The 57,671-nt window shown below is 76.8% G+C and carries 32 protein-coding genes and 1 pseudogene (1 of these 33 running past the window's edge); 21 read left to right on the top strand and 12 right to left on the bottom strand.

Annotated elements, in window-relative coordinates:
- From OSB71_RS10540 to OSB71_RS10485, 12 genes are all read left to right on the top strand, one after another.
- Positions 1–6,893, top strand: partial view of a non-ribosomal peptide synthetase gene (locus OSB71_RS10540; RefSeq protein WP_265946833.1) — the 3' portion only. It extends 11,755 nt beyond the left edge of the window; the window shows 6,893 of its 18,648 coding nt (coding positions 11,756–18,648); the start codon falls outside the window, past its left edge; the stop codon is at positions 6,891–6,893.
- Positions 6,890–10,240: an ACP S-malonyltransferase gene (gene fabD, locus OSB71_RS10535; protein WP_265946831.1), complete on the top strand. Its 3,351-nt coding sequence runs from the start codon at positions 6,890–6,892 to the stop codon at positions 10,238–10,240. The genes OSB71_RS10540 and fabD overlap by 4 nt, the downstream gene beginning before the upstream one ends.
- 366 nt (positions 10,241–10,606) lie before the next feature.
- Positions 10,607–11,425, top strand: a complete 819-nt coding sequence (locus tag OSB71_RS10530) for a phytanoyl-CoA dioxygenase family protein (RefSeq protein WP_265946829.1) — start codon at positions 10,607–10,609, stop codon at positions 11,423–11,425.
- Positions 11,422–14,802 carry a non-ribosomal peptide synthetase gene (locus OSB71_RS10525; protein WP_265946827.1) on the top strand — a complete coding sequence of 1,127 codons (3,381 nt, stop codon included), beginning with the start codon at positions 11,422–11,424 and terminating at the stop codon, positions 14,800–14,802. The genes OSB71_RS10530 and OSB71_RS10525 overlap by 4 nt, the downstream gene beginning before the upstream one ends.
- A 14-nt stretch (positions 14,803–14,816) precedes the next feature.
- A complete protein-coding gene (locus tag OSB71_RS10520) occupies positions 14,817–15,017 on the top strand; it encodes an MbtH family protein (RefSeq protein WP_265946825.1) in 201 nt (66 codons plus the stop codon).
- Positions 15,010–15,993 (top strand): guanitoxin biosynthesis L-enduracididine beta-hydroxylase GntD, encoded by a 984-nt coding sequence (gene gntD, locus OSB71_RS10515; protein ID WP_265946823.1) that lies wholly within the window; start codon positions 15,010–15,012, stop codon positions 15,991–15,993. Before OSB71_RS10520 ends, gntD begins: the two co-directional genes overlap by 8 nt.
- Positions 15,994–16,022: 29 nt before the next feature.
- The gene (locus OSB71_RS10510; RefSeq protein WP_265946821.1) at positions 16,023–20,789 is read left to right on the top strand and encodes a non-ribosomal peptide synthetase; all 4,767 of its coding nucleotides are present in this window, start codon (positions 16,023–16,025) and stop codon (positions 20,787–20,789) included.
- A 2-nt stretch (positions 20,790–20,791) separates the two neighbouring features.
- The gene (locus OSB71_RS10505; protein WP_265946948.1) at positions 20,792–21,601 is read left to right on the top strand and encodes a class I SAM-dependent methyltransferase; all 810 of its coding nucleotides are present in this window, start codon (positions 20,792–20,794) and stop codon (positions 21,599–21,601) included.
- Positions 21,602–21,684: 83 nt separating this feature from the next.
- Complete coding sequence (locus tag OSB71_RS10500) at positions 21,685–22,299, top strand: phosphopantetheine-binding protein (RefSeq protein WP_265946819.1); 615 nt, start codon at positions 21,685–21,687, stop codon at positions 22,297–22,299.
- Positions 22,300–22,372: 73 nt separating this feature from the next.
- Entirely contained in the window at positions 22,373–26,446 is a 4,074-nt protein-coding gene (locus OSB71_RS10495; protein WP_265946817.1) for a non-ribosomal peptide synthetase, read from the top strand.
- The gene (locus OSB71_RS10490) at positions 26,446–27,267 is read left to right on the top strand and encodes an alpha/beta hydrolase family protein (protein WP_265946815.1); all 822 of its coding nucleotides are present in this window, start codon (positions 26,446–26,448) and stop codon (positions 27,265–27,267) included. The genes OSB71_RS10495 and OSB71_RS10490 overlap by 1 nt, the downstream gene beginning before the upstream one ends.
- Entirely contained in the window at positions 27,264–29,099 is a 1,836-nt protein-coding gene (locus tag OSB71_RS10485) for a non-ribosomal peptide synthetase (protein WP_265946813.1), read from the top strand. The genes OSB71_RS10490 and OSB71_RS10485 overlap by 4 nt, the downstream gene beginning before the upstream one ends.
- Before the next feature lie 52 nt (positions 29,100–29,151).
- Here OSB71_RS10485 and OSB71_RS10480 read toward each other — a convergent pair whose 3' ends face one another.
- The 5 genes from OSB71_RS10480 to OSB71_RS10460 all read right to left on the bottom strand — a co-directional run bounded on the left by OSB71_RS10480 (position 29,152) and on the right by OSB71_RS10460 (position 39,971).
- Positions 29,152–30,390: an MFS transporter gene (locus OSB71_RS10480; protein WP_265946811.1), complete on the bottom strand. Its 1,239-nt coding sequence runs from the start codon at positions 30,388–30,390 to the stop codon at positions 29,152–29,154.
- Entirely contained in the window at positions 30,387–32,489 is a 2,103-nt protein-coding gene (locus OSB71_RS10475; protein ID WP_265946809.1) for a hypothetical protein, read from the bottom strand. The genes OSB71_RS10480 and OSB71_RS10475 overlap by 4 nt, the downstream gene beginning before the upstream one ends.
- A 23-nt stretch (positions 32,490–32,512) precedes the next feature.
- A complete protein-coding gene (locus tag OSB71_RS10470) occupies positions 32,513–38,173 on the bottom strand; it encodes a non-ribosomal peptide synthetase (RefSeq protein ID WP_265946808.1) in 5,661 nt (1,886 codons plus the stop codon).
- A 14-nt stretch (positions 38,174–38,187) separates the two neighbouring features.
- Positions 38,188–38,469 carry a helix-turn-helix domain-containing protein gene (locus OSB71_RS10465; RefSeq protein ID WP_265946806.1) on the bottom strand — a complete coding sequence of 94 codons (282 nt, stop codon included), beginning with the start codon at positions 38,467–38,469 and terminating at the stop codon, positions 38,188–38,190.
- Positions 38,470–39,047: 578 nt separating this feature from the next.
- Complete coding sequence (locus OSB71_RS10460; protein WP_265946804.1) at positions 39,048–39,971, bottom strand: putative protein N(5)-glutamine methyltransferase; 924 nt, start codon at positions 39,969–39,971, stop codon at positions 39,048–39,050.
- Positions 39,972–40,109: 138 nt separating this feature from the next.
- Here OSB71_RS10460 and OSB71_RS10455 point away from each other — a divergent pair, with 138 nt between their 5' ends.
- Both OSB71_RS10455 and OSB71_RS10450 read left to right on the top strand, forming a co-directional pair.
- Positions 40,110–41,411, top strand: coding sequence for a type III PLP-dependent enzyme domain-containing protein (locus tag OSB71_RS10455; protein WP_265946802.1), 1,302 nt, complete (start codon positions 40,110–40,112; stop codon positions 41,409–41,411).
- Positions 41,412–41,482: 71 nt separating this feature from the next.
- Positions 41,483–41,852, top strand: a pseudogene (locus tag OSB71_RS10450) (hypothetical protein); the annotation flags it as partial.
- Here the strand turns inward: OSB71_RS10450 and OSB71_RS10445 are convergent.
- Entirely contained in the window at positions 41,812–42,003 is a 192-nt protein-coding gene (locus OSB71_RS10445) for a DUF397 domain-containing protein (protein WP_265946946.1), read from the bottom strand. The pseudogene OSB71_RS10450 and the gene OSB71_RS10445 sit on opposite strands and share 41 nt — an antisense overlap.
- A 23-nt stretch (positions 42,004–42,026) precedes the next feature.
- The gene (locus tag OSB71_RS10440; protein ID WP_265946800.1) at positions 42,027–42,962 is read right to left on the bottom strand and encodes a helix-turn-helix domain-containing protein; all 936 of its coding nucleotides are present in this window, start codon (positions 42,960–42,962) and stop codon (positions 42,027–42,029) included.
- Positions 42,963–43,223: 261 nt separating this feature from the next.
- Between OSB71_RS10440 and OSB71_RS10435 the strand changes: the two genes are divergently transcribed.
- From OSB71_RS10435 to OSB71_RS10425, 3 genes are all read left to right on the top strand, one after another.
- Positions 43,224–43,538 carry a recombinase family protein gene (locus OSB71_RS10435; protein ID WP_265946799.1) on the top strand — a complete coding sequence of 105 codons (315 nt, stop codon included), beginning with the start codon at positions 43,224–43,226 and terminating at the stop codon, positions 43,536–43,538.
- Positions 43,535–44,116, top strand: a complete 582-nt coding sequence (locus OSB71_RS10430) for an ATP-binding protein (RefSeq protein WP_265946797.1) — start codon at positions 43,535–43,537, stop codon at positions 44,114–44,116. Before OSB71_RS10435 ends, OSB71_RS10430 begins: the two co-directional genes overlap by 4 nt.
- Positions 44,117–44,418: 302 nt before the next feature.
- Positions 44,419–47,553: an alpha-N-acetylglucosaminidase gene (locus OSB71_RS10425; RefSeq protein WP_416237240.1), complete on the top strand. Its 3,135-nt coding sequence runs from the start codon at positions 44,419–44,421 to the stop codon at positions 47,551–47,553.
- A 257-nt stretch (positions 47,554–47,810) separates the two neighbouring features.
- Here OSB71_RS10425 and OSB71_RS10420 read toward each other — a convergent pair whose 3' ends face one another.
- Positions 47,811–48,332 carry an SRPBCC family protein gene (locus OSB71_RS10420; RefSeq protein WP_265946781.1) on the bottom strand — a complete coding sequence of 174 codons (522 nt, stop codon included), beginning with the start codon at positions 48,330–48,332 and terminating at the stop codon, positions 47,811–47,813.
- A 189-nt stretch (positions 48,333–48,521) separates the two neighbouring features.
- Here OSB71_RS10420 and OSB71_RS10415 point away from each other — a divergent pair, with 189 nt between their 5' ends.
- Positions 48,522–50,201, top strand: coding sequence for an MFS transporter (locus OSB71_RS10415; protein WP_265946779.1), 1,680 nt, complete (start codon positions 48,522–48,524; stop codon positions 50,199–50,201).
- A gap of 345 nt (positions 50,202–50,546) precedes the next feature.
- Here OSB71_RS10415 and dtd read toward each other — a convergent pair whose 3' ends face one another.
- A complete protein-coding gene (gene dtd, locus OSB71_RS10410; protein WP_265946777.1) occupies positions 50,547–50,972 on the bottom strand; it encodes a D-aminoacyl-tRNA deacylase in 426 nt (141 codons plus the stop codon).
- Positions 50,973–51,085: 113 nt separating this feature from the next.
- Between dtd and OSB71_RS10405 the strand changes: the two genes are divergently transcribed.
- The 3 genes from OSB71_RS10405 (at position 51,086) to OSB71_RS10395 (ending at position 53,255) form a co-directional block, all read left to right on the top strand.
- Positions 51,086–51,679, top strand: coding sequence for an RsiG family protein (locus tag OSB71_RS10405; protein WP_265946775.1), 594 nt, complete (start codon positions 51,086–51,088; stop codon positions 51,677–51,679).
- A gap of 50 nt (positions 51,680–51,729) precedes the next feature.
- Positions 51,730–52,791: an asparaginase gene (locus OSB71_RS10400; RefSeq protein ID WP_265946773.1), complete on the top strand. Its 1,062-nt coding sequence runs from the start codon at positions 51,730–51,732 to the stop codon at positions 52,789–52,791.
- Between the two features lie 65 nt (positions 52,792–52,856).
- A complete protein-coding gene (locus OSB71_RS10395) occupies positions 52,857–53,255 on the top strand; it encodes an ankyrin repeat domain-containing protein (protein WP_265946771.1) in 399 nt (132 codons plus the stop codon).
- A 184-nt stretch (positions 53,256–53,439) separates the two neighbouring features.
- On the opposite strand, the gene OSB71_RS10390 is transcribed toward OSB71_RS10395, so the two are convergent.
- The 3 genes from OSB71_RS10390 to OSB71_RS10380 form a co-directional block, all read right to left on the bottom strand.
- Positions 53,440–54,279 carry a carbohydrate ABC transporter permease gene (locus tag OSB71_RS10390; RefSeq protein ID WP_265946942.1) on the bottom strand — a complete coding sequence of 280 codons (840 nt, stop codon included), beginning with the start codon at positions 54,277–54,279 and terminating at the stop codon, positions 53,440–53,442.
- An 86-nt stretch (positions 54,280–54,365) separates the two neighbouring features.
- On the bottom strand, positions 54,366–55,706 hold the full coding sequence (locus OSB71_RS10385; RefSeq protein WP_265946769.1) for an ABC transporter permease: 1,341 nt from the start codon (positions 55,704–55,706) through the stop codon (positions 54,366–54,368).
- Positions 55,707–55,720: 14 nt separating this feature from the next.
- Positions 55,721–57,049 (bottom strand): ABC transporter substrate-binding protein, encoded by a 1,329-nt coding sequence (locus tag OSB71_RS10380; RefSeq protein WP_265946767.1) that lies wholly within the window; start codon positions 57,047–57,049, stop codon positions 55,721–55,723.
- Between the last annotated feature and the right edge of the window lie 622 nt (positions 57,050–57,671).

Here is a 57,671-nt window from a genome sequence, read left to right as displayed (position 1 = left end):
ACCGGGCCGCCCTGGGCCCCCGGTTCGACGCCGGGGCCGCGGTGCGCGCGCTGCCCCCGGGCGCCGCGCACGTGGTGCACCTGGCCGGTGGCCGGAGCGGTTCCGCCGACGCCGTGGCCGACGGCTTCCACGCCGCCGCGGAGCTCCTGCGCGCCTGGCACGGCGAGCGGCGGGGACCCCTGCGCTACCTCTACGCCCACCCCGAGCCGGCCGCCTCCCCGGCCGACCCGGCCATGGCCGCGCTCGCCCGCACGGTCCGGCTGGAGCACCCGGCCGTGGACTTCTCCGTGCTGGCCGTCGCCGCCGAGCCGTTCGCCGCCGCGGTGGCGGACGAGCTGGCGGCCGAGGGCGCGCCCGAGGTGCGCCACGCGGCGGACGGGCGGGCCCGCGCGTCCTGGCACCGGGTGGGTCTGCCGCCCGTGGCCGGGTCCGCGTTCACCGGCCCGGGCGCACACGTCATCACCGGCGGCACCGGGGCGCTGGGCCTGCTGCTGGCCGAGCACGTCGCGGCCGCCCGGCGCGCGGCGGGGGAGCCGCCCGGTGGCCTGGTGCTCGCCGCCAGGTCCGAACCCGACGCCGAGGCGCGCGCCCGCGCGGCGGCACTCGGCGCCCACGTCGTGCGCGCCGACGTCTCCGACGCCGCGCAGGTGCGCGAGCTGATCGCCGAGGCCCGCCGGGCGCACGGCCCCGTGCGCGGCGTCCTGCACGCCGCCGGGGTGCTCCGGGACGGACTGCTGCTGCGCAAGGAGCGGGCCGACGCGGACGCCGTCCTGGCCGCCAAGGCGCACGGCACGCTCCTGCTGGACGAGGCCACGGTGGACGAGCCGCTGGACTACTTCGTCGCCTTCTCCTCCGCCGCCGCGGCCTTCGGCAACGTCGGCCAGGGCGACTACGCCTTCGCCAACGCCTTCCTCGACCACTTCGCCGAGCGGCGCGAGCACCTGCGCGGGCGGGGCCTGCGGCGCGGGCGCACCCTCGCCGCCGCCTGGCCGGTGTGGGCCGACGGCGGCATGCGGATCGACGCGGCCGCCGAGGCGTACATGGCCCGGGAGCTGGGCATGCGGCCCGTCCGCACGGGCCCGGCCCTGGAGGCGCTGGAGCGCGCGCTCGCGGGCTCCGCGCCCCGGCTGCTGCTCGCCTCCGGCGACCCGGCCCGCATCGAGGCCGCGCTGAACGCCGCCGGGGGCGGCGTCGGGGGCGGCGTCGGGGCGTCCGCCGGGGCGGCGGCCGCGGCGGGGGCGTCCGCCGGGGCGCCCGTGCCCCCGCCCGCCCCGCGCTCCGGTGCCGGGGCGGGGTCCGGGGCGGGGTCCGAGGGCGCCGCCGACCGGGCGGAGCGCCTGGTGCTGCGGCTGCTGTCGGAGGAGCTGAGGCTGCCCGAGGCGGAGATCGCCGTCACCGACTCCTTCGACCACCACGGCGTCGACTCCCTCATCACCATGGGGCTGATCCGGCGGCTGGAGGAGCACACCGGGCCGCTGTCGAAGACGCTGCTCTTCGAGTACGTGACGGTCCGCGAGCTGGCGGCCCACCTGGCCACCACCCACCCGCACGCCTTCGCCCCGGAGGCGTCGGCCGGCGCTCCGGAGGCGTCCGCCGGTGCCCCGGAGGCGTCCGTCGCCGTTCCGGCCGCGTCCGCCGCTCCGGCGCTCACGTCCGACGGCGCTCCGGGCCCGTCCGACGGCGCTCCGGCCGCCTCGGCCGCGTCCGCCGCGGTGCCCGCGTCCGGCGGGGCGGGCGGGGACGCCGTCGCCGTCATCGGGGTCGCCGGACGGTACCCGCAGGCCGAGGACGTGGACGCGTTCTGGCGCAACCTGCGCGCGGGCCGCGACAGCGTGGAGGAGATCCCGGCCGACCGCTGGGACCACGGCCGGTTCTACGACCCGGACAAGTCCGCCACCGGCAAGACGTACGGCAAGTGGGGCGGCTTCGTCCCCGGCGCCGACCGGTTCGACCCGCTCTTCTTCCGCATGTCGCAGATCGAGGCCGAGCACACCGACCCGCAGGAGCGCGTCTTCCTGGAGACGGTCTGGCACCTGCTGGAAGACGCCGGCTACACCCGCGAGCAGCTCCGCGGCCCGCGCACCGGCGTCTTCGTGGGCATGATGTACGGCCACTACCAGCTCTACGGCGTCCAGGACGCGCTGCGCGGCGAGGGGTTCGCCACCTCCTCGTCCTACGCCTCGGTGGCCAACCGGGTGTCGTACTTCTTCGACTTCGGCGGCCCCAGCGTCGCGCTGGACACCATGTGCTCCTCGTCGCTGGTCACCATCCACCAGGCGTGCCTGGCGATCCGCAACGGCGACTGCGACGTGGCGGTCGCGGGCGGGGTGAACATCTCCAGCCACCCGGTGAAGTTCCTCCAGCTCGCCCAGCGCGGCTTTCTCGCCGAGGACGGCCGCTGCCGCAGCTTCGGCGAGGGCGGCACCGGGTACGTCCCCGCCGAGGGGTCGGGCGCGGTGCTGCTCAAGCGCCTGGACGCGGCGCTCGCCGACGGGGACCGGGTGCTGGCGGTGGTCCGGGCGTCCGCCGTCAACCACGGCGGGGCGGGCACCGGGTACAGCGTGCCCAACCCGCACGCGCAGGGCGACCTCCTGCGCACCGCGCTCGACCGCGCGGGGCTGCGCCCGGACGACCTGGACTACCTGGAGGCCCACGGCACCGGCACCGCGCTCGGCGACCCGGTCGAGGTGGCCGGCATGCTCCGCGGCTTCGGCGAGGAAGCGCCCGAGCGGCTGCCCATCGGCTCGGTGAAGTCCAACATCGGGCACGCCGAGTCCGCGGCGGGCATCGCGGCGATCACCAAGGTGCTGCTCCAGATGCGCCACGGCGAACTGGTGCCCTCGCTGCACGCCGACACCGTCAACCCGAACATCGACTTCGCCACCACGCCGTTCCACCTCCAGCGCGAGGGGGCGCCCTGGCCGCGCCGCGTCCTGGCCGACGGCACGGAGCGCCCCCGGACGGCGGGCGTAAGCTCCTTCGGCGCGGGCGGCACCAACGCCCACATCGTCCTCCAGGAACACCTGGGCGACCCGGCCGCGCCAGACCCGGCGGCCGCCCCGGCCGCCGCCGCGGGGCGTCCGCAGCTCGCCGTCCTCTCCGCCCGGGACGCCGACGCGCTGGCCGCCCAGGCCCGCCGCCTGGCCGCCCACCTGCGCGCCGAGGGCGCCGGGTGGGAGCCCGCGCAGGTGGCGTGGACCCTCCAGGCGGGGCGCGAGGCCATGGCCCACCGGCTGGCGCTGGTCTTCCACGACCTCCCGGAGCTGGCCGACCGCCTGGACGCCTGCGCCTCCGGCGCCACCCCCGCCGACGCCTGGACCGGCGTCGTCAACCCGCGCAGGCCCCTGGACGGCGAGCCCCCGGCCCCGGACCCGGCCGCCTGCGCCGCCGCCTGGACCGCCGGGCAGCGGGTCGACTGGGCGGTGCTCCACCCCGGAGCGCGGCCCGGCCGCGTGCCGCTGCCCGGGTACCCGTTCGCCGGCGAGCGGGTCTGGCTGGCCGCCGCGGACGCCGAGCTGGCCGCGCTGGACGCCGGCCGGCCCGCCGCCGACGGCGTGCTGCTCACCCGGGGCTGGACGCCCGCCGAGCCCGCCCCCGGCGCCGTCCCCAACGGCCGGACCGCCGTGCTCGCCGTGCCGGGCACCGAGCCGCTGGCCGCCCGGCTCGCCGCCGCGCTGCCGGACGCCGAGGTGCTCACCCCCGAGCGGCTCGCCGCCGACCTGGCCGCCGCCGACCCGCGCTGGGACCGCTTCGCCTCCGTCGTGGACCTGGCCGGCTGCGCCGACCCCGCCCTGCCGCCCGCCCACGCCGTGCTGCCGACCTGGCTGCGCTGGCTCCAGCACCTGGTCGACCACGGCCGCCGCGACCTGTGCGCGCTGCTGGTCTCCCGGGGCACGGAGGCCGGGGCCGAGGGCGCTCCGGTGGCGCTGGGCGGCGCCGCGCGGGTGGGGCTGTACCGGATGCTGCAGAGCGAGTACCGGCAGCTCCGCTCCCGCCACGTCGACGTGGGGCGGGCGGCCGCCGACGCGGAGCTGGTCGGCCGGGTCGTCGACGAGCTGGGCAGCCGGGACGAGTGGCCGGAGGTCGCCTACCGGGACGGCGTCCGGCACCGCGCGGAGCTGCGGGAGCTTCCGTCCGCGCCGACCGGGCGGCCGTTCCGCTTCCCCGCGGACCACGTGCTGTGGGTGACCGGCGGCACGCGGGGCCTCGGGCTGCTGACCGCGCGCCACTTCGTCGCCCGGCACGGCGTGCGCAAGCTGGTGCTGACCGGGCGGGAGGAGCTGCCGCCGCGCGCGGAGTGGGCCGGGCACATCGCCGCCGGCACGCCGCTGGGGCGCAAGCTGCGACCGCTGGCCGAACTGGCGGAGCGGGGCGTGGAGCTGGAGGTCCACGCCGTGCCGCTGGACGAGCCGGAGGCGTTGGCCAGGACGCTGGCCGAGGTCCGGCTCCGGCTCGGTCCGACCGGCGGCGTGGTCCACAGCGCCGGGCTCACCGACTTCGAGAACCCCGCGTTCGTCCGCAAGCCCGCCGACGCCGTCGCCCGCGTGCTCGCGCCCAAGGTCTTCGGCGTCGACGCCCTCGTCCAGTGCTTCCGCGACGAGCCGCTGAGCCTGTTCGTGCTCTACTCCTCGGTCGCCGCCACGGTGCCCGCGCTCGCGGTCGGCCAGAGCGACTACGCCATGGCCAACGGCTACCTGGACGCCGTCGCCGAGGCCCGTCCGCACGGACTGCCGCTGCTCAGCGTGCAGTGGCCGAGCTGGCGGGACACCGGGATGGGCGAGGCCCGCAGCGCCGCCTACCAGGCGTCCGGGCTCGCCTCGCTCTCGGACGAGCAGGGCCTGGCGCTGCTGGACCGCGCGCTCGCCTCCGGCGCCCGGGTGGTGCTGCCCGCCCTGCCCCGGCCGGACGCCGACTGGCGTCCCGCACGCCTCACCGCCCGCCGCCTGGACCACCCCGCGGCACCCGCCACGGCCCCGGCGACCGCGCCCGCGGCGCCCACCGCGCCGCCCGCGTCCTTTGCCGCTCCGGCGCCCGGTGCCGCCCCGGCCTCCGGCCCGGGCGGGGAGCAATCCGCCGCGCTGCGGGCCTCGGCGGACGCGGTGTCCGCCTGGCTGCTGGACCAGCTCGCGGTGGAGCTGCGCTTCGACCGGGACAAGCTGGCCGGCGATGTGCCGGTGCACGACTACGGCATCGACTCGATCCTGGTCTCGCAGCTCGTCCAGACCATCGCCAAGCGCCTGGACGTGTCGATCGCGCCGTCGGCACTGCTGGAGTACCCGACGGCGGACGGCTTCGCGGCCCACCTCGCCGACGAGTTCCCCGGCGAGCTGGTCACCGCCTTCCCGCCGCCCGCGCAGGCCGGGCCCGCCGCGTCCGGGCCCCCCGCCCCGGCGGACGCGGCCACGCCGCCCCCTGCCCCCGAGCCCGGGCCCCCGGCCCCCGAGGCGTCCCGCGCCGAGTGGACGTGGGGCACGGACGCGGCCACCGCGCCCGCCGCGTCCGCGCCAGGCGGGGCCGCGTCAGGCGGGGTTGCCGTCGCCGTGGTCGGGCTGTCCTGCCGCTTCCCCGGGGCGGAGACCGCGGACGCCTACTGGGACCTGCTGCGGGAGGGCCGTTCGGCGCTGCGCCCCGTCCCCGAGCAGCGGTTCGGCCGCCCGACGGAGTACCACGCGGGTCTGCTGCCGCACGAGTTGCGCTTCGACCCGGAGGCGTTCCTGCTCTCCGAGGAGGACGCCCGCGCCATGGACCCGCAGGCGCTGCTCCTGCTGGAAGAGGTCGACCACGCGCTGCACCACGCCGGGTACCGGCCGGCCGAGCTGAAGGGCCGCCGCGTCGGCGTGTACGTCGGCGGGCGGGCCACGCACACCCCGGACACCGAGCGGCTGGAGCGGGCGAAGAACCCGGTGGTGGTCACCGGGCAGAACTACCTCTCCGCGAACGTGTCGCAGTTCTTCGACTTCCGCGGCCCGAGCCTCGTGGTCGACACCGCCTGCTCCTCCGCGCTGGTGGCGATGGACATGGCCGTGCAGGCGCTGCGGGCGGGCGCGATCGAGTCCGCGGTCGTCGCCGGGGTGAGCCTGCTCGCCGACGACCGGGCGCACCAGGTCTTCGGCCGGCGCGGACTGCTCAACCCGGGCGCCGAGTTCCACGTCTTCGACCGCCGGGCGGCCGGACTGGTGCTCGGCGAGGGCGTGGGTGTCGCCGTGCTGAAGCCGCTGGAGCGGGCGCGGGCCGAGGGCGACCGGGTGCTGGCCGTCCTGGACGGCATCGCGGTCAACAACGACGGCCGCACCGCCGGCCCCGCGACGCCCAACCTCCAGGCCCAGAAGGAGGTGATGACGCAGGCGCTGGCCGCCAGCGGGCACGTCCCGCGGGACGTGGGCTGGGTCGAGGCCAACGGCTCCGGCTCCGCCGTCACCGACCTGCTGGAGCTGAAGGCGGTCGCCTCCGTGTACGGGAGCGGCGACCGCGGCCGTCCGGTGGCGCTCGGCTCGATCAAGCCGAACATCGGCCACCCGCTGGCGGCGGAGGGCATCGCCGCGTTCCTCAAGGTGGTCCTGATGCTCCACCACCGGCAACAGGTGCCCTTCCGCTCCGGCCAGGAGCCGCTTGAGCACTTCGACATGGCGGCCTCGCCGCTGTACCTGCCGCGCGAGGCGGCGCCCTGGCCGGACGCGGCGCCCGCCGCCGCCGTGAGCTGCTTCGCCGACGGCGGCACCAACGCGCACGTCCTGCTCACCCCGGCGCCCCCGGCGCCCGCCGCGGGCGCACCGGCGCGGGTCAGGCAGCCGCTGCCGCGGCCCGAGCGCGCGCGCCGGGTGGCCGTCCGCCAGGGAGCCGCACCGGCCGACGCCGCGCCCGCGACGGGCCTGTTCTGGGAGAGCTACCGATGAGCGCGGAGGCGCGGCGCCTGCCGGTGGTCTTCATGTTCTCCGGCCAGGGCTCGCAGTACTACGGCATGGGACGGGCGCTGTACGAGCGGCACCCGGTGTTCCGCGCGGCGCTCGACCGCCACGACGCCGTGCTCGCCGACGAACTGGGCGAGTCCGTGCTCGCCCGCGTCTTCGACCCCGCCGCCCGGCGGCACGAGCCGTTCGCCGACACCCGCTTCACCCACCCGGCGATCGTCATGACCGAGCTGGCGCTGGCCGAGACGCTGCGGGCGGAAGGGGTGGAGCCCGACCACCTGCTCGGCGCCAGCCTCGGGGAGTACGCGGCCGCCGTGGTCTCCGGCAGCGTCGGGGCGGAGGACTGCCTGCGGCTGCTGGCCCGGCAGGCGGCGAGCCTGGCGACGGGCCCGCGCGGCGGCATGCTCGCCGTCCTGGCCGGGACGGAGGTGCTGGACCGGGTGCCGGAGCTGCGGGCGGGCGAGGTCGCCGCCCGCAACTACCCCGGCCACTTCGTGCTCGCGGGGACGCCGGAGGCGCTGGACCGGGCCGAGCGGGCGCTGCGCGCGGCCGACGTGCTGCACCAGCGGGTCCCGGTCGAGTACGGCTACCACTCCAGCCTGATGGACGAGGTGCTCCAGCGCTGCCGGGCGGACCTGGACCGGGTCGCGTTCGCGCCCCCGCGCCCGCCCTGGATCTCCTGCGTGGACGGCGCGCCCGTCCGGCACCCCACCCCCGCCCACTTCTGGCGGGTGGCCCGGGAGCCCATCGAGTTCGAGCGCGCCGTGGCCGCGCTGCGCGCCCGCGGCGACTTCCGCTACCTGGACCTCGGTCCGGCCGGCACGCTGCACAACTTCGTCCGCGGCAATCTCGGGGAGGGCACGCGCTCGCGGTCCCTGCCGCTGCTCAGCCCGTTCGGCGACGACCCCGGCCTGCTGGCCGCGGCCCTGCGCGCCTGCGGCGCGCCCGCCGGCACCCGGTCGGCGTCCCCGCCGGGGCGGTCGGCGTCCCCGTCGGCGTTTCCGTCGGCGGCGGGGGACAGCGAGGCACCCCGGGCATCGAAGGACCCGAAGACACCAAGGAAGGCACACGCGATGAAGGTCTACGGCTTCCCCGGACAGGGATCGCAGCAGCGGGGCATGGGCAGGGACCTCTTCGAGAGGTTCCCCGAGGAGACCGCGGCGGCCGACCGGGTGCTCGGCTACTCGATCCGCGAGCTGTGCGTCGAGGACCCGCAGCGCCGCCTGGGCCGCACCGAGTTCACCCAGCCCGCGCTCTACGTGGTCAGCGCCCTGGCCTACCTGGACCACGTCGCCCAGGACCCGGTCCCGCCCGACTACCTGGTCGGCCACAGCCTGGGCGAGTACGTCGCGCTGTTCGCCGCCGGGGTCTTCGACTTCGAGACCGGGCTGCGGCTGGTGCGGCGTCGCGGCGAGCTGATGGCGGCGGCCGACGGCGGCGCCATGGCCGCGGTGGTGGGCACCGACGAGGAGACCGTCGCGCGGGTGCTCGCCGACGCGGGGCTCGACGGGCTGGACCTGGCCAACCACAACAGCGTGGACCAGTTCGTGCTCGCCGGGCCGGGCGAGCAGATCGACGAGGCCCGCACCGCCTTCGAGGCCATCGGCGCCCGGGCGGTCCGGCTGAACGTCAGCGCGCCCTTCCACTCGCGCTACATGCGCCCCACGGCCGACGAGTTCGCCGCCTACCTGGGCGAGTTCGGCCTCCGCCCGCCGACGGTGCCGGTGCTCGCCAACGTGGACGCGTGCCCGTACCCGGCGAAGGGGCAGGCGGAGCTGCTGACGGCGCAGATCGCCTCCCCGGTCCGCTGGACGGAGACGGTGCGCCGGCTGATGGGGCTCGGCGACTTCGAGTTCGTCGAACTGGGCCCCGGCCGCGTGCTGACCAAGCTGGTCGACCGCATCCGGGCCGCCGCCGACCCCCTCCCGGCCCCCGCCCCGCGCCCGGAACCGGCCCCCCAGCCCGCTCCGGTCGCCGAGCCCGCTCCGGTCGCCGAGCCCGCTCCGGTCGACGAGCCCGGGGTGCCGGCCCGCCCGGCCCCGGCGGACGGCGGCGCGCCGGACCGCGGGCGGTTCGCGGTGGACGCCGACAGCCTGGGCGCCCCGGGCTTCCGCGCACGGTACGGGCTGCGGCGCGCCTACCTGGTGGGCTCCCTGTACGGCGGGGTCTCCGGGCCCGAGATGCTGCGGGCCGCCGCCAAGGCCGGCCTGCTCGGCTTCCTGGGCACCGGCGGCCTGACGCCGGACGAGGTGGAGGAGCGGCTGCGCGCGCTCTCCGCCGACCTGGGCCTGGGCGGTGCCTTCGGCGTCAACCTCCTCTACCGGCACGGCGCCCCGGAGCAGGAGGCCGCGCTGGTGGACGCGCTGCTGCGGCACGGCGTCGACATCGTCGAGGCCTCCGGATTCCCCCTGATCACCCCCGCGCTGGTCCGCTTCCGGCTGAAGGGCGGCCGCATCATCGCCAAGGTGACCCGGACGGACGTCGCCGCCGAGTTCCTCGCCCCGCCCCCCGAGCGCTTGGTCGCCCGGCTGCTCGACGCCGGGGAGGTCACCGAGGCCGAGGCGCGGGCCGCCGCCGGGCGCCCGATGGCCGACGACCTGTGCGTCGAGGCCGACGGGGGCTGGCTGAGCAGCACCGCCGACCTGCTCACCCTCCTCCCCGCGGTGCTGCGGCTGCGGGACGCGGCGGCGCGCCCTGACCACCGCGTGCACGTGGGGTGCGCGGGCGGCATCGGCACCCCCGAGGCGGCCGCGGCGGCGTTCCTCCTCGGCGCGGAGTTCGTGCTCACCGGCTCGGTCAACCAGTGCTCCGTCGAGGCCGCCACCAGCGCCGCGGTGAAGGACGCGCTCCAGGAGGCGCGGGAGTTCGACGTCGACACCGCGCCCTGGGGCGAGATGTTCGAGCTCGGCGTGCGGGCCCGTTACCTCAAGCGCGGCCTGTTCTTCCCGGCCCGCGCGTCCCGGCTGCACGAACTGTGGCGCCGGCACGCCTCGCTGGCCGAGCTGGACGAGGACACCCGGGCCGAGGTCACCGACCGCTACCTGGGCGGCGAACCGCTCCCGGCCGCCGCGCCGGGCGAGGACCCCAAGGCGCACCTCGCCGCCGTCTTCCGCCGGTACTTCGCCCGCGGCTTCCGCCTGGCGGTGACCGGCGACCACCGTTCCCGGGTCGATCACCTCGTGCACTGCGGCCCCGCGATGGGCGCGTTCAACCAGGTCGTCGCGGGCACCGCACTGCACCCCTGGCGCGCCCGCACCGTCGAGGCCATCGCCGACACCCTGCTGGACGGCGCGGCCACCCACCTCACCCACCGCCTGCGCGCCTTCGGCTGAGCCCCACCCGCGCCCGGCCCCCGCGCCCGCCTCCGCCCCCGCGGCGGCGGGGCGCGACCGCGCCACCGCGCTCGGGCGGGCCACCGCGCGCCCCGCCGTGGCCGCGGGGCACCTGACGCGCCCCGCGGGGGCCCTGCAGCGGGCCGGGCTCGGCACCGCGGCCCCGGAGGGTCGGGCCCCGGACGCCCGGGCCGCGCGCGGACCCCCGGGCGTCCGACGCGGTTCCGCGGTGTATGTCCGCTCGGGGGAACAGTCAAGTCACCTGTTCCTGGGACTGCTGCGCGACTCCGCCGGCGGCGAAGGTGGTGGAACCCGCTGTCACGAAGGGGACGACGGCAGCCGCAAGCGAAAGGGTGGGGTTGGCACATGCTGACCGAGGACCAGGTCCGGCAGTACGAACGGGACGGGTACCTGCTGCTGCCCGGCCTTCTCGACGGGGCGGAGCTGGACAGACTCCGCGGGGAGCTCCCCCTGGTGTTCGGTGAGTCAGCGCCCCGCCGGGTGCTGGAGGCCGGGACCGGCGTGGTGCGCGGCGTGCACGGCGTGCACGAGACCAACCCCGTCTTCGAGACCCTGGTGCGGCTGCCGCGGCTCGTGGAGCCCGCGCGCCGGCTCCTCGGCGACGACGTGTACGTGCACCAGTTCAAGATCAACGCCAAGCTGGCCCTGGTCGGTGAGGTGTGGGAGTGGCACCAGGACTACCGCTTCTGGCACGACGAGGACGGCATGCCCGCCCCCCGCGCCCTGAGCGCCGCCGTCTTCCTCGACGCGGTCGACGAGTTCAACGGGCCGCTCATGCTCGTGCCCGGCTCCCACCGGGACGGGATGCACGACGTCACCGTCCGCGAGGACGCGGACTGGTCGCAGACGCTGTCGGCCAAGCTGAAGTACTCGCTGAAGGTCGAGGCGCTCGCCGCGGCGACCCGGGAGCGGGGCATCGTGGCCCCCAAGGGCCCGGCGGGCACGGTGCTCCTCTTCCACAGCGCGATCCTGCACGGCTCGGTGCCGAACATGTCGCCGAACAACCGCACGCTGGTGCTGGTCAGCTACAACAGCGTGCGCAACCGGCTGCGCGAGGTGCCCCGACCCCGTCCGCACTTCGTCGCCAGCCGGGACTTCACACCCCTGCGGACGGTGCCCGACGACGCGCTCACCGCGGCCGGACACGGCCGCGTGCCGGTATGACGGCGCGCCCGGGCGACGCCGAGCGGCGGATCAGGGAGCTGCTGGAGCGGCGGGGCCTGCCCGCGCCCCGCGACCCCGCGGGCGTCGTCCCGCGCGGCCGGGACCGAGGGCCGCTCGCGCCGGGCCAGCGCCGCCTGTGGCTGCTGGACCGGATGCACCCGGGCGGCACCGATTACCTCGTGCCGCTGGCCTGGCGCCTGGACGGCGCACTGGACGAGCCGGCCCTCGTCCACGCGCTGCGAGAGGTCTTCCGGCGGCACGACGCGCTGCGCACCGTCTTCCGCGTCCGCGACGACGGGGAGCCGGAGCAGTGCGTGCTCCCCGACCTCCCGGAGATCACCGTCGAGGACCTCGGCGGCCTGCCCGCGGGCGAACGGGAGCGGGCCGAACGCGCCGCCCTGCGCGCCGAGACGGAGCGCCCCTTCGACCTCGCCGCCGGGCCGGTGGCCAGGGCCCGGCTGCTGCGGCTGGACGAGCGTCGCTGGACGCTCGTGCTCGTCGTGCACCACATCGTCTTCGACGAGTGGTCCGCCGGAGTCCTCACGCGCGACCTCTCCGCGCTCTACGCGGCCGCCCACCGGGGCGAGGCCGGACCTGCGGCGGCCAGCGGGCCGCGCTACCTCGACTGGGTCCTGTGGGACGCCGAGCGCTCGGCGGCCGCCGACGGGCAGGTCGACCACTGGCGCCGTGTCCTGGACGGCGCGCCGACCACCGTCGACCTGCCCACCGACGCCCCGGGCGGGGGCGAGGGCGGTGGCCCGGGCGGGCCCGCGGGCGAGCTGCGCGTCCCGGTGCCGCCGGGCGTCGTGGCGGACCTCACCGACCTGGGGCGCGCCGAGGGCTGCACCCCGTTCATGACGCTGCTCGCGGCCTGGGCCGCGTTCCTGCACCGGCTGAGCGGCCAGAGCGACCTGGTGATCGGCGCTCCCGTGGCGCGCCGCGGACCGGCCGAGACCCACGCCATGGTGGGCTTCTTCCTCAACACCGTGGCCCTCCGCCCCGACCTCGGCGGCGACCCCGGCTTCCGTGCGCTGCTGGCCCGGACGCGCGCGGTGACCACGGACGCCTACGCGCACGCCGACGCGCCCTTCGACGCCGTCGTGGAAGCCCTCCGCCCGGAGCGCTCCGGGGCCCGCCACCCGCTGTTCCGCGCCTGGTTCGCCGACGACGACGCGGGCGGGCCGGAGTTGGACCTCCCGGGGCTCCGGAGCGCCCCGGTGCCGCTGACCACCCGTACCGCCAAGTTCGACCTCGCCCTCTTCCTCACGCGGCACGCCGACGGGGCGGCCCTGATCTTGGAGTACGACGGCGCCCTCTTCACCGAGGACACCGCCGCCCGCCTGGCCGACCGGCTCGCCCGGCTCCTGGCCGCGCTGGCCGAGCGGCCCGACGCCCCGCTCTCCGCGCACGAGCTCCTCGACCCGGCCGAGCGCGAGCGGCTGGTGCGGACCTGGAACGACACCGCCCGCGATCTGGGAGCCGAGGCCCGGGCGCACCACTGGTTCGAGAAGCAGGCGGCGCGCACCCCGGACGCGGTGGCCGTCGAGTTCGCCGGGCAGCGCGTGACCTACGCCGAGCTGGACGCCCGCGCGGAGGCGGTGGCCCGCGCCCTCCGCCGCGTGGGCGTCACGGACGGCACGTACGTGGCGCTCGCGGTGCGCCGGTCCGTGGCGATGCTGGCGGCGGTGCTCGGCACGCTGAAGGCCGGGGGCGCCTACGTCGCGCTCGACCCGGACCACCCGCGCGACCGCCTGGCGCTCGTGCTCGCCGACACCGGCGCCCCGGTGCTGCTGGTCGACCCCGCCACCCGCGACGGCGTGCCCGACACCGACGCCGTGCTCCTCGACGTCACCGCCCTGCCCGACCCCGGCCCGGCCGCCTCCGGCCCGGCCGCCCCGGCCGCGCCACGGGGCCTGCCGCACGACCCCGTCGCCTACGTCACCTACACCTCCGGGTCGACCGGCCGCCCCAAGGGCATCCTCATGCCGCACCGGGCCGTCAGCAACCTCGTCGCCTGGACGCTGGAGCGCTACGGCCCCTGGGAGCCGGGCCACCGCACGCTGCAGTTCGCCTCGCTCAGCTTTGACGTCTCCTTCCAGGAAATCTTCTCCACCCTCGGCTCCGGCGGCACCCTGGTGCTCGTCACCGAGGAGCAGCGGCGGGACGTGCACGGCCTGGCCGAACTGCTGCGACGCGAGCGGGTGGAGCGGCTCTACGTCCCGGCCGCCGCCCTCCAGCAGCTCGCCGAGGGCCACCGGGGCGGCGCCACCCCGCCGACCGCGCTGCGGACGGTCGTCGCCGGGTCGGAGCAGCTCGTCGTCACCGACGACCTGCGCCGGCTCTTCGCGGACCTGCCCGGCACGCGGCTGCACAACGAGTACGGCCCCTCGGAGACGCACGTGGTCACCGCCCACGCGCTGCCCGCGGACCCGGCGGCCTGGCCGGAATGGGTCCCCGTCGGGCGGCCCGTCGCCAACACCCGGGTGTACGTGCTCGACGCCCTGGGCCGCCCGGTGCCCGTCGGCGTGCGCGGCGAGGTCCACCTCGGCGGGCGGGGACTCGCGCACGGCTACCTGGGCATGCCCCGTCAGACGGCCGCCGCGTTCACGCCCGACCCGTTCGGCCCCGAGCCCGGAGCCCGCCTGTACCGCACGGGGGACATCGCCCGCCACCTGTCCGACGGCACGCTGGAGTTCCTGGGCCGGGCGGACGACCAGGTCAAGATCCGCGGCTACCGGGTGGAGCTGGACGAGGTGCGGACGACCGTGGACGCCCACCCCGCCGTGCGCTCCGCGTTCGTGCGCGTGCACGGCGAGCGCTCGGCGGAGCGCCGGCTCGTCGCCTACGTCGTCCCGCACGCCGGGGAGCCGCCCGCGGCCGGGGAGCTCGCCGAGTTCGTGCGGCGGCGGCTGCCCGGCTACATGGTGCCCTCGGCGTTCGTCACCGTCGAGCGGCTGCCGCTCACCGTCAACGGCAAGGTCGACCAGCGCCGCCTGCCCGAGCCCGACTTCGCCGCCACCGTGCGGGCCGAGGGGCGGTACGCCCCGCCGCGCGACGCCCTGGAACGGGCGGTCGCCGAGGTCCTGGCGGACGCGCTGTCGGTCCCCCGGGTCGGCCGGGACGACGACTTCTTCGCCCTGGGCGGGCACTCCCTGCTGGCCGCCAAGGCGCTGTGGGCCGTCCAGGAGCGGCAGGGCGTGACGCTCACGCTCGGCGACTTCTTCCGGCGGCCGACCGCCGCCGGGCTCGCCGCGTGCGTGCGCCGGGCCCGGGAGTCCGGTGCGCCACCGCCCCAAAGCGCCGCGGCGGCCGAGCGGCCGTCCGGCGGCCGGCGCCTGGACGACCTCTTCGACGACCTGCTCGGTCCCGCGCAGTAAGGAGGGCACGTTTCATGCACAACGTCGTGGTGAACGACGAGGAGCAGTACTCGATCTGGCCGGCGGACCGCGAGGTGCCGCTGGGGTGGCACGTGGTCGGGGAGCCCCGCCCCGAGGCGGAGTGCCTGGCCTACATCGAGGAGCACTGGACGGACCTGCGTCCGCGCTCAGCCCGGCGCGCCGCCGAGCGGGAGGACGGTGCCCCCGGTGCGTGACCACCCGGCCCCCGGCCTCGAACTGACCCTGGACGCGCGGGAGTCCGCGCAGGTGACCGAGTTGGCGCTCGACCTCGCCCGGGACGCCGACCCCGCCAGGCCGCACGCCGTCTTCCGCGAGGCACCGGTGCGCGCCGAGGACCTGCCCGCACGGCTGCGCCGGGCGCTGACCGGCATGCGGCAGCACGAGGGCGCCGCCTACGCCGTGCTGCGCGGCCTGTCCGTGGACGACGCGGCGATCGGCCCCACGCCCGACCGCTGGGGCGCCGACCCCGCCCGGCAGCGCACCCGCGTCCACGAGATGCAACTCGCGCTTCTGGGCTCGGCGCTGGGCGAGCTGTTCGGCTGGGACAGCCAGCAGGACGGCGCCGTCGTCCACGACGTGCTGCCGCTGCGCGAGTACGAGAACGCGCAGATCAACTTCGCCAGCCAGGAACCGATCTGGTGGCACACCGAGGACGCCTTCCACGCCCACCGCCCGGACTACGTGGGACTGATGTGCCTGCGCAACCCGCAGAACGCCGCCACGACGGTGAGCTGCGCGGCCGAGTGGGACCTCGGGCACGGCCGCTACGACGTGCTGTTCGAGGAGCGGTTCCGGCAGCGGCCCGACCAGTCCCACGGCGTCGCCGGACGGGAGCCGGAGCCGCGCGCCGTGCTGCTGGGCGAGCGCCACCGGCCCTACGTGCGCGTGGACCCCTACTACCTCCAGGAACCGGAGGACGAGCGGGCGGCGGCGGCGCTGCGGGACTTCTACGCCGTCGTGGAGGGCGCGCTGCGCCAGGTGGTGCTGGCCCCCGGCGAGGTGCTGTTCGTGGACAACTACCGCGCGGTGCACGGACGCAAGCCGTTCCGGGCCCGCTACGACGGCCGCGACCGCTGGCTCAAGCGGGCGTCGGTCAGCCGGGATTTGCGGCACTGCTGGCCGTCGTGGAGCAAGGAGTCGCGTCAGGTGCTCACCGGCGAAGCCCGGTGACGGGCCCGGGGACGAGTGAGGAGACAACGGTGGCGGAGCCGACGGCGATGACCTCGGTGGTCGAGGCGTTCGAAGCACAGCGGGCCCGGCGCCCGGACGCCCCCGCGGTGACGGGTGACTTCGGCACCCTGTCCTACGCGCGGCTGGGCGGGCTGGCCGACGCGGTCGCGGCCGCGGTGACCGGGCGCGCGGCCGGTGGCCCGGCGCCCCGCGTGGGCTACCTGGGCGCGCGCGACCCCCACTTCCTTGCGGTGCTGCTGGGGGTCCTCGGCAGCGGCGCGGCCTACGTGCCGCTCGACCCGGCGTGGCCCGCGGCCCGGCTCGCGGAGGTCGCCGAGGACGCCGGGATGACGTGGGTGTTCACCGACGCCGAGCACGCCGGGGCGGCGGCCGAGGCCGGGCTGCCCGGCGTCCTGCCGGTGGCCGAGACGCTGGCCGGTTCCGGCTCCGGTGCCGACGGCTCCGCCGCCTCGCCCCGCCCGCGCGCCGGTGGGGCCACCGACCTGGCGTATGTGGTGTACACCTCCGGGTCCACCGGCCGCCCCAAGGGCGTGCTCACCGAGCACGGCCCGCTGCTCAACACCTGCCGGGGCATGGCCGAACTGTGGCGGCTCACCCCGGAGGACCGGGTGCTCCAGTTCACCACGCTCGGCGTGGACATCACCATGGAAGAGGCGTTCACGGCGTGGACGGCCGGTGGCGCCCTGGTCCTCATGGGCCCCGCCACCACCACCGACCTCTCCCGCTTCACCGACTTCCTGGCCGCCCACCGGGTCAGCGCCCTGGACCTGCCCACCTCCTTCTGGACCACCTGGCTGGACGCCGTGGAGCGGGGTGACGCGCCGGTGCCGCCCGCCACGGTGCGCGTCGTGGCCGTGGGCAGCGAGGAGGTCCACGCCGAGGACATCGGCCGCTGGCTGGCCGTCGCGCGCCCTGGCTGCCAGGTCTTCAACATGTACGGCTCCACCGAGCAGGCCATCACCTCGCTCGTCCACGGGCCGCTGGAGGCGGGCGACCCGGTCGGTACCGGGGTCGTCGGCACCCCGCTGCCCGGCGTCCGGGCGTACGTGCTCGACGCCGACCTGAACCGACTGCCGCCGGGACGCCCGGGCGAGCTCCACGTGGGCGGGCTCGCCGCCGCCCGGGGCTACGCCGGCCGGCCCGGGCGGACGGCCGCGCGGTTCCGCCCCGACCCGTTCGCCGGGGTGCCCGGCGCCCGCATGTACGCCACCGGCGACCGCGCCGTGGCGCTGCGCGACGGCACCTTCCGGTTCGCCGGGCGCATCGACGGGCGGCTGAAGATCCGGGGATTCACGGTCCAGCCGGGCGAGGTGCGGCTCGTGCTCGCCGATGTCCACGGGGTGGACCGGGTCGCCGTCGCCGCCGAGCCCGGGCCCGACGGCCGCGACCGGGTGGTGGCCACCGTGTCCGCGTCCGTCCCGGCCGATGGCGTCGGCGAGCTCGTCGCCGCGCTCACCCGCCGGGCCGCCGAGCGGCTGCCCGAGGCCGCCCGCCCACGCCAGTACACCGTGCACGTGCCCGGTGAGGACGCCCCCGTGGTCCGCCCGGCCGCCGGCGCGGGGCCGACCGCGCCCGCCGGCCAGGCCGCGCCCGGCACCACGTCGGCGGACCCCCGCCGGGCGGAGGTGACCGCCGCCGTCACCGCGCTGTGGCAGGAACTGCTCGGCCCGCAGGACGTCGCGCCCGGTGACAGCTTCCTGGACCTGGGCGGCAACTCGCTGCTGGTCACCCAGCTCCTCACCCGGCTGCGCGGCCGCCTCGGCGTCACCGTGGAACTCGCGGACTTCTTCGCCACGCCCACCGTCGAGGCCGTCACCACGGCCGTCCTCGCCGCCGGGGAACGCTCGCCCGGGACCGGGGCCGGACCGGCCGCCGAACCCGTACGCCCCTCCACGGCGCTGGAGGGTCCGTGCTGGCCGGGCCAGGAACGCATGTGGTTCCTCCAGCGGCTGATGCCCGAGTCCATCGCCTACCATCTGCCGCTCGCCTTCGAGGTCTCCGGGACGCTGGACCGCGCGGCGCTGCGCGCGGCCCTGCACACGGTGCTGCGGCGGCACGAGCCGCTGCGCACCGCCGTGCGGCTGGAGGAGGGGCGGCTGGTACAGAGCGTGCGCGAGCCGGAGGCCCACGTCGAGGAGGCCACCTCCCGGCACTCCGCAGTCGAGGAAGCCCGGCGTCCGGACGGCTTCGCGGCCGCCTTCGTGGCCCGCCCCTTCGACCTGGCCTCCGGCCGGATGCTCCGCACGGCCGTGCTCGACTGCGCCGACGACCGCGCCCTGCTGCTGTTCGTCGTCCACCACACGGCGTTCGACGAGTGGTCCGCCGGGCTGTTCCTGGACGAACTCAGCCGGGCCTACGCCGCCGCCGTGCGGGGCCACGACGCGGACCTGCCCGAGTTGGCCGTGCGCTACCTGGACTTCAGCGCCGGGCAGACCGCCGGGCCGCACCGGCGGCGCCTGGCCGAGCAGCGCGACTTCTGGCGCGCCTACCTGGCGGACCTGCCGCCGGAGCCGACCCTGCCGGCGGACTCGCACCGGCCCCGGCGCGGCACCCAGGCCGGCGCCGAGTGCGCCTTCACCGTGCCCCCGAGGGAGGCGGCCGCCCTGGCGGCGCTGGCCCGCCGCGAGGGCGTCACCCGCTTCCACGCGCTCCTCGCGCTGTACTGCGTGTTCCTGGCCCGCCACACCGGCCGGCACGACTTCGCGGTCGGCGTGCCCGTGGCCAACCGCGACGCCGAGGGGCTGGAGGCGCTGATCGGGCTGTTCGTCAACACCCTGCCCGTGCGGGCCCGGCTGACGGACAACCCGCGCTTCACGGAGGCGGTGCGGCGGCTGGGCGAGAGCACCCTCGCGGCGCTGGGCGCCAAGGAGGTCCCCGTGGACGAGATCGCCCGCGCGGTGGGCGCTCACGGCGGCGGCGCCGGAGACCACCCCCTGTTCCAGACGATGTTCCTGATGGACGAGGAGCCCACCGGCTCGCTCACGCTCCCGGACGCCGATGTCGCCCCGCTGACGCTGCCGGTGCGGGCGAACACGCTCGACCTCACCCTCGTCCTCGGGGACGACGACCGGGGCGGCCTGGCCGGGCGGCTGTGGTACTCCACCGAGCTGTTCGGCGCCGAGACCGCCGGGCGGCTGGTGGCCGGGTTCCTCGCCCTCGTCCGCCAGGCCGTGGCCGACCCCGAGCTGCGCGTGCGCGACCTGGACTTCGTCCCCGCCGAGCACCGCGCACTCACCGCCGCCCCCGCCGCCGCGCCCGCCGCGCCCGCCGCCGTGGCGGACACCCCGGCGGTCCGCGTCGCCGCGGCGGCCCGGCGGTTCCCCGAGCGACCCGCCCTCACCTCCCGCGGGACCACGCTGACCCACGCCCGGCTCGCGGCCCGCACCGCCGCGCTGCGGCAGCGCCTGCTGGACGCCGACCCGACGGGCGCCCCGGTGCTGCCGGTGCTGCCGGACGGCCCCGAGCTGCTGGCCGCCACGCTCGCGGCGGACGGCCTCGGCCGGATCAACGCCGCCCTCGATCCGGCCCGGCTGCCGGTGCCGACCGCTCCGTGGGCCGAGCTCGGCGGCGGGTGCGTGGTGACGTCGGGCGACCTGGACCGGGACCGGCTGCCGCCCGGACTCCCGGTGGTGCACGTCCCCGACTCGGGCGCCGAGGTCCCCGCGACCACCGGGTCCACCGCGACCACCGGGGCCGCAGCGCCGCCCGCGGGGGGTCCGTCCCCGGACGCCGCCCCGGCGCACGGAGCGGGCCCGGCCGGGCACGTCACCTTCACCGACGGGCCCGGCGGCGACCCGCGCGCCGTCCACCTGCCCCCCGGCGCGCTCGCGCCCGCCTGGGCCTGGCTGGAGCGCGAACTCGGCGCCGAGGTCCTCGACGGCGCGCTGTTCAGCACGCCCGCACCGGACGGGGCCCACCTCGCGCCCCGGCTGTGGGCGCTCGCGCACGGCGGCCACGTCGTCACCGGCCCGGGGCCGCACGCCGCGCCCGACCGGCTGCTGGCGGCCCTCACCGGCCAGGACGTGCGGACGCTGTTCCTCGCGGCGGACGAAGTGCACGCCCTGTTGCGGCACCTCGCCGCACGCCCGGACGCGGCGGGCGCGCTGACGGGCGTGCGCGCCGTCGTCGTCCGGGGCGGGCAGGCCCCTTCGGGGCTGGCGAAGCGGTGCGCCGAGCTGGGGCTGTCCGCCCGGCTCTACCAGCTCTACGGCCCGCCCGAGGCGGCCGGTGCCGCGCTGTGGCGCCGGATCACCCCCGAGGAGCCCGGCGAGGTGCCCGCCTTCCGACCCTTGGACGGGAGCGCCGCGGCCGTGCTCGACGAGCGCCGCCTGGTCGTGCCGCACGGGGTGCCGGGGGAGCTGTACCTCGCGGGGGACGCGCTGGCCTCGGGCCACCCGGGCGACGCGGCGGCGACCCGGCGCGCCTTCGTCACCAACCGCTTTCCCGGGGTCCTGCCCGGCGACCGCCTGTTGCGCACCGGCCGGGTGGCACGGCTGCGGCCGAGCGGCGAGGTCGAGCTCCCGCCCGCGTCCGCCGGGGCGCCGGACGGCGCGCCCCGGCCCGCGGCTCTCGCAGCGCTGCTGGAGGCGCACGCCGGCGTCCGCCGCGCCCAGGTGGTCGCCGGGCCCGCCCCCGACGCCCGGGAGCGGCTGCGCGAGCGCGTCGCCGCGCTCGTCGAGGAGCGTCCCGCCGACCTCGTCACCGCCGCGGTGCTGCGCGTCACCGGAGCGCGCGGCCACGACGGCGACCCGAACACCACCACCCCGGGAAGGTGACCATGCTGCGCCGCTTCAAGGACTTCACGATCGAACTCGACCTGCACCGGGACTCCTTCATCGACGCGCCCCGGGCCGAGCAGAAGCGCTGGGTGGTCCACCGCGCCGTCGACGAGCTGGCCGAGCAGCTCCGGCATCTGGACGTCGTCGCGCCCGACTTCGTGGCGGGCACCACCCGGGGGCAGATCGGCGCGGAGTGGCACGACAGCCGGGCGGACTACCACGACGGGGAACTTCTCATCGAGGGCCAGCAGGTCATGCAGGACTGGGAGGAGGCCCTGATGCGCCGGATGGCCGAACGCGTGGGAGCCACCCACGGCGACGTCCTGGAGATCGGCTTCGGCCTCGGGCTGTCCGCGACGTTCATCGAGGAGCAGCGGGTGCGGTCCCACACGATCGTGGAGTTCAACGACGAGGTGCTCGCCCGGGCCCGCCGCTGGGCCGCGGAGCGCCCGGGCGCCGACATCGAGCTGATCCAGGGCAACTGGCAGCAGGTGCTCCCCGAGCTCGGAGACTTCGACGGCGTCTTCTGGGACGCCTTCCCCACCAGTGAGGAGGAGTTCGACCAGTACGTGCTGCGGGACTCCGCGGTCGCCGAGGCCTTCTTCTGCGAGGCCGCGGCCCACCTGCGGCCCGGGGGCGTCTTCACCTACTACACCAACGAGCGCGACTCGCTGAGCCGTCGGCACCAGCGCAGCCTGCTGCGCTACTTCAGTTCCTTCTCGGTGGAGGTCGTGGACGGGCTCGTGCCCCCACCGGACTGCCAGTACTGGTGGACCGACCGCATGACCGTCGTCACGGCGACCCGCTGATGTCCTCCCCCGGCCCGGCCGCCTCCTCCGCGGCCACCGCCCGGCCGACCGCCCCCCGCACCGCCGACCGAGAGGGAACCCCCGTGCCGCCGAGCGTCGACGACCTGTCCGCCGCCCAGCTCGCCGTGCTGGAACGGCTGCTGACCGGCGCCCCGGAGCCCGACCCCGGCGCGGCGGCCGAGCTGACGGCCTACTACGTCCCCACCGAGGGTGCCGCGCCGACCGAGAGCGAACTGCGGGCCCACCTGGCCGGCGCGCTCCCCGCCGGGCAGCCGGTGCGCCTGGTCGCCGTCGACGCGCTGCCCGGCCCGTCCGGCACCGCGCCCGCCGCGACGCCACCGGCGCCCGGCGCGCCCGCCGCGGCCGACCCACCCGCGGCCGCCGGGGAGGGACCCGGGAACAGGGCGCCCGCCGGCGACGTCGAGCGGTGGATCGCCGCGGTGTGGGCGGCCGTGCTCGACGTGCCGGTGACCTCCGCGGGGGACGACTTCTTCCGCCTGGGCGGCAGCTCCCTGCGCGCGGTGCAGGTGCTCGCCCGGCTGCAGAGCGTCCTCGGCGTCGAGCTGGAGCTGGTCACCCTGTTCGAGAACCGCACGGTGTCCGCCCTGGCGGCCGCGCTGGAGCGGCAGTCCGACCGGGTGCCCGGCTTCGCCGAGATCGTGTCTGTCGCCGCCGAGGTCTACGCGTCCGAGACCTAGCGGCCCGGGCGCCACCACGACCACGGCCCGGCCACCACGGCCCGGCCCCGGCACCGACGGGAGGGGACGGCACATGACGACCGGCGGGTACGAGCGCTTCCTGCGGCTCACCCCCACGCAGCGGCGGGAGTTCGCCGCCCGGGTGGCCGACGACCCCGCCCTGGCCGCCCAAGTACGCCTCACGCCCGCGCAGCGGCGGATGTGGTTCCTGGAGCGGCTCGCGCCCGGGGTCTCCCTCTACAGCTTGCCGTCAGCCCACCGCTTCCGGGGCCCGCTGCGCACCGGGGCGCTGCGGGCGGCGCTGACCGACCTCGCGCACCGCCACGAGATGCTGCGCACGCGGTACGTCGACGTGCAGGGCGAGCCGCTGCAACTCCCCTCCGCCGCGCCGCTGGACTGCCCCGTCGTCGACCTGCGGCACCTGCCGGGGCCGCGCCGCGAGGCGGAGGTGAGCCGGCTGGTCGAGGAGGACGCCGCCGCGCCCTTCACCCTGCTGGGCGGGCCGCTGGCCCGGGCCGCCGTCGTGGTGGTGGGCGAGGAGGACCACGTCGTGCTGTTCACCGTGCACCACAGCGTCGCCGACGGCTGGTCGCTGGACCTGCTGTACGGCGAGCTGGAGGAGCTGTACGACGCCCACGCGCACGGCCGGGCCCCCGCGCCCCGCGCGCCCACCGCGTCCTACGCGGACCACGCGGCGCGCCAGCACGCCTGGCTGGCCTCCGCCGACTGCGCACGCCAGGTCGACTACTGGCGGCGCGCGCTGGAGGGCGTGCCGGTCACCCTCGGCCTGCCCGCGCCCGACCCGGCCGTCGCCGCCCCCGCCGCCGGCACGGGCGGCGTCATCCGGCGGGAGGTGCCCCCGCCGGTGGCGGCGGCGCTGCGGGAGCTGAGCCGCGCCGAGGGCGCCACGCTGTTCATGACCCTGCTCGCCGCCTACGGGCTCGCGCTGCGGCGCTTCGGCGGTCAGGACGACGTCGTCATCGGCTCCCCGGTCTCCGGGCGCGACGCCGCCGACGCGGCCGGGACGGTCGGGCTCTTCGTCAACACCGTGGTGCACCGGCTCCGGCCGGCCGGGGCGGCCACCTTCCGCGCCCTGCTGGCCCGGGTGCGACGGACGGCGCTGGAGGTCTACGCGCACCAGGAGGTCCCCTTCGACCTGCTGGTGGAGCGGCTCGCCGGGCCGCGCACCCCAGGCCGTAACCCGCTGTTCTCCGCCTTCCTGTCCGTGGAGGGCTTCTCCGAGCGCGGGCTGACCCTCGGCGGCGTCCCGGGCACCGCCCTGCGGGCCGAGCAGGGCACCCCCTGGTTCGACCTGTCCCTGTGGGCGGGCGAGCGCGGCGACGGCGGGCTGCGCCTGTCTCTGGAGTACGCGGCCGACCGCGTCGACGCCGCGAGCGCCGGGCAACTGGCGGACCACCTGCTCGCCCTTCTCGCGGACGCCGCCGCCCCGGACGGGCCCGACCGCCCGCTCGCCCGGCTGGCGCTCGCCCCGGGGGCGTCCGGCCTGGCGGGCGCCCCCGTGCCCGGCGCGCCGGTGCCGCGCGTCACCGACTACCTCGCCCGGCAGGCCCGGCGCACTCCCGGGGCCCTCGCCCTGGCTGCCGGACCGACGCGCCTGAGCTACGCGGAGCTGGAGCGTCGCGCCGGGGAGTTCGCCGACCGGCTGCGCGCCGCCGGGGTCCGGCCGGGCGACCGCGTCGGCATCCGGCTCCGCCGCACCGCGCACCTGGTGGTGGCCGTACTCGGAGTGCTGCGGGCGGGCGCCGCCTACGTGCCGCTGGACCCGGGGCTGCCGCGCGAGCGGGTCCGGACCATCACCGCGGAGGCGGAGCTGCGGACGGTCGTCACCGAAAGCGCCCTGCACACCGGCCCCGCCGACGCCCCCGGCCCCGCCGACGCCCCGGACCCGGACGCCCCCGACGCGCCCGCCCTGCTCGTCGACGCACCCGGACCGCACGCCGCGCCGCCCCCCTCCGCACGCGGGGCGGACGGCCGGACCGCCGACCCCCGCGACGCCGCCTACGTGCTCTACACCTCCGGCTCCACCGGCCGCCCCAAGGGCGTCGTCGTGGAACACCGCAGCGTCGTCGCCCTGGTGGAGTGGGCGCTGCGGGAGTTCTCCGCCGAGGAGCTGCGCGGTGTCCTCGCCGCCACCTCCCTCTCCTTCGACATCTCCGTCTTCGAGCTGTTCGCGCCGCTCGCGCGGGGCGGCACCGTGGTGCTCGTGGAAGACCTCTTCACCCTGGCGACCCGGCCGCCGACGACCCCGGTCACCCTCGTCAACACCGTGCCGAGCCTGCTGGACGAGCTGCTCGCGCAGGCGCGCCTGCCCGCGTCGGTGCGCGCCGTCAACCTCGCCGGGGAGCCCCTGCCCGCCGCGCTGGTCCGCTCGGTCCACGCGAGCGGCGGTGCGGTGCGGGTCCGCAACCTCTACGGGCCCAGCGAGGACACCGTCTACTCCACGTGGAGCCGGGTACCGCGCGACGGCGGCACCCCGGCCATCGGCCGCCCGCTGGACGGCACCCATGCGCACGTCCTGGACGCCGACGGCCACCCGGTGCCGCCCGGCGCGCCCGGCGAGCTGTACCTCGGCGGCGTCGGACTGGCCCGGGGATACCTGCGGCAACCGGCGCTCACCGCGACCCGGTTCGTGCCCGACCCCGCCGCCGCGGCGGAACCGGGCGCCCGGCTCTACCGCACCGGTGACCGGGTGCGCCTGCGCGCGGACGGCGAGCTGGTCTACCTCGGTCGCACCGACCACCAGGTCAAGCTGCGCGGGGTGCGCATGGAGCTGGGCGAGATCGAGGCGGCCCTGCGCCGCGTCCCCGGGGTGCGCGAAGCGGTCGTCGTCGTCCACGGCACCGGCGGCGGCAAGCGGCTCGTCGCCTACCCGGCGGGCGACGCCGTGCCCGGCCCGCAGGCGCTGCGGGCCGCGCTGCGCGCCGAGTTGCCCGCGCCGCTCGTCCCGCACCGCTTCGTCCCGCTGCCCGCGCTCCCGCGCACCCTGTCCGGCAAGCCCGACCGGGCCGCGCTCCCCGACCCGGCCGAACCCGGCAGCGCGGAGCGCGCCCGGCCGCTGGCCACGGACGCCGAGCGCGCGGTGGCCGAGGTCTGGGGCGAGGTGCTCGGCCGCCGCTCCCTCGGCCCGCACGACGACTTCTTCGCCCTCGGCGGCCACTCGCTGTCCGCCCTGCGCGTGGTGGCACGGCTCAACGGGCTGCGGGGCACCGGCGTGCAGCCCGCCGCGCTTTTCGAGGCGCCCACGGTCGAGGGGTTCGCCCGGCTGCTGGAGGCCGCCGCGAGCCCGGCTCCCCACGCCGCGTCCGCCACCGGCACGCCGGCCGGCCACCCACCCCGGCACGCGCTGCGCACGCTCCGCCCCGGTGACGGACCGCCCACCGTGTGCTTCCCGCCGGTCGGCGGCGACGTCCTCGCCTACGGCCCGCTCGCCGCTGAACTGGCCGGTGACGGGCCGGTGTACGCGGCATCGCTGCCCGGCCTGTACGACCAGCGCGCCCCGCTGCGCTCGGTCTCCGAGATGGCCGACTACCACCTCTCCCTCCTGGCGGACGCCCGAGCCGAGGCACCGGCGGCCTTCGTCGGCTGGTCCATGGGGGGCGTCGTCGCGGTGGAGACGGCCCGCCGGATGCGCGAGGCCGGCGGCACGCCGGTCGCGGTGGTGCTCATCGACAGCACCGTGCCGGGCCCCGGGTTCGCGCCCCGGGACGTGGTGGCGGAGTTCAGCGCCTACCTGGCCGCCGCGGCGGGCCGCACCGCGCAGGTCACCGGGGCCCGGTGCCCCGACGCGGCCGCGCTGCTGGCCTGGGCGCGCGCCGAGGGGCTGGTCGGCGCCGAGCTGGACGCCGCCGCCCTGGGCGCCCGGATGGCGGTGTTCGCGGCCAACCTGCGGGCGCTCACCCGGCACCGGCTGCTGCCGCACGGCGGCCCCGCCCTGTACCTGGCGGCCGCCGACGAGGGCGCGGCGGCCCGGTGGCGGCCGTGGGAGGCCGCCCTGGGCGACACCCTGCGGGTGCGGACGGTCCCCGGGGACCACTTCAGCGTCATGAAACGACCGTCGGTGCGGGCCGCCGCCGAGGAGATCACCCTCTGGCGCCAGGCCCTGCCCACTCTGGCAAGGAGCGCGTGATGGACGTGGCCGAGGGCTGGACCCGGATCAGCGAGGAGCGGGCGGGCGGCGAGGTGGTCCTGGCGGTGGACTTCCCCGCCAGCGGGCGCCGCGAGGCGACCTTCCGCGACCTCGCCCGGCTGCTCCCCGAGGGGTACGACGTCTGGCACACCGCACCGCTGCCCGGCGCGGAGCGGCCGGACACCCCCGCGGACGCCTACCTCACCTGGTGGACCGGCGACCTGCTGGAGCGGCGTCCCCCGGTGCGGGCGGTCCTGGGCTACTGCGCGGGCAGCATGTTCGCCGCGGCGCTGGCCGAGCTGCTGGACGACCGCCTGGGGCGGCGCCCGCCGCTGGTCGCCTTCAACCCGGGGCCGCCCACCACCGAGACCCTCCACCGCGACTTCCGCGCCATGATCGAGGCGATGACGGACCTGGAGGCCGCCGAGCGGTCCGCGCTGCACCGGCAGGCGGCCGACGGCCGCGCCGCGGCGGGCGGCGACTTCGGACAGCTCGGCGCGGCGTACGCGCGGGCGTACGCGGCCACCTACGCGGAGGTCTTCGCCCGCCTGGGCGTGGGCGCGTCCGCAGCCGACCAGCTCACCGGGGTGTTCCGCGCCTACCTGGCCTACCTGGGCGCCGCCCGGGGCGTGCCGGACCGGCCCCGGTGGCCCGCGGCCGCCGCCGTCACCTCCCGGGACCAGTGGGCGAGCGCGTTCTGCGAGCGGTGCGACGAGGAGTACGCCTTCGACGTGGGCCGCGAGGACCTGCTGCGGAGCGCGGACGTGGCCGAGACGGTGTCCGCGCTGCTGCGCGACGGAACCTGGGAGGCGGGACGGTGAGCGAGCGGACGACCGAACGGCGGACGCCGGAGCGGGCCCCGGGCACCGGCGGGGCGGACGGCGCGGAGCACGCGCCCGCCCCCGTGCCCGAGCTGTTCGCCCGGCAGGCGGCGCGCACCCCGTCGGCGGTGGCCGTGGAGAGCGACGGCGTGCGGTGGACGTACGCGCGGCTGGAGGCCCGCGTCCACCGGATCGCACACCTCCTCCAGCGGCACGGCGCCGGCCCCGGGTCGCTCGTCGCGGTGGTGCTCGACCGCTCGGCGGACCTCGTCGCCGCCGTCTTCGCCGTGCTGCGGTCGGGCGCCGGATACGTGCCCATCGCGCCGGACGACCCGGCCGAACGCGTCCGGCACGTGCTCGACTCCTGCGGCCCCGCCGTGGTCGTCACCGGCCGCGCGGTCGGCCCCGAGCTCACCGGCGCGCACCGCGGGTCCGTCCTGGCCCTGGGCGCCCCCGGCGTCGAGGCGGAGCTCGCGGCCTGCCCCGCGACGGCGCCCACCGGCCCCGGGCACCGCCCGGCGCGGGCGGACGACGTCGCCTACGTGATCCACACCTCCGGCTCGACCGGACGGCCCAAGGGCGTCGTCGTGGAGCACGGGGCGCTCGCCCGGTACCTCGCCCACGTGCGCGCCCACTACCCGGCCGTCTCCGGGCGCGCCCTGCTGCACTCCTCGGTCTCCTTCGACATGGCCGTGACGACGCTGCTCGCCCCGCTGCTGAGCGGTGGCACGGTCGTGCCCGTGGACCTGCTGGCCCTCGCCTCCGGCGCCCCGCTGCCCGCCGACTTCGCCCCGCCCGCGTTCCTGAAGGTCACCCCCTCGCACCTGCCGCTGCTGCGGACGCTCCCCGCGCGGCTCGCGCCGACCCGGCAGCTCGTCGTCGGCGGCGAGGCGCTGCTGGGGACGGCCCTGGACGCCTGGCGGCGGGAGCACCCGGAGGTCGCGGTGGTCAACGAGTACGGGCCGACCGAGGCCGCCGTGGGGTGCTGCGTGTTCCAGGTCGCGCCCGGGGAGCGCGTGCGGCCCGGGGCCGTCCCCATCGGCGTGCCCACCGAGAGCACCCGGCTGCACGTGCTGGACGAGCGGCTGCGGCCGGTGCCCCCCGGCGCCGTGGGCGAACTCCACATCGGCGGCGGGCAACTGGCCCGCGGGTACCTGCACGACCCCGCGCTCACCGCCCGCCGGTTCCTGCCCGACCCCTACGGGCCGCCCGGCGCGCGGATGTACCGCACCGGGGACGCGGTGCGGCGGCGCAAGGACGGGAACCTGGAGTACCTGGGGCGCCGCGACGACCAGGTGAAGGTGGGCGGCCACCGTGTCGAACCCGGGGAGGTGGCGGCCGTCGTCGGCCGCAGCCCGCTGGTCGACCACGCCGCGGTCGTGCTCCGCGACACGGGCGCGGGCGGGCGGCAGCTCGTCGCTTACGTCGTGCCCGCAGCCCCGGCGGCGGACGGCGCCTTCCCGGAGGAGGCCCTGCGCGCGCACGCCGCCCGCTTCCTGCCCGAGTACATGCTGCCGGCGGCCTTCGTCCCGCTCGACCGGCTGCCGCTGACCCCGAACGGCAAGCTGGACCGGGACCTGCTGCCCGACCCGCGCGCGGTCCGCGCCGCCCCGTCCGCGCCCGCCCGCGACGCCCGGGAGGCGCGCCTGTGCGCGCTGTTCGCCCAGGTGCTGGGGGTCGGTGAGGTGGGCATCGACGACGACTTCCGGCACCTGGGCGGGACCTCGGTGGCGGCGGCCCGCCTGGTCTCGCTCGCCGCCGCCGAGGGTGTCGCCCTCGACGTGCCCGGCGTCCTGCACCGCCGCACCGTCCGCCGCCTCCTTCAGCCGTGAGCCACCGGCCGTGAGTCGTCGCCCGCCCCACCCGGGCGGGGCGGGGCGGGCGCTAGGCGGCGGCCGGGGTCTTGACCGTGAGGTGGCGCACCTGGGGATGGGCCAGCGCGGCCACGGTCGGGACGAGGACCACCCCGGCGGCGAGCAGCAGCGTCGTGTGCGTGCCCACGTGCTCGGCGAGCAGGCCCGCCCCGACCTCCCCCACGGGCAGCGCCACGAACGAGCCCAGGGCGTCGTAGGAGTACACCCGGGCGAGCCGGTCCTGCGGGATGTTCTGCTGGAGGGACAGGTCCCAGGCGACACCGAACTGCTCCAGCGCCACGCCGTTGCAGAACATGGCGGCGCTCAGCAGAGCCACGTGCGGCGCCTCGGCGAGCACGATCAGCGGGACGGCGTCGAACGCCGTGACGGCCACGCCGAGGAACAGGGCGCGGCGGGTCCGCATCCGGGCGGCGACGAACCCGCCGACCAGGGCGCCCAGCATCTGGGCGCCCAGCACGAACCCCCACGCGCTGCGGCCGATCGTCTCGTCGGCCACGACCGGGCCCAGCACCAGGACGCCGCCCGCCACGGCGGCGTTCACCACCATGAACTGCAGGGTGACCACCCACACCCACGCCCGGGAGGTGAACTCCCGCCAGCCCTCGCGCAGCTCCCGCAGGACGTGCGGGGTCTCCGCGCGCTCGGTGGCGCTGTCGTCGACGCGCACCCCGAAGAAGAACACCGCCGCGGCCAGAAAGGCCACCGCGTTGCAGGCCAGACCCCAGCCGGGGCCGAAGGCGGCCACCAGGACGCCGCCCAGGGACGACCCGCCGATCATGCCGGTGTTGACGCCCATGCGCATGACGGCGTTCGCCGGGCGCAGCAGCTCGGCCGGAACGGTCTGCGGCGTCAGCGCGGCGGAGGCCGGCAGGGACATCGCCGAGACGGCGCCGTTGATCAGGCTGAGCACCATCAGCATCGGGATGGAGGTGTGGCCGAGCAGCACGCCGACGGCGATCAGGCCCTGCGCGACGCAGGCGGCGACGGCCGAGCCCTCCAGGACCAGCGTGCGCGAGAGGCGGTCCGCGATGACGCCGCCGAGCAGCAGCAGCGTCACGTTGGCGACGGAGCGCGTGCCCACGACGAGGCCCAGGTCCGTCGTCGAGCCGGTGAGGTCGAGCACCGCGAACGCCAGGACGATCGGCGCCATGGCGTTGGCGAAGTACATCAGCAGGCGACCGGCCGCCAGGTTGCGGAAGTTGCGGTGCCGCAGCGGAACGCGCAGGTCGTGCGCCGAGACCGTGCTCATGCGGTGCGCTCACCGCCGGCGGCCCCGGTGCCGCCCGCACCGGCGGTGGCGTCCGCGTCGGCGGCGGTGCCCGCGTCCGCGGTGGAGCCCCGGGGGGCGGAGAGCACCGAGAAATACACGCGCTGCACGGACACCCCCAGGTCGTGCACGGCGAACGGCAGCAGGGCGTAGAGCTGCGGGACGGCGTCCGGCTCGATGTCCACGGTGAACTCGGCCTCGGCGGCCTCCCCGGCGGCGGCCTGGACCCGCCGGAGCACCGGCCGCACCCGGGCCCGGATCGTCGGTGAGGGGACGATGCCGAGGTTCACCGTGCCCGCGCGGTGCGGGACGGCACGTACGTGGACGGTGACCGCGCCCCCGGCGCCGCCGGTGAGCGGGGCCCGTACGCGCAGGTCGGGGGCGTCGGCGAAGGTGTTGAGCACGTCACCGCAGCGGGCGCACACGCCGCGCACGGTGTCCAGGATGAGGGGCACGGCGCCATGGTGCCGGTATCCGGTCAGCGGCCGCCCGCAGGCGCACCGCGCGTCGAGCTCCCCTGGCCCCCCGGCGGTGCTGCGCTCCCCGAAGTAGGTGGAGAAGTCGAAGGCGGGGTCGTCGCGGTGCTTGGCGAACCGCTGGGCCAGGGCCAGATCGAGGGAGGTGATCTCCTTGTCGAGCGCCGTCAGGACTCCCGCGCGCTCCGGCGCCGCCCGCAGCGTGGTGCGCACCACGTCGCGCAGCAGGCCGTCCCTGGCCTGCCGCAGCCGGGGAAGTAGCGGGTGGTCGCCGGGCAGCAGGCCGCTGTCCGCCAGTGCGGACAGCCGGGCCCCGAGCAGCCGTAGCGGCGGCCCGCCGTCCCCGGCCCGCCCGTGTTCGGCGCCGGGCGCGCGTCCGGCGTCCGGCGCGTCTCCGGTGAGCCGTTCCCCTTCGCCGCCCGGCTCGGACCTGGTGGCCGTCGACCGCTCGGCGCCCGGTACGGGGGTGGCCGGGCCCGGCGGCTGGAGGCCCATCTGGACGAAGGCCGGGTAGGGGTTGATGTCCGCGAGCTGCTCGTTGAGCGCGCGGGCGGCGCCGCGCCCGGCGGCCGTCGCCGCCACCCAGGCCAGGTTCTCCGGGCGCTGGGCGTCCGCGGCGAACAGCGCGCCGACGACGGACTGCGCGGGCCCGTCCAGTGCGTTGAGCACGCCCAGGTACTTGGCGTCGTACGTCGCGTGGTCGGCCCACGGGGCGCTGAAGCAGTTGGCGATGACCAGCTCCGCGGCCCGGATGGCGCGGGTGGGGATCAGCTTGTCCTCGGGCTTGGTGCAACCCAGCCCGTGGGCGCACCGGGGCGCCGGGCGGCCGGGCGTCCGCGTCCCGGCGGGGCTGAGCCCGCACAGCGTGAACTGGTCGAGGTGCAACTGGTTCTCGGTGCCGTTGCCGTGGAAGAGGACGCGGCGCCAGGTGCGGTCGAGCGCGAGGCGCTGGACGTCCTCCCGGCGCATCGCCTCGGCGCCGTACCAGCGCACACCGGGCACCGGGGCGGCGGTGTCCAGCGCCGAGAACAGGCCCACCTCGTGGTGGGTGTCGACCGCCGCGTACTGCTTGGCGGCCATCCAGGCGAGGCTGTGCACGTCCCGCCCGGTGAGCACGTACAGCTCCCGCCCCTCCCGGTGGGTGCGCTCGACCAGGGCCTGGAGCTCCGCGCCCGTCAGGTCCTGGTGGGTTCCGACGACCAGTACGGAGCCGGTGGCGGGCACCCGAGCCGGGCCGGCCGCCCACGCGCGGGCGAGCGGGCGGACCAGCTCCCCGAGCGGTGCGGGGAGCGCGGCGCCCAGCAGGACGCCGGTGGCGCACGGCTCGGGGCGCCGCAGGCGGTCGTAGACCTCCTCGGCGAGCGCGATGCCCGCGCGCAGGTCCTCCCGGGCACCGATCCACACCGGGACCGGCCCCGCGACGCCGTCGTCCCCGGCACCGCCCGCGCTGGCGCCGCCGCTGTCCCCGGTGTCGGCACCGCCGCCGTCCGGGCCGGGCCGCCAGGCGGCGTCCGCGAACCGCTCCAGGGAGGTGCAGGGGGCGAACAGCGGCCCGGGGCGTGGCGCGCCGGTCGTCGTGGGCCGCGGACGGGGGGCGGTGGTCATGGACACCTCGGTGGTCGGTGCGGTCACAGGTCGGGGTCGGTCGACGGGGTCTCGGCGAGGAATTCCAGGCACAGCTCCCGGATGTCCTCCGGGTGCGCCTCCCGCCAGCCTGCGGGCGCGGGCACGGCGGAGGGCCACATCGCCTGCCGGCCGGCGTCGTCGCCGAGCACCACGAAGGTGGCGAACTCGTCGGCGAACGGGTCCTCCTCCCAGGCCGTGCCGAACACCTCGACGCGGCCGTCGGCGTGCCGCGTCGCCGCGCGGCCGGTGCGCCACATCCGGGCGCCCACGGGTCGGAACGGGTCGGGAAGCGACCACGCGCCGGTGTCGGCCGGACGGCCCGGGCAGCCGGCGGCCACCGAGGCCCCCGCGACGTACAGCGCGCCGGTGCCGCCCGGCGGGACGGGGCGCAGTTCCGCGTCGAGGACGTACGCGTGGTGGTTGGCCGGGGGGTGGACGGCGGCGCCGTCGGCGGAGTACCCGCTCACCAGCCCGGCCTCGACCGGTCCGCCCCGGTAGACCAGGGCGCACCCCAGTGCGCGGGCCAGCTCCCGCAGTTCGGGGTCGGGCAGGTACTCCGGGCCGCTGACGGTGAGCGAGCCGGGCGGGGCACCGCCGGCCCCCGGTGCGGCCCACGCGCGGCACAGCCGCAGCGCCGTGGCGCTGGACGCCGTCACATCCGCGACGCCCGCGGCGGCCAGGGCCGCCAGCAGCGCCGGGAGGTCGGCGTGCCGCACTCCGGTCGCGGCCAGCACCGTGCCGCCCGCCGCCAGGGCGCCCAGCAGCTCCGCGGCCGCGTGCGCGTCGGGGCGGTCCTCGTCCACCAGCCAGGCGGTGGGGGCGTCCGGCCACGCGGCGCGGCGGCGCAGCGCCGCGTTCGCCGGGTGCCGCCAGCCGATCAGAGCGGGCCCGCCGGTGGCGTCCGCGGCCACCAGCAGGTCGGGCGTGCCGGGACGCGGGGCGGGCGTGCCCCCGTCCGCACCGGCCGCGGCGGGGGCCAGCCGGACGCCCGGCACGGCCGGCGCCGCCCCCTCGTCCGCGAGCACGACGGTGGGGGCCGTCGGGCCGGGCAGCGCCGGGTCCCCGGCGTCGGCGGGCAGCGGCAGGCACCGTGCGCCGGTGGCGGCGGTGGCCAGCAGCGCCACGGCGACGTCGGCGGGGGAACCGAGCGCCAGGGCGACGACGTGGCCGGGGCCCGCGCCGTGCCCGGCCAGCGCAGCGCCGGTCGCGGTTGCGCGGGCGGCCAGCTCGGCGCCGGTCAGCGGCGGTGCGCCGGGGTCGGTGAGGAGGGTGAGCGCCGTTCGCCCGGGCGCCTCGCGCAGCCGGGCCGTCAGCAGCCGGGCGAGCGTGTCCGGGGCGGTGTCGCGGTCCGGACCGTTCCACCGCCGCTGCGCGCGCTCCAGCGACTCCGGGGAGGCCAGCTCCAGGCGGCTGACGGCCCGCTCGGGGTCGGCGGCGGCGGACGTCAGCAGCGCCGCCCACTGCTCGGCCAGCCCGGTGGCGGCGGCCTCGTCGAGCACGTCCGCCCGGTAGGTGACGGCGACGTCGAGCCCCTCGGGCGCGCCGGAGGGGCCCTGCCGCTCGGTGACCAGGAAGGTGGCGTCGGCCCCGGCGTGCGGCACGCCCCACGGTTCGGCCGTCGCGCTCAGCCCCGCCACGTCCACCGCGGTGACCGGGGCGCGCTCCGTCGCCAGGGCCACTCCGCCGGGCCGCAGCCGCTCCGCGTCCGGGCGGTGGAACGTCCGCACGGCCGCCTCGTGCGTTCGGCGGGCCAGCGTCGCGAAGGAGGGGTCGTCGCGGGCGTCCGGCCGCAGGGCCGTCAGGACGGTCAGCGGCGCGACGGCGTGGCGCCCGGCCGGTGCCGCGGACCGGGGGGTGACCAGCCCGGTCACCGGCGCGGGCGTGCCGTGCCGGACCAGCAGTGCCGCCAGGGCGGCGTGCAGGAGCAGGGGCACGGTGGTGCCCTGGGCGGCGGCGTGCTCGGTGAGCCGGCGGTGGGCCTCGGCCTCCACCCGCGTGCGCACCGTTCCGTACCCGGCGCCGGGCACGTGCGGTGGCGGTGCGGGCAGCGGCGTGGGCGCGGGCGAGGCGTCGGCGCCCTCCGGGCGCGCGGCTTCCGGGCCCTCGCCGTCCGGCACCACTTCGGCCGCGGGGTCCGCCGACGGCCAGTGCGGGGGGCGCTGGTCCACCCGCGCCCGGTAGGCCGTGAGCAGGTCCTCGGCGAGCGGGGCGAGGGACCACCGGTCGGCGATCCAGGGGTGCGCGGTGAGCAGCAGCAGGTGGTCATCGGCGCGGAACGCGTGCAGGTCGGCCGCCCAGAGCGGGGCCTGGCCCACGTCGAAGGGGCGCGCCGCGGCGGCGGCCAGCAGGGCGTCCACCTCCGACTCCGCCCGCTTGGCCACCGGCAGTCGCGGCGGGTCCACGTCGTCCAGAACGACCCGCCGCAGCCCGCCTCCGGAGCCCGCCGGGCGGTAGACGCTGCGCAGCATCGTGTGGCGCCGGGCCACGTCGCGCAGCGCGGTGCGCAGGGCGCCGCGGTCCAGCGGCCCGGACAGCCGCAGCCGCAGCACCGCGCGGGCGCCCTCGCGCGGTACTCCGGCGGGCGGGGCGGACGGCAGCGCGGCGGCGGGCCCGGGGGCCGCCTCCCCGGCGGCGTCCCGGCCCAGCAGACGGGCGGTGAACGCCGCGGGTGTGGGCGCCTCGTACGGGGCCCGGCCGCCCGGGTCGACGCCCAGGGTGTCGCGCACGCGGGTCAGCAGCCGGGCGGCGGCCAGCGAGTGCCCGCCGCAGTCGAAGAAGTCCGAGCCGGGGTGCACCTCGCGCTTGGGCAGCCCGAGCACGTCGGCGAAGAGGTCGCACACCACCTCCTCGGCCGCGGACGCGGGCGGGGGGCGCCAGCCCTCCCCGGCGGCAGCCGGGACGGGCAGCGCCTTGCGGTCCACCTTGCCGTTGGAGGTGAGCGGCAGGGCGTCCAGCACCACGATCGTGCCCGGCACCATGTAGTCCGGCAGGTGCTGGCGCAGGTACCCGCGCACGACCACGTCCGGGCGGGCGGCACCGTCGAACACCGTGGGGGTGTTGGCGCACGCGCGCCAGTCGGTGTCGCCGTCCGGCGCGGGCGCCAGGACCCCCGTCAGCGGCCCCCCGGGCGCGGCGCAGGGCTCCTCCGCGCGCAGCAGGACGAGGTCGAGGTGGGCCGCGTCCCGCGCGGAGCGGGTGGGCAGGGCCCGGTAGCCGAGCCGCTCGGCGAGGGCGCACAGCTCCTCGGGGTCGGCCGCGGGCCCGGACGCCGCCAGGCGGCTTCGGGCCGCCGCCTGGCCGCCTCCCGCCGTCAGTTCCGCCAGGGCGGCCACCTCGCCGGCCGTCCGGCTGTCGGGGACGCCGCACACCCGCAGCCGTTCCGGCCCTCGCGCGCGCAGCCGGTCGGCCAGTTCACCGGCGTCCGTGAGCTCGCGCCCCCAGTGCAGCCGGGGCAGGTCCGCGAGGTCCGCGGCGGGCCGCGCGGTGCTCAGGACGGCGTCGAAGCGGTAGCGGGTGAGCTCGTTGTGGTGGCGCCCGCGCTTGATCCGGACGTCCACCGCCGCCACCTCCGGCAGCTCCCGCGCCAGCGCGTCGAAGAAGGCCGGGGCCAGCAGGAGTTCGGTCTCCAGGGCCACGCGCTCGTCGATCTCGCGGCGCAGCGACTCCGCGTCGCGTTCCCCGGTGGCCCGGGCCAGCGTCACGCCGGTCTGCAGGGGCCGCGACAGCCGCAGGTCGCGCAGGTCCCCGAGGAAGACCGAGCCGCCGGGGGCCAGCAGCGGCAGCACGCGGGCGAGCACCGTGCGCAGGTAGGCGGCGTCGGGGAAGTACTGGACGACGGAGTTGAGCACGACGGTGGTGAAGTGCCCGCGCGGCAGCCCGTCGGTGTCGTCGGCGGGCTGGCAGCGCAGGGTGAGCCGGCCTCGCAGGCGCGGGTCCCCGGCGGTCTGGCGGCGCAGCGTGTCGATGGCGGTGGCGGAGAAGTCGGTGCCCCAGTACTCGGCGCACTCAGGGGCCAGGTGGGCCATGAGCAGGCCGGTGCCCACGCCGATCTCCAGCACGCGCTCGGGCCGCAGCTCGCGGATGCGGGCCAGCGTCGCGTCCCGCCACTCGCGCATCTGCTCGCGGGGGAGCGGCGCGCCGTCGTAGCTGCTGTTCCAGCCGACGAAGTCCTCCCCGAGCCCGGCGTCCCTGGCCTCCCGGTACAGCGACTCGTAGATCTCGTGCCACTCGGTGACCTGGGCCCGCCCGCCGTCGGCACCGGCCCCGTCCGCGGCCGTCGCGGCGTCGGCGGGCACGACGTAGGCGACGAGTGACTTGTCCCCGTTCGCGGCGTGCTGGAGCGTCACCACGCTGTCCGAAACGCGCGGGTGGGCGGTGAGCACGGATTCGATTTCCCCGAGTTCGATGCGGAAACCGCGCAGCTTCACCTGGTGGTCCACCCGGCCGACGAAGACCAGGGCGCCGTCCTCGCGCACCCGCACCCGGTCGCCGGTCCGGTACAGGACGCCGCCGCCGGCCGCGTGCGGGTCGGGCACGAAACGCCGGGCGGTGAGTTCGGCGCGTCCCAGATAGCCCAGTGCCAGGCCCGGACCGCCCAGGTGGAGTTCGCCCTCTCCGCCCGGCCCGACCACCGTGCCCGCCGCGTCCAGCACCCGCGTGACGGTCGCGCCGACGGGCTTTCCGATGGGCACGTCCTCGCCTTCGGGAACGGCGGTGACCTCGTGCCAGGTGGCGAACGTGGTCGCTTCCGTCGGCCCGTAGACGTGGAGCAGCCGGGCGGGTGGTCCGGCGGCGAGAACCCGGGCCACCTTGCGCGGATCGCACGCCTCGCCGCCGTAGAGCAGCGTGCGCAGCGGGGCGAAGGCCGACGGCCGTTCGGTGGCGATCTGGTGGAAGAGCGCGGTGGTCAGGAAAAGGACGCTGACCCGGTTTTCCCGCACGGCCTTTTCGAACGCGGCGGGGTCCACGACGACGTCTTTCTCCAGTCCCACCAGGGCCGCCCCGGCGCACAGCGTCGACCACACCTCGAAGGTGACGGCGTCGAAGGCCGGGTTCGCCGCCTGGGCCACCACGTCCTCGGGGGTCAGTCGCACGTAGTCGGCGGAGCGCACCAGGTCGACCACCGCGCGGTGCGGGACGACGACGCCCTTCGGGGAGCCGGTGGTGCCGGAGGTGTAGCACACGTAGGCGGGCGCGCCGGGGTCGACCGGTGCGCGGGGCGGCCGGGCGGGCGCGGCCGGGTCCGGCGCGGGCAGGGCGTCCGCGCACACCACGCGCACCCCGGGCAGGGCGGCGTCGGCGGCGAACTCCGTGGTCGTGAGCACGGTGCCCGCCCCGCAGTCCCGCGTGATCAGCCGTCTGCGCTCGACCGGGTGGTCCGGGTCCAGGGGGACGTAGGCCGAGCCCGTCCGCAGCACCGCCAGGAAGGCGGCCACCAGGTCCGCGCCCGGTCGCAGGCACAGCGCGACCCGGCCGCCCGGCCGCGCACTGGCCGCCAGGAGGGCGCCGGCGAGCCGGTCGGCCCGCGCGCTCAGCTCCCCGTAGCTGAGCGCCACGCCCTCCGCGGGGTACCGCACCGCGGGCGCCCGCGGTGCGCGCTCGACCTGGTGGTCGAAGAGGTCCAGAAGGTGGGGGAAGGATGCCGTCGTGCCGCCGTCAGGCATTCCGGGACGCCTTTCTAGTGAAAATCTTTCCGCTCGGCCGGGAGGGCTGTCTCGCCGCTGTCGCGACTGTCGAACGCGATACCGAGGCGGACGAGATTGGCGTGCGTTTCCGCGGCGAACTTGTGCCGGATGCGCCGCACGTAGGTGTTCACGGTGTGCACGCTGATCCCGAGCCGGGTGGCGGTCTGCCCATAGGTGAGGCCGGCGGCGACGCACCGCAGCACCTGGAGTTCCCGGGGGGATACCGGTTTGCCGTTCACTGTTTCTGACTTCGCTTCATCCGTTGCTGCGCGCAACAGGTGCTCCTCGAGTCTGGTCGCGCGAGAACGTTTCGAACGTCGCCCAATAAGCGGGCAGGGGTTTTCCGCGATACGGTCGGATATCGCGTGGCGTATGCCGGAACACGCGCTGGTGCCCTGCCGCAAAGAATGGGAAAGGGTGGTCTGGTCCTTGCCCAATCCGCCTGGTCGGGTGGCGGAAACGCCCCGTGGGGTTTTGTCAGTAGTGCACGTGGTCTTCGGTCGTTATGCCTGTGAGGAAATGATGCACATAACCTGATCGTCAATGTCAAGGGATTTGAGGTGCATGAAAGTCGGAGTGCATACTGTCGAGAAACGAGTGGTGGTATCCACGGCTTGGCGAGCTTTGCACCTTATGTACCGGCGAGAACCGGCCAAGGCACGGCCGCCCCGTTGACGTACCGCGCGAACCGGGTCTAAAGCCGCGCGGCGGGCTCGGCGTCGGCGCGGCGGGCCCCGCGTGGCGGGCTTGGCGTCGGCGTCGGCGTGCGGCGGGTTCGGCGCCTCGGCGCGGCCTGTCCGAAGCGGCCGCCCGGGGCGGGGCCCGGCGGCGCGGGAGCGCCCGCGCGGACGGCTCAGGCGCCGGGCCCGGGGTGGCCGCCCGCGGCGGCGACGACCACGACCGCGTCCAGCTCCGGGCAGGAGGCCACGCGGGGTGCCAGGCCGTGCCGTCGGCAGGCGGCCGCGGTGTCCGGCGCCTGCCGCCCGCTGGTCTCGATCAGCAGGTGGCCGCCGGGAGCCAGCCAGTCGGCGGCCTCCGCGACGACGCGGCGCTGCACGTCGAGCCCGTCGGCGCCGCCGTCCAGCGCGACGCGCGGCTCGTGGTCGCGTGCCTCGGGCGGCAGCAGGCCGAGCGCGCCGGTCGGCACGTACGGGGCGTTGGCGAGGAGCACGTCCACCCGCCCGCGCAGCCCGGCGGGCAGCGGCCGGTAGAGGTCGCCGTGGTGGACGCGCCCGCCCACCGGGCCGACGTTGCGCCGGGCGCAGGCGACGGCGGCCGGGTCGAGGTCGGCGGCGTGCAGCTCGACACCGTCCACCGCCCCGGCCAGGGCCGCGCCCACGGCGCCCGAGCCGCAGCACAGGTCCACCACGACCGCCCCGGCCGGTGTCAGCGCGGCGGCCTGCCGCACCAGGAACTCCGTGCGCCGCCGGGGCACGAACACCCCGGTGTCGACGGCCATCCGCGTGCCGCAGAACTCCGCCCACCCGACCACGTGCTCCAGCGGCAGCCCGCTGCCGCGCCGCCGCGTCAGCGCGTCCAGCTCACCCGGGGTCCGGGCGGCGGCGAGCAACACCGCGGCCTCGTCCTCGGCGAACACGCACCCCGCCGCCCGCAACGCCGCCACCACCCCGGCGAACTCCCGCCCGCCGGGGGCCACCGGGCCACCGGGCGCCCCGGGGCCACCGGCGCCCACGACACCGGGCGTCCCGGGGCCGTCGATGCGCACGGGACCGCCGGCGGTCGCGGGGGCGGCGGGGCGTGCGGGGTCGGTGGGCATCAGGCGCTCACCCTATCCACGGCATCCCGGGCGCCCGCACCGGAGTGTTTCCCCGCCCACCGCCCGGCGCAGGCGCACTCTGGGGGCCCGTCCGGCGTGGTGCCGGGGCGGGTGGACGACGAGCCGGAGGGGTGAAACGTGAGCGGTACGGCAGCGGCGTGGCGGCGTGACCGGATCCTGCGGGCGGCGGTGCGCGAGGGGCTCCTCGACCCGGACCGGGCGCTGCTCGCCGGGTTCGTCGACCTGGACGGCGTGGCCGAGGCCGTGGCCGCCCTGCGCCGCGCGTTCCCGGCGGACACGCCGGTGCTGCACACGTTCGCGGCCAAGGCGAACTGCCTGGTGCCGGTGCTGCGGGAGTTGCGCGACCTCGGCACGGGGTGCGAGGTGGCCAGCCCCGGCGAGCTGGCGCAGGCGCTGGCCGCCGGGTTCGCGCCGGAGCGCATCGTCTTCGACTCCCCGGCCAAGACCCGCGCCGAGCTGCGCCGCGCGCTGGAGCTGGGCGTCGCGGTGAACGTGGACAACCTCCAGGAGCTGGAGCGGCTGGACGCACTGCTCCCGGCGGCGGGGGAGCTCCGGGGGCGGTTCGGCGTCCGGGTCAACCCGCAGGTCGGCGGGGGCGCCATCGGCGCGATGAGCACCGCCACCGCCACCTCGAAGTTCGGCGTCGCCCTGGCGGACGCGGGCAGCCGCGAGCGCCTGCTGGACGCCTACGCCCGGCGCCCGTGGCTGACGTGGGTGCACGCCCACGTGGGCTCGCAGGGCTGCCCGCTGGAGCTGATCGCCGAGGGCGTGGCCCGGGCCGTCGCCTTCGCGGACGAGGTCAACGCACGCCTCGGCCGACGGCAGGTGACCGGCGTCGACATCGGCGGCGGCCTGCCGGTGGACTTCACCAGCGACGCGCCCCCGGAGTTCGACGCCTACGTGGCCCACCTGCGCGACCGCGCGCCCGCGCTGTTCGGCGGCCGGTACGAGGTCGTCACCGAGTTCGGGCGCGCGCTGCTGGCCAAGAGCGGGTTCACCGCCGCGTACGTCGAGTACACCAAGTCCGCCGGGGGCCGGCCGATCGCGGTGACGCACGCGGGCGCGCAGGTGGCCGCGCGCACGGCCTTCCTGCCGGACGCCTGGCCGCTGCGGCTGACCGCGCACGGCCCGAGCGGGGCACCCAAGGACGGCGAGCCGGTGCCGCAGGACGTGGCCGGGCCGTGCTGCTTCGCCGGTGACCTGCTCGCCGCCGCCCGCCCCCTGCCGCCCCTCGCCCCCGGCGACCTGGTGGCCCTGCTGGACACCGGGGCGTACTACTTCTCCACCCCGTTCCACTACAACAGCCTGCCGGAACCGGCCGTCCACGGCGCCCGCGTCGACGCCGACGGCACGGTCCGCTTCCGCCTCCTGCGCCGCGCCCAGACCGTCGACGACCTGCTCGCCCGCACCGACGTCTGACCCGCCCCCCGCCACCCCGAGCCGCCCCCGCACCCCCACAGCCGAGGTGACCATGACACCGGACGACCCCGGGCCTGGGCGACACCACCGCGTTTCTCCTGCTGTGCGTGTTCGCCCTCGTCAACGTCGCCGTGCTCGTCCTGCGCCGCGACCGCGTCGACCACCCCCACTTCCGCGCGCCGACCGCGCTCCCGGTGCTCGGCGCCGTCCGCCCTGCTGCTCGCCAGCCCCCTGGCCGACCGCCCCGCCGACGTCTACCTCCGCGCCGGCGCCCTGGTGGCCCTCGGGATCGCCCTGTGGGCCCGCAACCGCCACGTCCTGCGCCGCACCGCGCCCCGGTGTCCCCGGCCGCCCGCCGGGAGCGCCCGGCCGCTGACGGCCGCCCGCCCCCGGCCGGGCCTCACCGCGCGTTCGGACGCCGGTCCAGGCCCCCGTCCCTGACGCCCCGCACGAACGCGGAGAACCCGCCCGCCGCGACGACCACGGCGGAGCCGCACGGGTCCTTGCTGTCGCGCACGGCCACCACGCCCTCCACGACCGCAACCGCCACACACTGCCCGTTACCGCTGCTGTGACTGCTCGTCCGCCACACGGCGCCGGTAAGGTCTGCCTTCTTCACTTGCCACACCTCCCTTCCTGCATCTCCCGGAGCAAAGCGGCCACCAGACCAGCCGACCGCTCGGGGCTGTCGGCGATGGCGCGCAAGTGGTCGAAGATCTGGTCGTACCGCGCGATGTCCGCCTCGGCTTCGAGGAACAGGTCACCGGCCATGCTGTCGATGTAGACGACGGACGGATCGGCGGCATCCGCGAAGTCCACCAGCACGAAGCTGCCCGGCATACCCGGGTGCGAGCCCGCGCTGAATGGGATGACCTGCAGTGTCACGTGTGCCGCGTCACTCATCTCGGTCAGGTGACCCAGCTGGTCGGCCATGACCTTCGGCCCACCGTTCACACGCCGCAGCGCCGCCTCGTCCACGATCGCCCACAAGTGGAGCGGCCGGTCCTTCTCGAAGACGGCCTTCCGTTCCATCCGCGCCTGTACCCGCTGCTCGACCTCCTTGGTGGTGGCCGTCGGCAGTACGCCCCTGATGACGGCACGGGCGTACTCTTCGGTCTGCAACAGCCCAGGCAGGAACAGGGACTCGTAGGTGCGGACGCTCTGGGCCTCGGCCTCGAAGCTGATGTACGCGGTGTACTCATCGGGCAAGTCGGCGTGGTACGGCCGCAACCACCCCTGCTCGTCGGCCGTTCGTGACAGCGACAGAATCTCAGTGCGCTGCGGCTCCGTCACCGCGTACAGGTCGAGCAAGCCGACCAGGGTCCGGCGCTGAGGGCGAACGCGAGCCGTCTCGATGCGGTACAGCGTCGCGACGTTGATTCCGGTGCGTTCGGCCACCTGCTCCCTGGTCAGGTGGCTGTGCTCCCGCAGCCGTCGAAGCTCGGATGACAGCCGACGGAGGCGAACGGTCGGTGCTTGCCGCCTGGAGGCCACCGCCAGGTCCCTTCGTCTGCATGGCTGGTCGAGGACGAGTGTGGCTTGCCACCACATGAGCGGGCAACTCCTCTTGCGAATGCAAGGTATGCATTTGAATGCCTTGCATTAGACCACTGAGCATGGGCATCCTATGCAGCAGCAAGCTTGGCACGCTCCGCTGTCGATTGGTTGCAGAACGCTGCGCATGCACGCCTCCGGGTGGCTCAGCGCTGTCTGCGCGTGTCGGCCGGTCGGGCGCGCGCCGTTCACTACTGGCCTCTCTGGGTGACGGGATGCCCGTCTCCGGAGGGCTGTTCAAGGACGAGGGAGGGTCCCGTGAAGCCACTCATCTACGGCTACATGAGGGTGCCGAGCGACATGACCGACCGCGACATACAGCGCAGGCACGGCGAGATGGAGGCATACGCCGAGGCTGAGGGCCTTCTGCTGGCCACGGTCTTCCACGAGTTCGCCCCGGAAACGCAGTCGGCCTTCACGGAGCTGGTCGAGGCGGTCAGGCGTTCGGCGGCGCATTGGGTCGTCGTGCCCACCATGCGGGACCTCGGCCTCTCGGTGCCGCTCCAGCACGTGTTAAGCGTGCACCTGGAGGCTGTGGGTGGCGCGCAGGTCATTGGGTTGGACGAACTGTGAACGCGTCGGCTGACCAGCCACGACAGACGCCGGTGCACCCGGCACAGTCCGCACACGACAGCGAGTCGGCGGAGATCTACGGCTACCTGGTCCTCAGAGCCGAGAGGGCAGCCGTGGCCTGTGCTCGCGGCTTCACCAAGTCCGCGCTCACTGCATGGAAACTTGACCAGCTCGTCGACGACGCTTCACTGATCGTCTCGGAACTCGTGACGAACGCGGTCAGCGCCACGGATGGCGTGCCCCGTGTGACGGAGTCTCCCGGCGTGCTGCGCCTGGGGCTCCACCACTCGCCTTCCAGCGTGGTCATCGGGGTGTGGGACGTATCAGCCGCTGCCCCGGTGGTGCGAAGCGTCGACCCCACCGCAGTCGGCGGACGGGGCTTGCGATTGGTAGAGGCCCTGGCAAGCCGTTGGGGTTACTCCTGGGCCATAGGGGGCAAGGCGGTGTGGGCGGAACTAGCGACAGTCGAGGCGTCGGTCCTGACCGAAGACACTTCCCGTGCCCGCCCACCGCTGCCCTCACCTGACGCGGACTCCGCGCTGTTGCGGCGCCTGCTGCGTGGCTTGAACGAATGGTGAAGCGACCACCCGTCGCAGCCATGCCGAACTGGGCGTCCCTACGGACCGGCGTGCTGCCTTCAGCCGCAGTGTGGTCCTGGCGCGGTCGGCCCCACGCTGCAGTCGGGGAGGAACACACTTTTCGCCAGCTGCCAGTCGGTGGACGGACTGATCACCTGATACGAGAGGAGCGGTGTGCGGCCCTGGCCGGGTGCGGGTGGGGGAATCGGGGGCGGGTGCCGCGCGGCAGGGTGGGGAAGGATGTGGGGCGCGTTAACGTGCCGTGCGTTCTTCCGTTAACACCGCCGCACAGAGTTGGGGTCATGGTGAGTGGACTGAGCAGGCGTGCGTTGCTGGGATCGGCCGGCGCCCTGGGCGCCGGAGCGGCGTTGACCGGGAGCGCGCCCGGCCGGGTCCCCCCGGTCGCCGCCCCACCGGGCGGGGGCGCGGACGGCGGCGACGTGCCCGCGGCCCGCGCGGCGCTGGAGCGCCTGCTGCCCGAGCACGCCGGGCAGTTCGTCCTGCGCGCGCTGCCGGACGGGCCGGAGCGCTTCACCGTCGACGGGCGCCGCGGCGCCGTCACCGTCGCGGGGACGAGCCCGGCCGCGGTGCTCACCGGTGTGCACTGGTACCTGAAGTACACCTGCCGCGCCCACGTGAGCTGGGCCGGGTCGCAGACGGAGCTGCCGCGCCACCTGCCCGCGCCGCGGGCGCCGGTGGAGCGGCGGGCCACCGTCCCGCACCGCTTCGCGCTCAACGACACCCACGACGGCTACACCGCCCCGTACGCCGACTGGGCCCGCTGGGAGCGGCTCATCGACGTGCTCGCGCTGCACGGCGTCAACGAGGTCCTGGTGACGCCCGGCACGGAGGCCGTCTACCACCGGGTCCTGACCGACTTCGGCTACAGCGACGCCGAGGCGCGGGCCTGGATCCCCGCGCCCTCGCACCAGCCGTGGTGGCTGCTGCAGAACTTGTCGGAGTACGGCGGCCCGGTCAGCCCCGGCCTGCTGGCCGACCGCGCGGAGCTGGGCCGCCGGATCACCGTGCGCCTGCGCGAGCTGGGCATGTCGCCGGTGCTGCCGGGGTACTTCGGCACCGTGCCGCGCGGCTTCGCCGAGCGCAACGCGGGGGCCCGCACCGTGCCCCAGGGCACGTGGGCCGCGCTGCCGCGCCCGGACTGGCTGGACCCGCGCACCGCCGTGTTCCGCGACGTCGCCGCCGCCTTCTACGCCCACCAGGGCGAGCTGCTGGGCGCCGCGTCCCACGTCAAGATGGACCTGCTGCACGAGGGCGGCGACCCCGGGGACGTGCCGGTCCCGGAGGCGTCCCGCGCCGTCGAGGAGGCGTTGCAGCGCGCGCGCCCGGGTGCGACCTGGGTCATCCTGGGCTGGCAGGAGAACCCGCGCCGCGCACTGCTGGACGGCCTCGCGCACCCCGAGCGGATGCTCATCGTCGACGGCCTGTCCGACCTGGAGCGCATCACCGACCGCGAGGCCGACTGGGGCGGCGTCCCCTACGCCTTCGGCACCATCCCGAACTTCGGCGGCCGCACCACCGTCGGCGCCAAGACGCACCTGTGGGCCGAGCGCTTCACCACCTGGCGCGACCGGTCCGGCAGCGCGCTGACCGGCACGGCCTTCATGCCGGAGGCGGCCGAACGGGACCCGGCGGCCTTCGAGCTGTTCAGCGAGCTGGCCTGGCGCGAGCAGCCGGTGGACCGCGCCGCCTGGTTCGCCGAGTACGCCCACTTCCGCTACGGCGCCCGGGACCGGGCCGCCGAGGACGCCTTCGCCGCGCTGCGCGAGACGGCCTACCGCATCAGCTCCGCCGACGGCCGCCCGCACGACAGCGTTTTCGCCGCCCGCCCCGACCTCGCGGCCCGCTCCGGCACCCAGTACGCCACCCACACCCCCGCCTTCGACCTGCCGTCCTTCGACGCCGCGTTCGCCGCGCTGCTGGACGTCCGCCCGGCGCTGCGCCGCTCCGACGCCTACCGGTACGACCTGACCGACGCCGCGCGGCAGGCCGTGGGCAACCGCTCCTGGCTCCTCATCGGCCAGCTCCAGGACGCCTACCGGGCGCGGGACGAGGCGCGGTTCGGCACGCTGGCCACCCTGTGGCTGGAGCTGATGCGGCTGCTGGACGACGTCGCCGGGGGCCACCGCCTGTTCCTGCTCGGCCCGTGGCTCGCGGACGCCCGCCGCACGGCGGCCGACGCCGGTGCCGGGGCCGAGGAGCGCGCCCGCCTGGAGCGCACCGCCCGCGTGCTGGTCACCACCTGGGCCGACCGGGCCACCGCCGACGCCGGCCACCTCGTCGACTACGCCAACCGCAACTGGCAGGGGCTGACCGCCGACTACCACCTGCCGCGCTGGCGGGCCTACCTCGACGAGCTCCAGGACGCCCTCGCCGCCGACCGCCCGCCGAAGGAGTTCGACTGGTACGCCCGGGAGGAGGCGTGGACCCGGGAGACCGGGGACTACCCGCTGCGTCCCGTGCACGACGCCTACCGCACCGCGCGCCGGGCGCACGACGTGCTGGCCCGCGCCCCCTACCAGGGCAGCCTCACCGCCTCCGCCGAGCCGCCGGTGCTGCGGCCGGGCGGCGCCACCACGCTGACGGCCGCGTTCCGCAACGAGAACGGGCTGCGCGCCACCGGCGCCGTCGACCTGACGCTCACCGGCCCGGACGGCGCGGAGCCGCAGGGCCCCACCTCCTTCGACCGGGTGGCGCCCGGGGCCCGGGCCGAGGCCCGCTGGCGGGTCACCGCCGCCGAGGGCGACCTGCGCGACCCGCTGGAGCCGCTGCCCTACGAGCTGGCCGCCACGTTCGGGCCGCAGGGCGAGCGCCGGGTGCGCACCGCCCGCTCCGGCACCCTCTTCCTCGCCGGGGAGCTGGGGCCGGACGTGCGCACCCACACCACCAACGACGCCGTCTTCGGCCGCCTCGGCGAGCGCTACGCCATCCACGGCGCCGGCGACGACCTGTGGCGCGCCCGGGAGCAGTTCGGCACCGTCTACCGTCCGGGTGCCCTGCGCGACGGCGGCGCGGTCACCGTCGACGTCACCGACCAGCCGCGCACCGGCCCGTGGGCCCGCGCCGGGATCATCGCGCGCAACCGGCTGCCGGAGGCGGGCGGCCGGGGCGTGGTGAACCTCGCCGTCACCCCGGACCACGGGGTCGTGCTGTCCTACGACGCGGACGGCGACGGCCTGCTCAGCGCCTACCGCCGGGTGACCGGCGTCCGGGCCCCGCTCCGGCTGCGGCTCGCCCGCTCGGGTAAGTCGTTCACCGGCGCCTTCTCGGCGGACGGCGGCGGGAGCTGGCGCACCGTGGGCACCGTGGCGGTGCCGGGCACGGCGGCGGCCCAGGACGCCGGGCTGTTCATGACGGCGGCCGGCGGCGGCAGCGGCGCGCGCGCCACCGTGGAGTTCCGCCACTGGACGACGACCTGACCCGCGCCGCGGGCCCCGGGCGACCGCGCCCGGGGTCGGTACGGCCGTCTCCGGCGTCGGTACGGCCGCGCCCGGGGTCGGTACGGTCGCGCCGGCCCGGGTTCGCTGCCGCACCGGCCCGTCGAGGCCGGGCGGGTCCCGGCGGCCGTACCGGTCCCGGTGGCCGCGCGGGCCCGGGGGGCCGCGCGGGGCCGGGCGGCCGGGCGGGTCCCGGCCGCCGGCGTGCGCCGGGGACCGGGGGCCGGGGGCCGCGCAGGCTACTCGCCCTCGGCGAGCTTCCTGACGCCTTCCAGGGTGGCCTCGATGCCCTGGCGCAGCGTTCCGGTGCGGTACTCCATGATCGCCTCCTCGCGCTCCGGGGCCTGTTCGATGGCCACCAGCAGCCCCGAGCGGCCCGGACCGATGCGCCCGGAGTGCCGCAGGCGGGTGCCGCCGTCCACGGGGGTCAGGTCGAAGCGCCAGGTGGCCATCGGCCGCTGCGGGTCCAGCGGGCCGAACCGCTCCGCCGCGTCGATCACGGCCCAGGCGTAGGACCGCTCCGGCTCCAGCTCGACGACCTCGCTGACGGTGCGCCAGTCGCCGTTGTGCTCGTTGCGGTTGTGCCCCTCGAAGCGGGCGCCGATCACGGGGGCGTCCGCGCCGTCGAGCCAGGCCACGCGCTGGAGCTCGGGACTGAACCGGGCGGACAGCCCGATGTCGGTCACCAGAGCCCACACGGTGGCGGGGCTCGCGTCGATCTGGATCTCGCCGGCCACTTCCGGCCCGTCCGCGTACCGCATGCGCTCTCCTCGCTTCGGTCACCGCTGTGGAGGCCATCTTCGCCCCGCGCGGAGCGGGCGGCGGGGGAGTGTGTCGGGAATCACCAAGTCCCTTTTTCCAAGGGGTGGTTGGGAAGCGGCGCGGAATCGTCACCGCCGTGGCGAAAACCTGTTGACCTCAAGCAAGGTTCAACTTCTAGCGTGGCCGACATGACTACAGACCACGCGGAGACCCCAGCACCCTCCGCCACGGGGGAACGCGCCGGACGGCGGGAATGGATCGGCCTCGGCGTCCTGTTCCTGCCCGTCGCGCTGATCGCCCTCGACATGACCGTCCTGCACCTCGCGGTACCGAGCCTGAGCGCCGACCTCGCGCCCAGCAGCACCGAACTGCTGTGGATCGTCGACATCTACGGCTTCCTCATCGCGGGCGCGCTGATCACCATGGGCACCCTCGGCGACCGCATCGGCCGGCGCAAACTCCTGCTCGCCGGCGCCGCCGCCTTCGGCACGGCCTCGGTGCTCGCCGCCCTGTCCACCAGCCCCGGCATGCTCATCGCCACCCGGGCGGTGCTCGGGCTCGCCGGGGCCACCCTGATGCCGTCCACCATGTCGCTGATCCGCAACATGTTCCACGACCCCCGGCAGCGGACCGTGGCCATCAGCGTGTGGATGAGCGGCTTCATGATCGGCGCCGGTGCCGGACCGCTCGTCGGCGGCGCGCTGCTGGAGCACTTCTGGTGGGGCTCGGTGTTCCTGATCGGTGTGCCCGTGATGGCCCTGCTGCTGATCACCGGGCCGTTCCTGCTGCCGGAGTCCAAGGACCCGCGCGGCGGCCGCATCGACCTGGGCAGCGCCCTGCTCTCGCTGGGCACGGTCCTCGCCGTCGTCTACGGCATCAAGAAGATCGCCGAGCACGGCGTGGGCCTGGTGCCCGTGCTCGCCATCGTCGTCGGCGTGGGGCTCGGCGTGCTCTTCGTCCGCCGCCAGCGCCAGGCCACCGACCCCTTCCTGGACCTGCGCCTGTTCGCCCACCGGGCGTTCACCGTCTCGCTGTCCACGGTCGCGCTGGCCGTGTTCTCGCTCGGCGGGGTGATGTACTTCATCGGCCAGTACCTCCAGATGGTGCAGGGCCTCTCGCCGCTGGACGCGGGGCTCTACCAGCTCCCGGGCGTCGTCGCCGGGATGGTCGGCATCCTGCTCGCCCCCACCCTGGTGCGCTACGTGCGGGCCGCCTACCTCATGGGCGGCGGCCTGCTGATCGCCGCGGGCGGCGTGCTGATGCTCGCCGCGCTCACCCCCGAGTCCGGGGCCGGCCTCGCCGTCGGGGCACTGGTCGTGCTGCACGTCGGCTTCGGCCCGACGATGGCCCTGGGCACCGACATGGTCATCGCCGGGGCGCCCCCCGAGCGGGCCGGTGCCGCGTCCGCGATCTCCGAGACCGGCACCGAGATGGGCATGGCGCTGGGCATCGCCGTCCTCGGCAGCATCGGCACCGCCGTCTACCGCGGCGCGGTGGTCGACGAGCTGCCCGCCGGGGTGCCGCCCGCCGCCGCGGACGCCGCCCGCGACACGATCGGGGGCGCCGCCGGGGCGGCCGCCGCGCTCCCCGCGGAACTCGGCACCGCGCTGATGGCCGGCGCGGGACGCGCCTTCGTCGCGGGCCTCCAGGTGACGGCCGTGGTCAGCGCCGTGCTGATCGCCCTCATCGCGGTGACGGCCACGCTGGCCCTGCGCCGCATCAAGCCCGTGGCGGAGCCCCCGGCCGAGTCCTCGGGCGACCCCGCGGGCGAGCCCTCGGACGGACCCACCGGGGAACCGGCCGGGGAGTCCACCGGAAAGCCGACCGGGGAGCCGGGCTCGGCGGCCGATCTGGAGCCCGTCCCCTGACCGCCACCGCCGGACGGCCGGGCCCACCGCCCGGCCGTCCGGCACCGCAGGGCCGGGGCCGCCGGGCGCGACGACCCGGCGCGACGGCCCTGCGGTGCCGGACCGTCGCGGGCGCGAAGCCCTCTGGCGCGCCGACCCGTTCGGTACGCGGGGCCACCGGGCGGCCTCGCGACGCGGAGCGTCGGAAGCTGGGGGACGCCCGGGGTGCGGCGTCCGTCAGGGGCGCCGGGCTGCCGGGCGTGCGGTGTCGTGACGGCTGCCGGCGCCGCCGGGCCGCTCGGAACGCCGGGCCGCCCGGGGCGGCCGTGGTGCGGTGGCCGCCGGGGCCGGAAGGCGGCGGTGCGCTCAGACTTCCAGGAGCACCGTGAACGGCCCGTCGTTCAGCAGCGACACCTTCATGTCGGCCCCGAAGCGACCCTCGGCCACCTCCGCCCCCAGCGCCCGCAACCGGGCGCACACCTCCGCGACCAGCGGCTCCGCGACGTCCCCCGGCGCCGCCGCCTGCCAGGTGGGCCGGCGCCCCTTGCGCGCGTCCCCGTACAGCGTGAACTGGCTGATCACCAGCAGCGGCGCGCCCAGGTCCGAGCACGACTTCTCGCCCGACAGGACGCGCAGCCCCCACAGCTTGCGGGCCAGCCGCTCCGCCTGCTCCGGCCCGTCGTCGTGCGTGACGCCGACGAGCACGCACAGCCCCTCGCCGACGACCTCGCCCACCGTCTCGCCGTCCACGGTGACCCGGGCGCCGTTCACCCTCTGAACTACTGCTCGCATGGCTCCATGATGCGCCGGATGGGTGCCACGCTGCTGCGCGCGGTGTCCCCGGTGTCCCCGGGATGGCACGATGCGGAGCACCGGACATGGGGACCGGGGACAAGGGGACGACCATGAGCACAGCCGGAGCCGGCAGGACCACCGGCACCGTACCGGCGGCCGAGCGCGTGCCGCCAGGGCAGCGTGGCCCACTGGGCACGCCCGGGGCGTCCACCGCCGCGCCCGTGCCCGAACCGGCCGACCTGGGGGCGCTCGGCCTGCCCCGGCTCCGGGCCCTGCGCCGCGCCGCGCAGCGCGACGAGGCCGACCTCAGCTACGTGCGGCGGCTCCTGCACGGCCGCATCGACATCCTGCGCGCCGAGCTGGCCGGCCGGGGCGGCGCGGACGTGCCGCTGGTGGACCGGCTGCCGCAGATCCTCGCCGACCCTCCCTCCCGGCAGCGCTCGTCCCGCCACGTGACGGTGGGCACCCCGCGCGGCGCGGAGTACGGGGCGCTGGCCGAGTCGATGCTCGCCGAGATCGAGCTCTCCGACCTGCCCTCGCGCACGGACGAGGAGCTGCGCGACGCGATGGGCCGGCTGATGCGCTACGAGCGGCAGGTCTCGCAGCGGCGCCAGCGGGTGCAGCGCACGGCCGACGATTGCGGCGCCGAGATCACGCGCAGGTACCGTGTGGGCGAAGCACACGTCGACGACCTGCTCGCCTGAGGCGAACCCTGGGGTGGGGTGGGCGTCCCAGCAGCACCGAGGTCCCGCCGATGCCGCCCACCCCGCAGCCGCCCCGCACCCCTGGTCCCGCGCAGCCCGCCCCCGGGCGGCCCGCGCCCGCCGAACCCGGTGGGCAGGCCCCGCCCGGCGGCCGGGCCGACTCCGGTGGGCAGGCCCCGCCGGTGCTCGCCGAGGTCGTCCGCTCGGGGTTCGTGGAGGGCCGCCACCGGGGGTCCCTGGTGGTGCTGGGCGCGGACGGCGCCGTGGAGTGGGCGCTCGGCGACGTCACCTCGCCCGTCTTCCCGCGCTCGTCGAACAAGCCGTTCCAGGCGGTCGCCTGCCTGCGCGCGGGTGCCGACCTGCACGGTGAGCGGCTGGCCCTGGCCGCCGCCAGCCACTCCGGTGAGGTTTTCCACCGCGAGCTGGTCGCGCGGCTGCTGGCCGAGCACGGCTTCACCGAGGACGACCTGCGGTGCCCGGCCGACCTGCCGCTGGACCGCGAGGAGGCCGAGTCCTACCTCGCCGCCGGCCACGCGCGGGCCCCGATCACCATGAACTGCTCGGGCAAGCACGCCGCGATGCTGGCCGCCTGCCGGGCCGCGGGCTGGACCACCGGGGACTACCTCGACCCCGGCCACCCGCTCCAGGAGCTGGTCGCCGACACGCTGGCCGACGCCGCCGGGGAGCCCGTCGCCGCCACCGGCACCGACGGCTGCGGCGCGCCGGTGCTGGCCGTCTCCCTCACCGGCCTGGCCCGCGCCTTCGCCGCGCTGGCCGGCGCGGCCGGGGGCACGCCGCCGCGCCGGGTGGCGGACGCGATGCGGGCGCACCCCGAGTACGTCGCCGGGACGCGGCGGCACGACACCTGGCTCATGCGCGAGGTGCCGGGCACGGTGTCGAAGATGGGGGCGGAGGCCGTGCAGGCGGTGGCGCTGCCGGACGGGCGGGCGCTGGCGTTCAAGCTGGACGACGGCGGGGTGCGCGCGCTCGGCCCGGTGCTCGCCCGCGCCCTGGAGCGGCTGGGCGTGGCCTCGCCGGTGCTCGCCCGGATCGGCGCGCAGCCCCTGCTCGGCGGCGGGGAGCGCGTCGGGGAGGTGCGTGCCGCGTTCTGAGGGCATGCGTACGTAGGGTGATCCGCACCGGCTCACCCCGACCGCACGTTCTCCCAGGAGGCGCCATGACCGAAGAGCCCGCCCACGACCCGGAGGTCCTCCAGCTCGCCGCGAAGGTGTTCGACCTGGCCCGGCAGGGCGACACCGACACCCTCGCCGCCTACGTCGACGCCGGCGTCCCGCCGAACCTGACCAACGACAAGGGCGACACGCTGGTCATGCTCGCCGCCTACCACGGCCACGCGGAGACGGTGCGGGCGCTGCTGGAGCGCGGAGCGGAGCCGGACCGCGTCAACGACCGGGGGCAGACGCCGCTGGCCGGCGCGGTGTTCAAGGGGACGACCGAGGTGGTGCGGGCGCTGCTGGCGGGTGGCGCCGACCCGGCGGCGGGCACGCCCAACGCCGTCGACACCGCCCGCATGTTCGCCCGCGAGGAGGCGCTCGCCCTGTTCGACCAGCGCTGAGCGCGCCGCGACGGGTGCGGGGCGCGGTGCGGGGGTGCCGCACACCGCCCGGCCCGCCCCGCGCCCCGCACCCGCCGCGCGCACGGCCCCGGCCGACACCGGAGCCCCGGAGCCCGCAGGCCCGAGGCACACCACGGACGACGCCGCCGCGCCCCGCGCCCGGCGCCGGGCCCGGGGCGCGGCCTCACTTCACCGACCCCGCCATCACCCCCTGCACGAAGTGGCGCTGGAACGCGAAGAAGACGAGCACCGGGACGACGAGGGACAGGAACGCCCCCGGCGCCAGCACCCCGATGTTGGAGCCGAACTGCCGCATCTCCGACTGCAGGGCGACCGTCAGCGGCTGCGTCGAGGTGTTCGCGAACAGCAGCGCCACCAGCATGTCGTTCCACACCCACAGGAACTGGAAGATCGCCAGGCTGGCGAGCGCCGGTCTGCCCAGCGGCAGCACGAGCCGGGCGAAGATGCGCCACTCGCCGCCCCCGTCCATGCGCGCGGCCTCCAGCATCTCCTTGGGGATCTCCGCGAAGTAGTTCCGCAGCAGGAACACCGCGAACGGCAGCCCGTAGGCGACGTGGAAGAGGACGACGCCGGGGATGGTGCCGAACAGGCCGAGCGTGCCGAAGAGTTTGGCCACCGGCAGCAGCCCGATCTGCACCGGCACCACCAGCAGGGCCACCACGAGCAGGAAGAGGGCGTCCCGGCCGGGGAACTCCAGCCAGGCGAAGGCGTACCCGGCCAGCGCCGCCACCGCCACGACGAGGAAGGTGGCGGGCACCGAGATGAGCACCGTGTTCACCAGCGAGCGCAGGATGCCGGAGTCGGCGAGCAGCGCGGTGTAGTGGTCGAGGGAGAGCTGGGCCGGGTCGGTCAGCGCCGTCCACCATCCGCTGGAGGCGTTGGCCTCCTCGGTGCGCAGCGAGGAGAACAGCAGCCCGGCCAGCGGCGTGATCCACACCAGCGCCACGACGACGAGCAGGGTCTGCGCGGCGCCGCTGCTGAGCCGTGCGGTCAGCCGGCGCAGGGGCGAGCGGCGGCGCACCGGGGTGGCCAGCGCGTCGGCCACGGCCGGGGCCCCGGCGGGTTCGCGCTTGAGCGTGCCTGGGGTACTCACGACTGGCTCCTGCGGAAGCGTCGCACGTTGAAGACCATGGCGGGCACGACGAGGACGAGCAGCAGCACGGCGAGCGCGCTGCCCAGGCCCTGGTCGTTGCCGCCGCCGAAGGACACCAACCACATCTGGGTGGCCAGCACCGTCGCGTCGGGCTGCACGGGGCCCGGGGCGATGATGTAGACGAGGTCGAAGACCTTCATCACGTTGATCACCATCGTCACGAACACCACCGTCAGCACCGGGGCCAGCAGCGGCACGGTGATCCGGCGGAAGACCTGCCACTCGTTCGCGCCGTCGATGCGGGCGGCCTCCAGGGTGTCGCGGGGCAGCGTGGCGAGTCCGGCGCCGATGAGGACCATGGCGAAGCCCGTCCAGATCCACACGTAGGCGCCGATGATCGCGGGGGTCACGAGCGCCGGACCGAGCCAGGAGACGCCCTGGTAGGGCTCGGCGAAGTTCTCACCCGGCAGCCGCAGGGTGTAGGTGCCGGGGGGCAGCCCGCCGAAGGCGAAGGAGCCGTCGGCGGCCGTGGTGGTGCGCCCGGCCACGGTGCCGTCCGGCGCGACGGCCTCCACGGCCATGCCGGGCAGCCCCGACTCCCCGGCGTCCACCGCCCCCTCGGTGCCGCCACCGCCCGGAGCGAAGTCCAGGTAGGCCACGCCGCCGAGCGCGTCGCCGCGCGCGGTGGCGGGTTCGGCGGGCTCGGCGCCGCCCGGCAGCTCGCCGGGCGCGACGCCGACGAAGCCGAGCGTCACCGCCTCTCCGGGGGAGGCGGGCGAGGCCGTCACGTACGCGCCGCCGGGTCCGGCCCGCAGGGCGTGCCCCTCGCGGGCCCGCGCCGTCGGGTAGGGGGCGGGCTCCCGGAAGGTGTCGTGGACGGCGGTGACGGCCGCGTTGAGCACGCCCTTGTCCGGGTCGTGCTCGTAGGCGAGGCGGAAGATGATCCCGGCGGCCAGGAAGGAGACGGCCATCGGCAGGAACAGCAGCAGCTTGAACGCGGTCGCCCAGCGGATCTTCTCCGTCAGCACGGCCAGGACGAGCCCGAGGCCGGTCAGCAGCACCGGGGCGACGACGACCCACAGCGTGGAGTTGCGGACGGCCCGGAGCGTGGCCGGGTCCCGGAACATCTCGGTGTAGTTGCCGACGCCGACGAACCGCGTGCCGGTGGCGTCGAACAGGCTGCGGCCGACGGAGAACAGCACCGGGTAGACGACCAGCGCGCCGAGCAGCAGCGCGGCGGGCAGGACGAAGACCCAGGCGACCAGGCGCTTGCGCCGCTGGGCCCGGCGCCGCCGCTGGGCGGCGCCGGGGGCGGTCGGTGCGGGGGTGGCGGTCACGGCGGCGCGCCCGCTCAGTCGCCGAAGGCGTCGGCCGCGGCGGCCTCCAGCGCGGCGGCGGTGCCCTCCGGGTCGGAGGGGTCGCGCAGGAAGTCCTGGAGGATCTTCCACTCGCCCTTGCCGACCGTGCCGCCGAAGGCAGCGGGCGCCTGGTCGGACATGTCGAAGCGCACCGTGTCCCCGGCCTCGACGAGCGAGCGCGCGGTCTGCCGGGTCGGGTCGTCGGAGTAGGCGGCCGGGTCGAGCTCGCGGTTGGGGGAGAGGTAGCCGCCCGCCTCGGCCCACACGGCCGCGGCCTCGGGGGTGGCGAGGAACTCGACGAGCGACATCGCCGCCTCCCGGTTCTTCCCGTCCTTCAGCACCACGGCCGCGTCACCGCCGCTGACGACCGGCTTCTCGCCGCCGTCGACGGACGGGAAGGGGAAGAACCGCGCGTCCTCGCCGAGCGTCCTGCCGTAGTCGCCCGCCAGGGCGCCGACGAAGTCGCCCTCGTAGACCATGGCGGCCTCCGGCTCGGGCCCGAAGACCTTCCGCACGGACGTGGGGAAGTCGGTGCGCAGCGCGGTCTCCGCGCCGCCGGAGACCAGCTCCGCGTCGGAGAACAGCTCGCCGAGGGTGGTGAGCGCGTCGACGACGGACTGGTCGGTCCACGGCAGCGCGTGGTCGGCCAGCTCGTCGTACTTCTCCGGCCCGGCCTGGGAGAGATAGACGTTCTCGAACCAGTCGGTGAGCGTCCAGCCGTCCTGCCCCGCGACGGAGAACGCGGGCAGCCCGGAGTCGGCCACCGTCCGTCCGCTGTCGAGCATCTCCGCGTACGTGGCGGGCTCGCCCACCCCGGCCTGCTCCAGCGCCTGCGGGCTGTACCAGACGAGCGACTTGTGCGCGGCCTTGAAGTACAGGCCGTAGTAGGTGTCGTCGACGGTGCCGTAGTCCTTCCACACCTGTGCGAAGTTCCGCGTCACCTCCTGCTCGGCGTCCTGCGTGAGCGGGGCGAGCCAGCCGCTGCGCGCGAACTGCCGCAACACGCCGACCTGCGGCACCATCACGACCTCCGGCGCGTCCTTGCCCTCGATCTTGGAGCCGATCACGGTGGAGACGTTGTCGCCGGTGGACAGGAACTCCACGCGCGCGCCGGACTCCTCGCTCCAGGCGTCCAGCACCCGCTGGAAGTTCTCCTGCTCGGTGCCGGTCCACACCGCGGCGACGGTGATCGTCTGGCCGCTGAACTCGCCGTCGGGCGCCGGTCCGGTGGTGCCGCCGTCGCCGCAGGCGGTGGCGGTCAGGGCGAGGGCGAGCGCCGCGCCGGTGGCGGCGGTGGCGCGGGTGACCGGTGTGCGTCTCATGTGCTGGTCCCTTCTTCGGGGTGGGGCCCGGGGGGCGGCCGTTCACCGTGCGCTGTCGCGCATGAGCGTCATGTAGGAGCGGCACTCCGGGGTGTCAACGAGTTACCGACCGGTAATACAGCTCCGCGACCGCTTCGAGACCCGGTGCACGGCACCGACCCGCCCCGCGAACACCCACCGCAACCGCCAGTGTCCGCGCATCCCATACCCCCACCCTCGACCCCCGCTGGCCCCCCGCTCGCGCCCCCGTGCGGCCGCCCGCCCGCGCGCACCCCGCACCGGGCGGACGCCCCGGGGCCGCGCACACCGGTGAGCGTCTCCGGGCGCCCCGCCGCCACCTCCCCGCGCCATCGGCCGGTTCTCGCGTCGGGGCGCCGCTCCGGCGGTCCCGCGTCCGCCACCCGCCCGCGCCGGTCGGGCGGGTGGCGGACGCGGGGCCGGGCGGACGACCCAGGCGGACGGAGCACCCCGGGCCCCATGCCCGCCGCGTCGGCACGCGCCCACGGCCCGCACCGCGCGGCCCGCCTGCGCGCCCCGCGGTCGGCCGCGAACGAAACGCGGGTACGCCACCGCCCCCCGCGCGCCCGGGTGGGGCGCCGTGGGGGGCGGTGGCGTGCCGTGG

Source organism: Streptomyces marinisediminis (assembly GCF_026262575.1).
In the GTDB taxonomy this organism is placed as follows: domain Bacteria; phylum Actinomycetota; class Actinomycetes; order Streptomycetales; family Streptomycetaceae; genus Streptomyces; species Streptomyces marinisediminis.
The sequence above is the reverse complement of the archived record's forward strand: the minus strand, read 5'-3'. Positions and strand labels throughout refer to the sequence as shown.

Excerpts from the sequence above, each read along its gene's own strand:
- fabD (WP_265946831.1), top strand. The coding sequence starts at position 6,890 with ATGAGCGCGGAGGCGCGGCGCCTGCCGGTGGTCTTCATGTTCTCCGGC.
- OSB71_RS10530 (WP_265946829.1), top strand. The coding sequence starts at position 10,607 with ATGCTGACCGAGGACCAGGTCCGGCAGTACGAACGGGACGGGTACCTG.
- OSB71_RS10525 (WP_265946827.1), top strand. The coding sequence starts at position 11,422 with ATGACGGCGCGCCCGGGCGACGCCGAGCGGCGGATCAGGGAGCTGCTG.
- OSB71_RS10520 (WP_265946825.1), top strand. The coding sequence starts at position 14,817 with ATGCACAACGTCGTGGTGAACGACGAGGAGCAGTACTCGATCTGGCCG.
- OSB71_RS10505 (WP_265946948.1), top strand. The coding sequence starts at position 20,792 with ATGCTGCGCCGCTTCAAGGACTTCACGATCGAACTCGACCTGCACCGG.
- OSB71_RS10495 (WP_265946817.1), top strand. The coding sequence starts at position 22,373 with ATGACGACCGGCGGGTACGAGCGCTTCCTGCGGCTCACCCCCACGCAG.
- OSB71_RS10490 (WP_265946815.1), top strand. The coding sequence starts at position 26,446 with ATGGACGTGGCCGAGGGCTGGACCCGGATCAGCGAGGAGCGGGCGGGC.
- OSB71_RS10480 (WP_265946811.1), bottom strand. The coding sequence starts at position 30,390 with ATGAGCACGGTCTCGGCGCACGACCTGCGCGTTCCGCTGCGGCACCGC.
- OSB71_RS10475 (WP_265946809.1), bottom strand. The coding sequence starts at position 32,489 with ATGACCACCGCCCCCCGTCCGCGGCCCACGACGACCGGCGCGCCACGC.
- OSB71_RS10470 (WP_265946808.1), bottom strand. The coding sequence starts at position 38,173 with ATGCCTGACGGCGGCACGACGGCATCCTTCCCCCACCTTCTGGACCTC.
- OSB71_RS10460 (WP_265946804.1), bottom strand. The coding sequence starts at position 39,971 with ATGCCCACCGACCCCGCACGCCCCGCCGCCCCCGCGACCGCCGGCGGT.
- OSB71_RS10440 (WP_265946800.1), bottom strand. The coding sequence starts at position 42,962 with ATGTGGTGGCAAGCCACACTCGTCCTCGACCAGCCATGCAGACGAAGG.
- OSB71_RS10425 (WP_416237240.1), top strand. The coding sequence starts at position 44,419 with ATGGTGAGTGGACTGAGCAGGCGTGCGTTGCTGGGATCGGCCGGCGCC.
- OSB71_RS10420 (WP_265946781.1), bottom strand. The coding sequence starts at position 48,332 with ATGCGGTACGCGGACGGGCCGGAAGTGGCCGGCGAGATCCAGATCGAC.
- OSB71_RS10415 (WP_265946779.1), top strand. The coding sequence starts at position 48,522 with ATGACTACAGACCACGCGGAGACCCCAGCACCCTCCGCCACGGGGGAA.
- dtd (WP_265946777.1), bottom strand. The coding sequence starts at position 50,972 with ATGCGAGCAGTAGTTCAGAGGGTGAACGGCGCCCGGGTCACCGTGGAC.
- OSB71_RS10405 (WP_265946775.1), top strand. The coding sequence starts at position 51,086 with ATGAGCACAGCCGGAGCCGGCAGGACCACCGGCACCGTACCGGCGGCC.
- OSB71_RS10400 (WP_265946773.1), top strand. The coding sequence starts at position 51,730 with ATGCCGCCCACCCCGCAGCCGCCCCGCACCCCTGGTCCCGCGCAGCCC.
- OSB71_RS10395 (WP_265946771.1), top strand. The coding sequence starts at position 52,857 with ATGACCGAAGAGCCCGCCCACGACCCGGAGGTCCTCCAGCTCGCCGCG.
- OSB71_RS10380 (WP_265946767.1), bottom strand. The coding sequence starts at position 57,049 with ATGAGACGCACACCGGTCACCCGCGCCACCGCCGCCACCGGCGCGGCG.